The organism is Mariprofundus sp. NF (assembly GCF_013387455.1).
GTDB lineage: Bacteria > Pseudomonadota > Zetaproteobacteria > Mariprofundales > Mariprofundaceae > Mariprofundus.
Genome location: NZ_VWNC01000002.1, coordinates 348,018 through 405,562 on the forward strand (window position 1 = coordinate 348,018; position 57,545 = coordinate 405,562).

The 57,545-nt window shown below is 49.8% G+C and carries 57 protein-coding genes (2 of these 57 cut by a window edge); 35 read left to right on the plus strand and 22 right to left on the minus strand.

Annotated elements, in window-relative coordinates:
• Positions 1-1,557, plus strand: partial view of an EAL domain-containing protein gene (locus F3F96_RS04640; RefSeq protein ID WP_176962067.1) — the 3' portion only. Its footprint begins 585 nt before the window's first position; only the last 1,557 of its 2,142 coding nucleotides appear in the window; the start codon falls outside the window, past its left edge; the stop codon is at positions 1,555-1,557.
• Positions 1,558-1,616: 59 nt separating this feature from the next.
• On the opposite strand, the gene F3F96_RS04645 is transcribed toward F3F96_RS04640, so the two are convergent.
• Together F3F96_RS04645 and F3F96_RS12530 are read right to left on the minus strand one after the other, a co-directional pair.
• A complete protein-coding gene (locus F3F96_RS04645) occupies positions 1,617-1,895 on the minus strand; it encodes a peptidylprolyl isomerase (protein WP_176962068.1) in 279 nt (92 codons plus the stop codon).
• Positions 1,896-1,934: 39 nt separating this feature from the next.
• Positions 1,935-2,363, minus strand: a complete 429-nt coding sequence (locus F3F96_RS12530) for a methylated-DNA--[protein]-cysteine S-methyltransferase (protein WP_187697826.1) — start codon at positions 2,361-2,363, stop codon at positions 1,935-1,937.
• 89 nt (positions 2,364-2,452) lie between these two features.
• Here F3F96_RS12530 and F3F96_RS04655 point away from each other — a divergent pair, with 89 nt between their 5' ends.
• Positions 2,453-2,863 (plus strand): YqaA family protein, encoded by a 411-nt coding sequence (locus F3F96_RS04655; protein ID WP_176962070.1) that lies wholly within the window; start codon positions 2,453-2,455, stop codon positions 2,861-2,863.
• Positions 2,864-2,872: 9 nt separating this feature from the next.
• On the opposite strand, the gene F3F96_RS04660 is transcribed toward F3F96_RS04655, so the two are convergent.
• The 4 genes from F3F96_RS04660 to F3F96_RS04675 all read right to left on the minus strand — a co-directional run bounded on the left by F3F96_RS04660 (position 2,873) and on the right by F3F96_RS04675 (position 5,471).
• Positions 2,873-3,316, minus strand: coding sequence for a gamma-glutamylcyclotransferase family protein (locus F3F96_RS04660; RefSeq protein WP_176962071.1), 444 nt, complete (start codon positions 3,314-3,316; stop codon positions 2,873-2,875).
• Positions 3,313-4,251 (minus strand): AEC family transporter, encoded by a 939-nt coding sequence (locus F3F96_RS04665; RefSeq protein ID WP_176962072.1) that lies wholly within the window; start codon positions 4,249-4,251, stop codon positions 3,313-3,315. Before F3F96_RS04665 ends, F3F96_RS04660 begins: the two co-directional genes overlap by 4 nt.
• Before the next feature lie 98 nt (positions 4,252-4,349).
• Positions 4,350-4,790 (minus strand): SsrA-binding protein SmpB, encoded by a 441-nt coding sequence (smpB, locus tag F3F96_RS04670; protein WP_176962073.1) that lies wholly within the window; start codon positions 4,788-4,790, stop codon positions 4,350-4,352.
• 51 nt (positions 4,791-4,841) lie between these two features.
• Positions 4,842-5,471 carry a TIGR04211 family SH3 domain-containing protein gene (locus tag F3F96_RS04675; RefSeq protein ID WP_176962074.1) on the minus strand — a complete coding sequence of 210 codons (630 nt, stop codon included), beginning with the start codon at positions 5,469-5,471 and terminating at the stop codon, positions 4,842-4,844.
• A 184-nt stretch (positions 5,472-5,655) separates the two neighbouring features.
• Between F3F96_RS04675 and F3F96_RS04680 the strand changes: the two genes are divergently transcribed.
• From F3F96_RS04680 to F3F96_RS04735, 12 genes are all read left to right on the plus strand, one after another.
• Complete coding sequence (locus F3F96_RS04680; protein ID WP_241697648.1) at positions 5,656-6,300, plus strand: OmpA family protein; 645 nt, start codon at positions 5,656-5,658, stop codon at positions 6,298-6,300.
• A gap of 83 nt (positions 6,301-6,383) precedes the next feature.
• Positions 6,384-7,385 carry a hypothetical protein gene (locus F3F96_RS04685; RefSeq protein WP_176962075.1) on the plus strand — a complete coding sequence of 334 codons (1,002 nt, stop codon included), beginning with the start codon at positions 6,384-6,386 and terminating at the stop codon, positions 7,383-7,385.
• 18 nt (positions 7,386-7,403) lie between these two features.
• Complete coding sequence (locus tag F3F96_RS04690; RefSeq protein ID WP_176962076.1) at positions 7,404-7,823, plus strand: CoA-binding protein; 420 nt, start codon at positions 7,404-7,406, stop codon at positions 7,821-7,823.
• 121 nt (positions 7,824-7,944) lie between these two features.
• Complete coding sequence (locus F3F96_RS04695; RefSeq protein ID WP_176962077.1) at positions 7,945-8,496, plus strand: YSC84-related protein; 552 nt, start codon at positions 7,945-7,947, stop codon at positions 8,494-8,496.
• A gap of 115 nt (positions 8,497-8,611) precedes the next feature.
• Entirely contained in the window at positions 8,612-10,153 is a 1,542-nt protein-coding gene (locus F3F96_RS04700; RefSeq protein WP_176962078.1) for a tetratricopeptide repeat protein, read from the plus strand.
• Between the two features lie 192 nt (positions 10,154-10,345).
• The gene (locus F3F96_RS04705; RefSeq protein ID WP_176962079.1) at positions 10,346-12,760 is read left to right on the plus strand and encodes a pre-toxin TG domain-containing protein; all 2,415 of its coding nucleotides are present in this window, start codon (positions 10,346-10,348) and stop codon (positions 12,758-12,760) included.
• Positions 12,753-14,300 (plus strand): hypothetical protein, encoded by a 1,548-nt coding sequence (locus tag F3F96_RS04710; protein WP_176962080.1) that lies wholly within the window; start codon positions 12,753-12,755, stop codon positions 14,298-14,300. The genes F3F96_RS04705 and F3F96_RS04710 overlap by 8 nt, the downstream gene beginning before the upstream one ends.
• Positions 14,301-14,348: 48 nt before the next feature.
• On the plus strand, positions 14,349-16,286 hold the full coding sequence (locus F3F96_RS04715) for a hypothetical protein (RefSeq protein ID WP_176962081.1): 1,938 nt from the start codon (positions 14,349-14,351) through the stop codon (positions 16,284-16,286).
• A 46-nt stretch (positions 16,287-16,332) separates the two neighbouring features.
• The gene (locus F3F96_RS04720; RefSeq protein WP_176962082.1) at positions 16,333-16,857 is read left to right on the plus strand and encodes a DUF1566 domain-containing protein; all 525 of its coding nucleotides are present in this window, start codon (positions 16,333-16,335) and stop codon (positions 16,855-16,857) included.
• Positions 16,841-17,980: a hypothetical protein gene (locus F3F96_RS04725; RefSeq protein ID WP_176962083.1), complete on the plus strand. Its 1,140-nt coding sequence runs from the start codon at positions 16,841-16,843 to the stop codon at positions 17,978-17,980. The genes F3F96_RS04720 and F3F96_RS04725 overlap by 17 nt, the downstream gene beginning before the upstream one ends.
• Positions 17,981-18,007: 27 nt before the next feature.
• Complete coding sequence (locus F3F96_RS04730) at positions 18,008-18,421, plus strand: hypothetical protein (protein WP_176962084.1); 414 nt, start codon at positions 18,008-18,010, stop codon at positions 18,419-18,421.
• Positions 18,422-18,515: 94 nt separating this feature from the next.
• Positions 18,516-19,607 carry a DUF3524 domain-containing protein gene (locus F3F96_RS04735; protein ID WP_176962085.1) on the plus strand — a complete coding sequence of 364 codons (1,092 nt, stop codon included), beginning with the start codon at positions 18,516-18,518 and terminating at the stop codon, positions 19,605-19,607.
• On the opposite strand, the gene F3F96_RS04740 is transcribed toward F3F96_RS04735, so the two are convergent.
• Positions 19,604-20,161: an NnrU family protein gene (locus tag F3F96_RS04740; protein WP_176962086.1), complete on the minus strand. Its 558-nt coding sequence runs from the start codon at positions 20,159-20,161 to the stop codon at positions 19,604-19,606. The genes F3F96_RS04735 and F3F96_RS04740 overlap by 4 nt on opposite strands.
• Positions 20,162-20,257: 96 nt before the next feature.
• Here F3F96_RS04740 and F3F96_RS04745 point away from each other — a divergent pair, with 96 nt between their 5' ends.
• The 6 genes from F3F96_RS04745 to F3F96_RS04770 all read left to right on the plus strand — a co-directional run bounded on the left by F3F96_RS04745 (position 20,258) and on the right by F3F96_RS04770 (position 28,905).
• On the plus strand, positions 20,258-20,671 hold the full coding sequence (locus tag F3F96_RS04745; protein WP_176962087.1) for a rhodanese-like domain-containing protein: 414 nt from the start codon (positions 20,258-20,260) through the stop codon (positions 20,669-20,671).
• Positions 20,672-20,750: 79 nt separating this feature from the next.
• Complete coding sequence (locus tag F3F96_RS04750; RefSeq protein ID WP_176962088.1) at positions 20,751-22,400, plus strand: NAD(P)-binding protein; 1,650 nt, start codon at positions 20,751-20,753, stop codon at positions 22,398-22,400.
• Between the two features lie 17 nt (positions 22,401-22,417).
• Complete coding sequence (gene nifJ / locus F3F96_RS04755; RefSeq protein WP_176962089.1) at positions 22,418-26,002, plus strand: pyruvate:ferredoxin (flavodoxin) oxidoreductase; 3,585 nt, start codon at positions 22,418-22,420, stop codon at positions 26,000-26,002.
• 58 nt (positions 26,003-26,060) lie between these two features.
• Entirely contained in the window at positions 26,061-27,437 is a 1,377-nt protein-coding gene (sthA, locus tag F3F96_RS04760) for a Si-specific NAD(P)(+) transhydrogenase (protein ID WP_176962090.1), read from the plus strand.
• 59 nt (positions 27,438-27,496) lie between these two features.
• A complete protein-coding gene (locus F3F96_RS04765; RefSeq protein WP_176962091.1) occupies positions 27,497-28,183 on the plus strand; it encodes a rubrerythrin family protein in 687 nt (228 codons plus the stop codon).
• 56 nt (positions 28,184-28,239) lie between these two features.
• On the plus strand, positions 28,240-28,905 hold the full coding sequence (locus tag F3F96_RS04770; RefSeq protein ID WP_176962092.1) for a DUF1614 domain-containing protein: 666 nt from the start codon (positions 28,240-28,242) through the stop codon (positions 28,903-28,905).
• 141 nt (positions 28,906-29,046) lie between these two features.
• Here the strand turns inward: F3F96_RS04770 and gmtX are convergent, their stop codons facing one another.
• From gmtX to gmtY, 3 genes are read right to left on the minus strand one after another with little or no spacing between them, the layout of a single operon-like run.
• Positions 29,047-29,682: a gamma-mobile-trio protein GmtX gene (gmtX, locus tag F3F96_RS04775; protein WP_176962093.1), complete on the minus strand. Its 636-nt coding sequence runs from the start codon at positions 29,680-29,682 to the stop codon at positions 29,047-29,049.
• Positions 29,679-32,189 (minus strand): integrase family protein, encoded by a 2,511-nt coding sequence (locus F3F96_RS04780; protein ID WP_176962094.1) that lies wholly within the window; start codon positions 32,187-32,189, stop codon positions 29,679-29,681. The genes gmtX and F3F96_RS04780 overlap by 4 nt, the downstream gene beginning before the upstream one ends.
• Positions 32,182-33,657, minus strand: a complete 1,476-nt coding sequence (gene gmtY / locus F3F96_RS04785) for a gamma-mobile-trio recombinase GmtY (protein WP_176962095.1) — start codon at positions 33,655-33,657, stop codon at positions 32,182-32,184. Before gmtY ends, F3F96_RS04780 begins: the two co-directional genes overlap by 8 nt.
• A 357-nt stretch (positions 33,658-34,014) precedes the next feature.
• Between gmtY and F3F96_RS04790 the strand changes: the two genes are divergently transcribed.
• The 4 genes from F3F96_RS04790 (at position 34,015) to F3F96_RS04805 (ending at position 37,100) form a co-directional block, all read left to right on the plus strand.
• Positions 34,015-34,629, plus strand: coding sequence for a tyrosine-type recombinase/integrase (locus F3F96_RS04790; RefSeq protein ID WP_176962096.1), 615 nt, complete (start codon positions 34,015-34,017; stop codon positions 34,627-34,629).
• 561 nt (positions 34,630-35,190) lie between these two features.
• Positions 35,191-35,955, plus strand: coding sequence for a hypothetical protein (locus F3F96_RS04795; protein ID WP_176962097.1), 765 nt, complete (start codon positions 35,191-35,193; stop codon positions 35,953-35,955).
• An 84-nt stretch (positions 35,956-36,039) separates the two neighbouring features.
• Complete coding sequence (locus F3F96_RS04800; RefSeq protein WP_176962098.1) at positions 36,040-36,678, plus strand: tol-pal system YbgF family protein; 639 nt, start codon at positions 36,040-36,042, stop codon at positions 36,676-36,678.
• A gap of 68 nt (positions 36,679-36,746) precedes the next feature.
• Positions 36,747-37,100, plus strand: coding sequence for a hypothetical protein (locus tag F3F96_RS04805; protein ID WP_176962099.1), 354 nt, complete (start codon positions 36,747-36,749; stop codon positions 37,098-37,100).
• 299 nt (positions 37,101-37,399) lie between these two features.
• Here the strand turns inward: F3F96_RS04805 and lpdA are convergent, their stop codons facing one another.
• The 4 genes from lpdA to pdhA form a co-directional block, all read right to left on the minus strand.
• Positions 37,400-39,241, minus strand: coding sequence for a dihydrolipoyl dehydrogenase (gene lpdA, locus F3F96_RS04810; protein WP_176962100.1), 1,842 nt, complete (start codon positions 39,239-39,241; stop codon positions 37,400-37,402).
• A gap of 100 nt (positions 39,242-39,341) precedes the next feature.
• Complete coding sequence (locus F3F96_RS04815; RefSeq protein WP_176962101.1) at positions 39,342-40,637, minus strand: pyruvate dehydrogenase complex dihydrolipoamide acetyltransferase; 1,296 nt, start codon at positions 40,635-40,637, stop codon at positions 39,342-39,344.
• Between the two features lie 114 nt (positions 40,638-40,751).
• Positions 40,752-41,732, minus strand: a complete 981-nt coding sequence (locus F3F96_RS04820) for a pyruvate dehydrogenase complex E1 component subunit beta (protein ID WP_176962102.1) — start codon at positions 41,730-41,732, stop codon at positions 40,752-40,754.
• Positions 41,729-42,781, minus strand: coding sequence for a pyruvate dehydrogenase (acetyl-transferring) E1 component subunit alpha (gene pdhA, locus F3F96_RS04825; RefSeq protein ID WP_176962103.1), 1,053 nt, complete (start codon positions 42,779-42,781; stop codon positions 41,729-41,731). Before pdhA ends, F3F96_RS04820 begins: the two co-directional genes overlap by 4 nt.
• 555 nt (positions 42,782-43,336) lie before the next feature.
• Between pdhA and F3F96_RS04830 the strand changes: the two genes are divergently transcribed.
• Positions 43,337-44,098 (plus strand): cyclic nucleotide-binding domain-containing protein, encoded by a 762-nt coding sequence (locus F3F96_RS04830; protein ID WP_176962104.1) that lies wholly within the window; start codon positions 43,337-43,339, stop codon positions 44,096-44,098.
• A gap of 192 nt (positions 44,099-44,290) precedes the next feature.
• Positions 44,291-44,656 (plus strand): translation initiation factor, encoded by a 366-nt coding sequence (locus F3F96_RS04835; protein ID WP_176962105.1) that lies wholly within the window; start codon positions 44,291-44,293, stop codon positions 44,654-44,656.
• Between the two features lie 254 nt (positions 44,657-44,910).
• On the opposite strand, the gene F3F96_RS04840 is transcribed toward F3F96_RS04835, so the two are convergent.
• Positions 44,911-45,624, minus strand: a complete 714-nt coding sequence (locus F3F96_RS04840; protein WP_176962106.1) for a YdiY family protein — start codon at positions 45,622-45,624, stop codon at positions 44,911-44,913.
• Positions 45,625-45,725: 101 nt separating this feature from the next.
• Here F3F96_RS04840 and F3F96_RS04845 point away from each other — a divergent pair, with 101 nt between their 5' ends.
• From F3F96_RS04845 to F3F96_RS04855, 3 genes are all read left to right on the plus strand, one after another.
• Complete coding sequence (locus F3F96_RS04845) at positions 45,726-45,914, plus strand: hypothetical protein (protein ID WP_176957304.1); 189 nt, start codon at positions 45,726-45,728, stop codon at positions 45,912-45,914.
• Between the two features lie 55 nt (positions 45,915-45,969).
• The gene (locus F3F96_RS04850) at positions 45,970-46,386 is read left to right on the plus strand and encodes a hypothetical protein (protein ID WP_176957305.1); all 417 of its coding nucleotides are present in this window, start codon (positions 45,970-45,972) and stop codon (positions 46,384-46,386) included.
• Positions 46,387-46,453: 67 nt separating this feature from the next.
• On the plus strand, positions 46,454-47,125 hold the full coding sequence (locus F3F96_RS04855; protein WP_176962107.1) for a TIGR00730 family Rossman fold protein: 672 nt from the start codon (positions 46,454-46,456) through the stop codon (positions 47,123-47,125).
• Positions 47,126-47,128: 3 nt separating this feature from the next.
• Here F3F96_RS04855 and F3F96_RS04860 read toward each other — a convergent pair whose 3' ends face one another.
• From F3F96_RS04860 to F3F96_RS04885, 6 genes are all read right to left on the minus strand, one after another.
• Positions 47,129-47,434 carry a peptidylprolyl isomerase gene (locus F3F96_RS04860; protein ID WP_176962108.1) on the minus strand — a complete coding sequence of 102 codons (306 nt, stop codon included), beginning with the start codon at positions 47,432-47,434 and terminating at the stop codon, positions 47,129-47,131.
• 56 nt (positions 47,435-47,490) lie between these two features.
• A complete protein-coding gene (locus tag F3F96_RS04865; protein ID WP_176962109.1) occupies positions 47,491-48,288 on the minus strand; it encodes a ThiF family adenylyltransferase in 798 nt (265 codons plus the stop codon).
• Positions 48,285-49,037: a TatD family hydrolase gene (locus F3F96_RS04870; RefSeq protein ID WP_186338890.1), complete on the minus strand. Its 753-nt coding sequence runs from the start codon at positions 49,035-49,037 to the stop codon at positions 48,285-48,287. The genes F3F96_RS04865 and F3F96_RS04870 overlap by 4 nt, the downstream gene beginning before the upstream one ends.
• Before the next feature lie 44 nt (positions 49,038-49,081).
• Complete coding sequence (locus tag F3F96_RS04875; protein WP_176962110.1) at positions 49,082-49,807, minus strand: calcium-binding protein; 726 nt, start codon at positions 49,805-49,807, stop codon at positions 49,082-49,084.
• Between the two features lie 68 nt (positions 49,808-49,875).
• The gene (locus tag F3F96_RS04880) at positions 49,876-50,247 is read right to left on the minus strand and encodes a co-chaperone YbbN (RefSeq protein WP_176962111.1); all 372 of its coding nucleotides are present in this window, start codon (positions 50,245-50,247) and stop codon (positions 49,876-49,878) included.
• Between the two features lie 207 nt (positions 50,248-50,454).
• The gene (locus F3F96_RS04885; RefSeq protein WP_241697649.1) at positions 50,455-50,940 is read right to left on the minus strand and encodes a TerB family tellurite resistance protein; all 486 of its coding nucleotides are present in this window, start codon (positions 50,938-50,940) and stop codon (positions 50,455-50,457) included.
• Positions 50,941-51,191: 251 nt separating this feature from the next.
• Between F3F96_RS04885 and F3F96_RS04890 the strand changes: the two genes are divergently transcribed.
• The gene (locus F3F96_RS04890) at positions 51,192-51,614 is read left to right on the plus strand and encodes a bacteriohemerythrin (RefSeq protein WP_176962113.1); all 423 of its coding nucleotides are present in this window, start codon (positions 51,192-51,194) and stop codon (positions 51,612-51,614) included.
• A 6-nt stretch (positions 51,615-51,620) separates the two neighbouring features.
• Entirely contained in the window at positions 51,621-53,228 is a 1,608-nt protein-coding gene (locus F3F96_RS04895) for a YdiU family protein (RefSeq protein ID WP_176962114.1), read from the plus strand.
• 4 nt (positions 53,229-53,232) lie between these two features.
• On the opposite strand, the gene ung is transcribed toward F3F96_RS04895, so the two are convergent.
• Positions 53,233-53,937: a uracil-DNA glycosylase gene (gene ung / locus F3F96_RS04900; protein ID WP_176962115.1), complete on the minus strand. Its 705-nt coding sequence runs from the start codon at positions 53,935-53,937 to the stop codon at positions 53,233-53,235.
• Between the two features lie 75 nt (positions 53,938-54,012).
• On the opposite strand from ung, the gene F3F96_RS04905 reads away from it, so the two are divergent.
• From F3F96_RS04905 to F3F96_RS04920, 4 genes are all read left to right on the plus strand, one after another.
• On the plus strand, positions 54,013-54,810 hold the full coding sequence (locus F3F96_RS04905; RefSeq protein ID WP_176962116.1) for a DUF547 domain-containing protein: 798 nt from the start codon (positions 54,013-54,015) through the stop codon (positions 54,808-54,810).
• Between the two features lie 206 nt (positions 54,811-55,016).
• Complete coding sequence (locus F3F96_RS04910; protein WP_176962117.1) at positions 55,017-55,943, plus strand: restriction endonuclease; 927 nt, start codon at positions 55,017-55,019, stop codon at positions 55,941-55,943.
• Positions 55,944-55,949: 6 nt separating this feature from the next.
• Entirely contained in the window at positions 55,950-56,870 is a 921-nt protein-coding gene (locus F3F96_RS04915; protein ID WP_176962118.1) for a restriction endonuclease, read from the plus strand.
• An 80-nt stretch (positions 56,871-56,950) separates the two neighbouring features.
• Positions 56,951-57,545: the 5' portion of an NERD domain-containing protein gene (locus F3F96_RS04920; RefSeq protein ID WP_176962206.1), read on the plus strand. Its footprint extends 197 nt past the window's final position; 595 of the gene's 792 nt are visible here — the first part of the coding sequence; it begins with the start codon at positions 56,951-56,953; the stop codon falls past the right edge of the window.

The window sequence follows — 57,545 nt, forward strand, 5'->3', positions numbered from 1 at the left end:
AGCCATCCGGGATTTCGCCTGGAGTGTGTTCATCCTGATGATCTTGAACATGTTCACACGGAGCTGGAGCGTGGGCTCAAACGCGGCAGCAATCGCTTCGAATATCGTTTCCAGCACAGGGATGGTCACTACTTCTGGGTAGGTGATGAGATTCGGGTTGAACAGGATAGTAATGGCCAGATTGAGTTTCTGGGTTTCATCGCCGATATCAGCCAGCACAAACAGAGTGAGGAGAAGATCAGGCAGATGGCCTACACCGATCTGCTCACAGGCCTGCCCAACCGCAGTCTCTATTATGACCGCTTGAAACAGGCCATTGCACAGGCCCACCGTAAGCAGACCAATATGGCCGTTCTATTTATGGATCTGGACTACTTCAAACCGATCAATGATGAGTTGGGTCATGAGTGGGGTGACAAGGCTCTCATCGAGGTGGGTAACAGACTGCAGGGGTGCATCCGTGAAACCGATACCGTAGCCCGAATTGGCGGCGATGAATTCAGCATCATTCTTGGTGAGATCGCCTCTGAGGAGTCCGCCTGCATAATAGCTGAGAAGGTAATCAGTCAAATTCAGAAGCCGATGATGCTCAAGGACTCCCACTATGTGCTTGGCGTCAGCATTGGCATCAGTCTGAAATCTGGTGAATCCAGTGATGCGGAAACCATCATGCGACTGGCCGATGATGCCATGTATCAGGCCAAGGAGATGGGACGCAACCGCTACTGTATCTATCGGGATTCCGGAGATGGTTTGCCCGATGAGCTGAATAGAGAGCTGAGCCTTGAAAAAGCACTGCGACAGGCCATCGCCAACAATGAACTGGTGATCTATTACCAGCCCAAGGTGGATCTGAAGGAGGGGGTGATCATCGGCACCCACGCCCTGCTGCGCTGGAGTCGCGGTGATGAAGGTATGGCGCTGCCCGACCAGTTCCTGCCACTGGCCAATAAAACAGGGCTTATCGTACCTATAGGCGAGTGGGTACTGCGCCATGCCTGCCTTCAGAACAGAGCCTGGCAGGAGTCAGGACTGCCCATTGTACCGGTATCGGTTAATATCACTGCTGAGCAGCTGCGCCATTCCGACTTCAGCAGGCTGGTGGCATCCATTCTTGATGAGAGCAAGCTATCCGCCGAGATGCTACAGCTGGAGATCAGTGAAAATGATCTGATGCAACATGCCTCTGGCGTCCTGCAGAGCATGAATGAGCTCAATGAACTGGGCGTGAAAATCACCATTGATAATTTTGGTGCTGGCTTCTTCTCGCTGCAGGCGTTGAAAACCATGCCGGTACACGAGCTGAAGATGAACCGCTCACTAATTAATCAGATTGGAGATAGTGGCGACAGCGGGCAGGTTGCCAATGCAATCATCGCTATGGGCCACATCCTCAATCATCAGGTGGTCGCTGAAGGCGTGGAGACAACGGAGCAGTTAAACTTTCTACGCGCGCATGACTCTGATGGCATGCTCGGTTACCTATCCAGTCCGCCGGTGCCAGCTGATGAGATTATTCAACAGCTGAAAAACAGGCGATCGATGCTTAAAGCGTGAATCTTCGAGCATAAAAAAAGGCGGGGAAACCCCGCCTTTTTTATGATAGATCAATACAATTAACTGCGGCTGGTAACTTCCAGAAGGTGATAACCAAACTGGGTCTGAACCGGCCCCTGTACAGTTCCAACTTCAGCGGAAAAGACCACTTTATCAAATTCAGGAACCATCATGCCCGGACCGAACTCGCCCAGATCACCACCATTGCGGCCGGATGGGCAGCTGGAATTATCGCGTGCGATATCAGCAAAATCAGCGCCGCCTTCGATAGCTGCTTTCAGCTCATTACACTTCTCTTCGGTATCCACCAGAATATGGCGGGCAGTTGCTACGATCATATCTACTCCGTTTTTCAGATTTTGCCGGACACTAACAGCTTAAAAGCCACGTTCAAATTTGAGCAGTCTCTTCTTCCACTCAAGGCCACAAGCGAAACCACCCAAGCCATCAGCTGCAATCACACGATGACAGGGGATAAGAATCGGCAGGGGATTGGCCCCCAGCGCCTGCCCCATAGCCCGCGCTGATGTATGAAGTTCTTTGGCAAGCTCGCCATAGGTGCGCACTTCACCGGCGGGAACCTTTACCAACCCTTCACGCATAATCGCCTGGAAATCGCTGGCGGGCTCAGCCAGCGGCGGTAACGACAGACTCTGGCGACTGAAATAGGCATCAAACCAGTCTGATACCGGATCATTGTTGAGTGCCTTGTCATCTGCACTCTCATCCAGCCAGATGTGCAGACAGCGCTCACCATCCCACTCATAAGAGATCGGGCCAAGTGGGGAGTCATAAAAGTAGATCATATTCAAATTCTACGTCGCATTGGAGCAGAGAACATCCATTTTCATATTCAGACTATCTCTGCATCTATGCCTGCCGTTAGTCTTAGCGCATGGATTGGCCCCTCTTTTTCTCCGCACTGATCTCCTCAACCCTCTTCCCCGGCGGTTCGGAAGTTCTACTGCTCTATCGGCTGAATGAGGGGGGTAATATTGTGGCTCTGGTTTTAATCGCCACCCTCGGCAATGTGCTCGGCAGTCTAATCACCTACGGTATGGGTCGACTCGGCAATGCGGCCGTGCATAAGAGGTGGCTGAGAATCTCTGAGACACAGACTGAAAGGGCCGAACAGTGGTTTGAGAAATATGGCAGGCCATCCCTGCTGCTGGCCTGGCTGCCGATTGTTGGCGATCCGCTCTGCCTGGCAGCTGGGCTGATGCGCTGTCAGCTGATCACATTTCTGGTTCTGGTTTCAATAGGTAAACTGGCCAGATATAGCGTGCTGGCCATTCCGTTTATTTAATCTGAAACTTTAAATTCCAGCCTCGAGGCGCAGTTCACTGACATACGCCATCGGCAGTTTATGCTCAATCAAACCATCGATAATAAAGCTGAGGTACTCCGGTGTGGGAGGGTTGGCTGTCATCAGATTCGACTGATAACTCCATACGCTCCGTTTTTCCCCGGCCTGCTCCACCTCGACTTCAATGCGCTGATAGCCCAACTCCAGCCTATCCAGCTGCTTCCAGTGCTTTGATTTAATCTCATACAATACGCCGTACACCTGTGCACCGTCCTGACTCATCAGATTGGCTTTGCCGGAGCCATCTTTGCCCAGCTTATTACAACACCAGGTAAAACCATCCAATTTGGCAAGGCCAAGCGCTCTGGCTGAGGGCACCCGCGCCAGCAAGCGCCGGCTCGACATATTGGAGCCATATGCAAAATAGAGATCCCGTTTAGCAGAGAAGATCATGAGACCAGCTGCAGCCAGAACGGCAGCGTTAGCAGTGAGAGCAGCGTTGTCACCGTCACCGCTTCTGCGTAGAGCGTTGTGTCGAGTTTAAAGCGATCACAGATCACCAGTCCCAGAACCATCGTCGGCATCGCACCCTCAATCACCGCAGGCGCAAGCAGCTTTTCCGGCATACCAACACCGATCGATGCGCCCCATGCAATCAACGGCATCAGGGCCAGTTGAATCAACACCACAGGAAGAAGTACCGGAACGCGACCAAGCCAGCCAGCCTGCCAGCGCAATGCCATACCAACAGAGAGCAGCATCAGTGGCACCACGGCCGCACCGAGTATCGACAGTGACCGCTCCAGCCACTCTGGCATGGGTACCTGAAACATACTCAACAGCAGAGCGCCAATAGCTGCCCACAGAGCAGGCACCTGCAGCAGTGAAGTCAGTGGATGCATGCCTTTTCCGGAAGATCCGTAGTAACCGGCGACCATAATCCCGACAGTAAACAGAATCGGAGTACTGGCCAGAAGATCAAACTGGATCGCCACCACCTGCGACCATTCACCGAAGGTCTGCGTCAGTACAGGCAGACCAAGATAGGAGAAGTTACCAAAGGCCGAGGCAAGCAGCAGTGCGCCCACAGCTCTGTTGGGCGAGGCAACTTTCATGAAACCTTTGACCAGATGACCGCTGGAGTAGATCAGAAATGCTGCCAGCAGAGAGAGCAGCACACTGATTGCGGAGACCAGTGGCACCCGCACCATATTAATGTCAACCGGCACCTGCCAGAGCACATGCAACACCAGCGCAGGCAGAAACACCTGATAGACAGCTTTGGCCAGATGAGAGCGGATGCTCTCTGCACTGTCGTTACCAAGCACCAGTCGCCAGATGATGCCGGCAATAATGATGACGGCCATGCCGAGAAGAACATTAAACATATGCCAACCCTACATGCTCAAAGAGCCTGTCACTATCCAATCTGGAGAATTGCAAATTTACGGGACTTGGGTTTACCAACAAGGGATAGTCAGCTGAGTTATACCTTATACTGGCGTTGCAGATCACGCCTGACATCGCGCTCTTTCACATCATGGCGCTTATCGTGCATCTTCTTACCACGCGCCAGTCCGATCTCGAGCTTGGCAAAACCACGCTCGTTAAAATAGAGCTTTAACGGCACTACCGTCAGACCCTTCTCTTTCAGCTTGCCCAGCAGTCGCTCCACCTCTTTTTTGTGCAGCAGTAACTGCCTGGAGCGGGTGGGATCATGCGGGTTATTCATTGCCGCAGGCTTGTAGGGACTGATATGACAACCGATCAACAACACACGATCTTTGCGAACAATGCAGTGGGCTTCGGCCAGGTTGGCCAGACCGTTACGGATAGACTTCACCTCAGGACCGGTCAAAATCATGCCCGTATCATAGGTTTCCAGAATGTGATATTCGTGCCGGGCACGCCGATTTACAATAGCCATGTGCGAATGCTAACCCGAATTCCTTAAGTGACCAGTAATGGTGTTTGCAGGTTAATAACCACCCCAGCGTTTCTTTTTGCGCAGACGCACATATGGCAGCAGCAGCCCAAGCAACACGCCGAGCAAAATCGCCCCGCCGCCGAGCATAAACCAGCGCTGATGTGCACTACTGGTGATATCGTCGGTCTCCTGACGGAACTCCTGCAGCTCTTTTTTCGATGCCTCCGCCTCACTTTTAAGCAATTTGTTTTCGGCAATCATCTCTGCTGCTGCAGCAGCAGTTTTCTTCAACAGTGCCAGTTCCTTCACTAAACTATTGTTTTCAGACTGCAGACGATTTCGTTCCCGCTCAGCCAACACTTTCTGCTTCTTTAGCTCGCCCAGCTGACTTAGCTCCTTCTCAAACTGCTCCAAACGATCTCTGGCTGCAGGCACCTTCATCAGATAACGGCTTAAAATCCACCCCTCTTTTCCATCTGAGCTCCTGATATGCGAGTACCCTTCAGCCGACTGACCAAGCAGCTCCACGGCGGCTCCACTGGGCAGCAGGCGAACAATTTTATGGCCGGTACTCTGCCCTGACCGCATCTGAAACTTGGCCTGATCAACGATATATCGCGTCTCCGCCTGCGCACTGCCTACAAACACGAACAGTAAAATAAGTACAACTGAAATCCTCATAAAGACCTGTCTCCCACATAGATAATTCGCTGAGTATCATAGTTTTTCAACGGAAAATCCAAGCCTTTAGCAAAGCTGATCCGATTTCCCGGAATCACGCCACTAAAAGAGTGGAAACGAGGCGCTTGCCGATCTTTAATCCCTTGTCTACACTGCTGCTTCAGGGAAAGGGAGTTTGACTAACATGAAGTTCAGATTTTTGCTGATTTCTTTTATACTTTTGCTCTCATCGTGCAGCACGATTGAGGCGATGTTCGGGCCTGAAACCGTCCATTCGACCCGTGGCGATGTGATGACTGAAAACGATCAGCTGGAGACAGAGATCTCCTCACTGAGGCAGGAACTTAAGCAGCTTGATCAGGAGATCGCGGCTCAGAAGTCCAGCGAAGTTGCGCGCTTGGAGGCCGATGCTCAGGCAGACATGGCCAGTAGTAGCTTAATCGCCAATGACCGCCTCTGGGTTACCGTATCCTTTCGTTCAGGTTACATGGAGCTAACCAGGCAGTCCCGCAGCGCGCTCAAACGGCTGGCTGAAAAGTTTCTCTCCAAACCAAGAATACAGTCACTTGATGTGCGTGGTTTCACAGATGATGAGCCTATTGGTGGCTATGCACACAATAGACACAATCCACGTCATCCCTACCAGAGTAATCTGGAGCTGAGTCAGGCACGTGCAGATAATGTTGCCTCAGCCCTGGTCAAAGCAGGTATTCCGCAAGACTCCACCCATGCAGAGGGTTTTGGAGCCACTAACTTTGCAGCGGATAATGCAACAGCTGAAGGGCGCGCTAAAAACCGTCGTGTTGAGATCCATCTTGTTAAAAAATAATTCTCCGGATTGACTGAGTAGCCCGGATAAAACCGGGCTATTTTTTTGCCGGAAACACGCGCTAAAACAGAGGAAATAGAGCCATGGCAGAGCAGAAACAACCGGGTGAAAGCATACGCGATATCGGCTTTCCGATGCTTATTGCCATCACCGCGCTTCTTCTTGTTCTCATCTCCGGCATTGTAAACTATCGCCAGAACAATCTGGCCACGATCGAAAGCGGTCTCAGAGATACCAGAGATCAGCTGCAGCTGGCCAAAAATGATATTGCAGACATGAAGGTAAGAACCCTGCAACAGCTGGTGGAGGCCGAGCTCACAATCAGAAACAGAGACAGACTACTGGATGAGAAGGATGAACTGAGCGACAAACTCAGTGATGCCAATGCCAGAATTAAAGAGCTGGAAGAGCAGGTCAGAGAACTTGACCGCTCTCTGGAGAGCAAGAAAAAACTGCTCGCCAAGGCAGTAAAAAAACCAAAAACCACAGCTAAGAAAAAAACTACCGCAAAAGCCAGCACAAAACCTAAACCCAAAGCAACAAGCAAGGCCGCAACAATTGAAAAGGCTAACACTGCTGTAAAAACAGTAGCAGATAAAAAGCCTCTGGTAGCTGACAAGAACCCGGTTATTGAGAAGGTCAAAGCTGCAGAAGATGCTCCGATTACTGACAAGATCCCTGCAGCTGAAAAGCAGCTGGCCATCGAGAAAGCGCCTGTCGTTGCAGAGCACCAGCAGATTGAAAAAGCAGTGGCAGCTGAGAAACCACAGTCTGCTTCCACAGCCAAACCTTCTGAAGCCCTCGCTGATCTGGATATATTTACACTGAACATCGCAACTTCTCTACAACAGAGCATTGGTGAGCAACTCGGAAAATCAGGTTTCAGGGCCAAGTTCCCTGAAAAACGGCAATCGATGAAGATGACCAAAGAGACCACCGTATTCTACTATGCTAAGAGTTACAAACCTGTGGCAGAACAGCTGGTTAAAGATCTCACGGATATCACCAAAGGCAAGGTCATCCTCAGAAAAGGGGCCAGCCCATTCAGTATGAATAAGATTATCGCCCACATCATTGCCGAATAGCATGGCCTTCAATCCTCAATGAGCTGGAAGAACCCGGGCGATAAAACCATATCCCGCATTCTCAGCGAGGCCAAAACAGTCGCTGTTTATGGCTGCTCCCCAAAAGAGGATCGAACCAGCTATCACATCACCGCATTTCTGATTGAGCAGGGTTACCGCGTCTACCCTGTACACCCAATAGCGGAAACCATTCTCGGTCAGCAGGTCTACCCGGATCTCGCCTCAATCCCTGAACACGTGGATATTGTTAATGTCTTTCGCAAAGCTGAATTCACGCCTGAAGTGGCACGACAAGCGGTGGAGATAGGAGCAGGGACATTGTGGCTACAGCTGGGCATCATCAATGCAGAGAGCTGGAAAATTGCTACGGGCGCAGGACTGGGTTGTGTCATGGATCGCTGCATCGAAGTGCAATATCAGCGACTGGTGAAACAGTAGTCAGCAGTTAAACGCCCCCCCTGTTTTGAAGTTGGCCGCGTGATACAAATCATATCTAACCACGACAAACAGACGCAGAGTTTGCTATAGTTACAGTAACGACCTGATAAAGGAGGCCTCTATGAAAGCAGTTACGATTCGATTAAGCGCCCTGTTTCTTGCGCTTAGCCTGTTCAGCATACCCCTTACTGCCAATGCAGCGAGCAAGACAGAGATCAATGCCAAGGTCAAAGCGACCATGACCACATTCTATTCGCAGGTAAAATCGGGAAAAGAGCTGGCCAATAAAGCCGTGGCTATTCTCGTGTTTCCTGACGTATTCAAGGCCGGTATCGGTATCGGTGGTGAGTATGGTGAGGGTGCCATGCTTGAGGCTGGCAAAACCACGGGTTACTACAGTACAGCAGCCGCATCCATCGGTTTTCAGCTCGGCGCGCAGGTGAAATCTCAGGTGATTATGTTTATGACCCGGCAGGCCTTGCGGGACTTTAAACATAGCGAAGGGTGGAAGGCCGGTGTCGATGGCAGCGTTGCTCTGGTCACGATCGGTGCCGGCGGTGAAATCGACTCCAACACGGTCAAAGATCCGATCATCGGCTTCATCTTCTCCAACAAGGGGCTGATGTACAATCTCACCTTTGAGGGCGCCAAGATCACCAAACTCGACAAATAACGCGGACTCGTCGGGACGCGTGCGGCTCGCACATGACAGCTGCCGGTCTGATAAGGCATGCTCGCGAAAGTCTATATCCACAAGAGAAGGAACAGCGCTGATGTAACCGTTCAGAATGGTTCATGGTAAGTTCTATGCGGAACCCTTCCACAAGAATGACATCTATTTAATCGCTGGTTATAATCAAACCATGCGCCGCTTTTTCACCACCCTCTTCTCTGGATTATTATTTGCCTCTCAAGCCATTTCAGGCCCCTATGAGGATGGCGGCATCTCGCATTACAACAATGAGAGACTTTCTACCTATCTCGCAGAAACAGCCAAGGCGGCTGGTACCGGTGATGCTGTGGCCCAATTTAATCTCGGCTACCTTTACTCCAGAGGTTTTGGTCTTACCCAAGACCCTATGAAAGCTCTGATGTGGTTTCAGAAATCGGCCGAACAGGGGTTAACCCGGGCACAAAATCATCTTGGTCTGGCATACATTGAAGCACGCGGCGGGGTTTCTCAAAACTACAAAGAAGCAGCCCAATGGTTCCGTAAATCAGCAGCGCTGGGAGATGCTGAGGGAGCCTATCTGCTTGCAGGGCTCTACTCGGAAGGGTTGGGGGTATCGCAAAGCCATGCCAATGCCATGAAGTGGCACCTGCAAGCTGCCGAACAGAACCATGCCTATGCCCAGCTCTCTCTGGGGCTTCACTACAGCAAAGGCCACGGGGTGGAGAAGAACAAAACTCTGGCTCACATGTGGTTTGATCTGGCTTCTCAAAACGGAAGTGACCGTGCTCGTGAATACGAGCACGAACTAGTCCAAACGATGTCCGGTCAAGAGATCAGAGAAGCTGAGAGGCTACGCAACAAATGGCTCGACGAGCATCAGAGTCTGGAAGAGGGCTATTTTGCAACACGCGATATGTTCAGCAAAAAGTTTGCAACAGAAGCAGCAGTCGATGAACGGCCAGCGTTAGCGGCGCTGGAAAACCAGATAAGAGCCATCGTGGGGGCGGTCAAGATTGAAGGGTTCTCAGGGCAGGGCCATATCAATATAAGGACTCTTAAGGCTGAACCCGGCTACGCCCAGGTTGATGGCCTCAGGTTCAAATCCAACCGCGAAGTTCTTTTTGTCACGACGCAAGGCCTGCTTAAGCACTATCTGGCTGAGCACCCGAAACTTCCACAAACAGTGGAGGAAACTTCAAAGCATGAAGATTTTTACCGGCGCGTTTTTCATGCGGATGCTGGAGTCATGCTCTATACGGAAGTGCCTGCAAATCCTACGAAGGGGCAATCATTCGCACAGGCATTTCTGGGTGTCAGTGGACAAGATACTATCCCCTCCATTCCCAATGAACTTTTTGTTTTTGTTGTAATGGAAAAGCAGATTCGCCTGATTAATGTCCCCTCATCTGCGGAGATATCCGACATCCAACAATGCAAGAGCAAATGGGACATCTCTCGCACTAAGGGAGCTGATGCCCTTGCCAAGTATCATGCTTCGCAGAGTCAGGATCAGAAGGCCTATGAGGAGTATCGCCGCCAGGAAGAGGAAGGCGTTGCAGCCTATCGAGACTGTTTTGCCAAAGAGTCAAAGAATCAGCCTTGGTATAATGCTCTGAAAACTCAGGCCCAATCATTGGTGAACCGCCTGCAGAACTAATCGATTGCCTCATAGCCCTCGATAAACTCTAAAAAGTCGGTTCAATAGTCTTCGCTCTCTTTGATATCATTAAGGGTTAAAAATCTCCAGAAACCCTGCTAATATAGTTGGACTATGGGAAGCAGTCTTCGGGCTCATCCTTAAAGCTCGCCTTGCCCAAACTCAGGAGTTCTCTATGGAACGAGAAATATCATGTTAAAACAGCTCCTGTTTTCAGCATGCATCTCTCTAGCCTGCTTCGCCCTTCCTGCCACTGTTTTCAGTGCATCCACTCAACAACCACCCGATGCCGCCATCTCTCTTCGCCAGATAGAACAGGATCGCACTCGTCTTCTGAATCATACTCGCCAACTTATCAACACCGTATTAGAAGAGATGCGCCTAGAGGCGATTCGAAAATCAAACGGGCTTAGAAACAAAATTTATAACCTTGAGAGCCAATATTCCGAATCGCTCTTTCTGGAAATTCAGGACGAAGCACAGTGGGTGGCAATGGCTTTCGGAACCGATGTGAATTCGATGGCGGGCTATTACCGACTGGCAAAACTGATTATCGGAAAGGTAGAACCGACGCAAACCCTCCGGGAAAGTTACGGCATTCAATACTCCAGCAAGGTAAAACGGCAAGAGGATGTTGAAGCGTTCCGCAGAGGATTACGTGACAATGTCGCAGTCTCCTATCTTCGCCACCTGATTAAGGAACCACCGGAAAAGGCGCTGAAGGGCTTCAGGCAATACACCGAGGCGCTGAGAAAACTTCAGATTGCAGAGCAGTTCAAGGCCGAGGCCGAAGTCATGGAGATTGCGGCAAATCAGGAACTGATGCGCGACCTAGCAAGCGGTGTTCCACTGCTAAGCGATGCAGTGGATATCGTTGGGGTGGTGACGGGTGAAAATGCCTTTACCGGAGAACAGCTATCTGGAATGCAGCGCACCTTTGATGGGCTACTTGTTTTGGTGCCAAATGCTCTGGAAATCTATTTTACAAAATCTCCCCAGTTTGCCGAGGGAGCGAAAAAATTTATTGCACGGATCGATGCTGCCGACTCGGCTTCCTTAAATAAAATGGCCAGCGCGATGGGGCGTTCAGTTCACGACATTGGCGCTTTGCAGAAGAAGCTGAAAAAAACACTCGCCGCAGCAGAACACAAATCGAAAAAAGTCATGGGTGACATGTTGGAGAAACTTCATAGTTCCCGACTGACCAAGCAGCAGCAGAAGCTTGATGATGAGCTGGATAATATATTTGATTTTCTTGTTAAGACCGATGAGATCGACCCTTCCAGCGTGAGGCTTTGGGAGGCGGCTGAGCGGCAGGGCAAAGCCAGGGTTGAACAGCTGGATGACGTGTTTAAGGCTAGTGCCGGTCAGGCCGATGACCTTGCACTTCTGGAGGCCTATCAATCCGTCCGGCAGGACAAGCGGGCACTGACCCAGTTGCAAGGGGATCAATATCTGGAATTGCGAAAACAAATCCAGAATGTCGAAAACAATCTCTTCTCACACGTTGATGGAGCCGGAGCCTTAACCGTTGGCAAGGTGGATGTTGATGCGATTGCCGATATAAAAAGCGGCTTGCGGAGGCCAATCAACCTGAATGACATTGCAAGGATCAAGGCAAAGGCTGTTGATAGCCGCACCGCAGATGAGATTCTAAGGCTGAAAACCGCTCAGGCACGAGAAAGGATAATCAGTGCGGTAAGAAACCATGGTAACAAGAGCGGGGCAGGGCCAGCCAGCGGTTATCTCGATGAAGCACTCGATTTCGACAATATGGAGATCACCGTCTTTAATGCCACCAACAAACCTCCGGCTCCGGGCAAAGTCGGATTCGACCGCGACATCACCTATCAAGTGGTTATTCCGGAGCGTAGCATGATGGTTCGCAACCCTCGAACAGGAGCTATAGAGCGAGTAACGGTTCCGGCACAAAAGATTGATGTGCCTGCAGAGTTAGTGGAGGAGCATTATCACACCAGCCTCTATCGCAACCTGAACCCGGGCAAGCCGCTCCCTTCCCGGCGGGACATTCTAGCATTTGGCAGCAGGATGGATCATCAGGTGACCGATGCCTTCCATAAGGATGCTTATCATCTGGACCTTGAGAATGTCACAGACTATTTCAAAGATCCCACACTGCTCTCCGGACAGGGTGCGAGGGTCGAGGATTTTTCGTCAACAGTGAGCTATAAGTCAGAGCACTGGTTTGATCTGGCTGAGAAAACCAGAAGCGGCGGCAATGCTATGGGTGCGATGGCTGAGACAGCCGAAGGGATGCGGCAGGCCAGCAAACAGTATGAAAACTACATGACCAAAATCGTGGCCTATAACGGACTGAATGCGGTGGATCATCTACCGGTCAAACTCCAGAAAGGTATGCATATCTTCAGACGCGTTGGTGAGGGGAAACTCTCAGTTCCGCAGGCAGAAGCGGCGCTGAAACATATGGGACTCACCAAGGCCGAGGTTGTTGAACTCTTCGGCCAGCAGTTTGAATCCATTGTCAAACTGGCCAGAAAAAAGGAGTTGCTCAAAGAGGCCGCGAAAACCGCTGTCCGCGGTGGTGAGACACTAAGCGACTTAAGACAGGGTGATGCCGATGAGTAGAAGCATCCTGCTGATCACCCTGCTTGTTGGCTCCCTGCTGCCCGAATTTATAATGGCGACAGATAACGTTTCACCCCAGAGTGAAATCAAACGAATGGCTGCGGAGTACAAAGCCTATAAGGAAGAGGCCCGCCTCATTGTGAAAGGAAAAAAACCGTTGCCCGAATATTTCTCTCTGATTGATAGGCTTGAAGGCCTTGAGGAGGAATTGGAATTGCTTGGCATCATTTTAGAAAAAGAAAGCGAAGATTTCACTCTCCTCCCCTTCGAAATTGAAGCCTATTTTAACCAAGTTGGTGAGACGCCTCTTTCAGGCTATGCCAGCAACGGTGATATCGTCGCTTTTTCCGCCAAGATTGAGCACCCCGATAACGAAGCGCCTCATGCCACCGAGCTGTTCTGGCAGCTCTACGATGCCAATGGGAATCCGGTTGAAGGTGTAGAGAAGCGGGAAAGAACACTGGAAGCAGGAACAACAAAAGCGTACTCCTTTCGCTTCCGGCTGGATAATCTGGCTGCAGGAACTTACAAGGTTGGTCTGACCCATTACCTGCTGGAAAACCCAGAAGTGATTATCCAGAAGAGTGTCCCTTTTAAAGTCTTTGATGCCGCCAGCATCAAGAAGATTGTGGTTACAGATGCTCCGAAGCGCTTTGAACATAAGAGCTTTCTCACCAATGACAAACTGCCGCACATCTACATGTTCTATTCCCTCGCCAAAGGTGTGAAAGTGGCTACTGCTACCATTACTGTAACCGATGCAAAAACTGGTGATTTGATAACCTCAATTGCCCGAGAGCAGCCAGCAAAGAAAAACTCTTTCGGAATTCGTCTGGAAAAGGGCAGTTATAAGCCTGAGCAGAATTTTAAAGTGACGGTAGAGCTGCAAACCCCGGACGGCAAGGTGAAGTCGAATGAAACCACCTTTGCGGTGGGCTATTATCAGGTCAAACTGAGCATGCCGAGGCATCTCCAGTCCAGTAAAGCTGCGAAATTTCGCATTGATGTGCCAGCTCACTTCAAAGCACCACTTACCATCAATCTCAGCCCCTCAAACGGTCTGATCCTTCATCATAAAGGCAATGCTCTTAGCGGCACGGTTACCGGTGTTGCTACGGATTATAATCTATCTGCCTCTCTCGCAGTAACAGTAACAGACAGCGCTGGGCGGAAAGGTAAAGGCATGCTTAGTACTCTTATCCAGGCCAAGCCTAAGCCTAAAAAAGTCCTTTCCTCTATGCGGTCAGGGAGTGCAGATGGCAAGGTTCCTTACAGTTACAGTTGTAATGTGAAACGCCCTGGATACGGATCCATTGGTTTTACCGCTTATGTAAAAGTACAGGGTGGCTGGATTACACCAGTAACAATTAATGGCAAAAAAGGATATGCAAATAAGAGGTGGCTGAATCAGTTCAAAGAGATTGCCTCTAGGTATCTGAGCTCTGGCGGCAACCTTAATCTAACTCAAGAACTTTTTACTGTTTACAGTGATGAGAGCTCGGAACGAGTTCCTCACAATTGTCTCCAATATGCAAGGTGACAGGCCCGAGGGAGCCCATGAATATTGACAAACGTGGAGGTGTTCAAAATGACAAAAAGGTTTTTCATGCATCTCTTTGGGATATTGCTTCTTGTTTCTTTATACCCTTTTCATCTTATGGCCGCACAAGAAAAATGTGTCTCGGTACTTGATGTTAACGAAGAGATAAAAAAACATTTCCTGGAGGGAAATCCAGAGCACAAAGTCCTTCTGGATGAACAGTTTGAAAACAATCGCAATAACTGGCCAGAGCAGGCGACAAAAACAAATATTGGAAAAAAATTCAAAGGTGCCTTCAAAATACGAAGAGGAAAGCTATTTATCACAACCAAGAAGGGAAAAAGACAGCATGCAATTCCCATTAAAATTAAGCCTGGTAGTGACTATCTCATTGAGACCTGCTTCAAAAGCAAGGACTATCTGGGCCTTGTCTGGGGAGGTAAAGCAAAAGGAAACTCCAATATGTCTCTTGAAAATTATGTGCGGTTTGCGACAAATATTGAGCTTGGTAAATTCATATACCAAACAGACGCAAAAAAGGGCTGGGGGTATATCGACCCCTGGAAAAAAAACAAAGCTATAAATCAGAAGGGCTACAATACCCTCTCAATTGTGAAGAAAAACTCTACTGTGGCTCTATTCATAAATGGCAACAAGGTGGGTGTGCAGGCCGCGCCTTACCTGTATGGTAATCAGATCGGCTTTGATACACCCTCCAGCGGCAAAGTGGAGGTTGAGAGTCTGACTGTGCGGGAGGTTCCCCTAAAAACAAAGAGTACTAGCGATATATATCGAACACTGAAACTTGGAAGCAGGGATACGTTTTTCATAAACGCAGGGAAGATGGCGTATGATCTGCGCACCAATATTATATGGGCAAAATCTTACAGATCAGGCGAAATCAAGAAACGTAAACATTTCATCAGTTTAGACCAATTCATTACCACGCTTAACCAGACCACAGCAATCAAAGGGTGGCGGTTACCATCAATACAGGAATATAGCACGATTTTCAAACGCGGAGATGGGCGCGATGTTTATACATCGTATATTGGGAAACCTAATGTTTTTCTTTACAAGTTAGGCTACATGCACCAGCTACAGGCTGAGAAGCGGTATGCATGGGCTCGCGATACCGACAATAGTGGCAAACACTTCTGCTTTGATTTTGTCTACGGTGGAAAAACGCTTTGTAATAGTCAACCAAACTTCGCGCAGGAAGTCTTGGCAAACCGCCAAGGCCTCCCTGAACTCTGGGGGCTCTTGAACGAAGATAGAAAAGCCTTACCCCTTGGAGAAAACCAGAATCAGCTTTTTGAACGGGTTACTGCAGCGTTCCATGCTAATCTTGCGGGGCCCGGAGAGATGCTTTTTGACAACCTGCTAGAGACAGGAGCCAAGAGTCTTTATCTGAACAGCCTTACCCGAAAAATTATTGAGAATAAGCTACCCCTTAGACTTGCCGGAAAAGTACTGTTGGCCGTCAAAGAGGCCGAGAAAAACTCCCCTGCCTTCTGGATTGAATACGCCCATCTTGCTGGGCTTGCCAACCAACCGGCCCTTTTGCTGAAGGGGGCGGAGAAGCTCCGCAGCGTACCGTATCACGGTGAGTTCAAGGAAGATATTCTGGATATGGCTGCAGTTTTTGAGGCACTGGGGTATCACCTTCTCGGTAAAGAAAACGACGCTCTCACCCCCATGCTTATGCGACCCAGCCTCAAGAATTCGCTGCTTATTTTCAGTTATCTGAATGCCTCTGCCACGCCTCTACTCAAAGACAAAGAGCGATTGGCAACCCTGATTGGGGTTGATAAAAGCTTTCTAATTGGTCAATACGCAGTCCCCAAACCACAGGCCTTTTACAATATCGAAACCGGTCAACTCATCGAGCCAGTAGCGGCAGCGCCAGCTCTGGAGGCACCGACAGAGAAAAAGAAACCTGCCAAGAAAAAGGGGGCAACACCAAAGGCAACCGTCCTTGATTAGATTGATTTCTTCACTAGGTGCGCAGGCATGGCTCACTGTATCACTTATGTTATTAGCATCGGTCTACTGCTGTCAGAACATTCCTTCAGTTCAAGCTTCTGATGATGTGGCCTGGATTGATCTTACAACCGGTCTGGTGTGGCATAAACAGAGTTGCCGATCTTTTCGCGAGCGCTTTGGTGGCCCTGACGCCCTCACCCTGTTCTTTGCCAAAAGCTGGATTTCGCATCTCAATAACAAGAAGACCGGTGGTTACTCCGACTGGCGATTGCCGTCTGTTGATGAGTATAAGCGCATCTTTCGGGAAGGGGCAGGGCAGGTCGTCTATGAATACCGGAGTGCAAAACCAATGCCGCTCTATACCTTGGGCTACCTTCCACCCGTTGAAGGAAAGAGGCGCTATGCCTGGTCGCGTGATGGAAATGAAGAGCAGGCTGCCAGTTTTGATTTCGTCTCCGGTAAGATGAAAATGTATCCAAGAGAGCTTGATGTGACCTATGAGTTTGATGCCCTTGCGGTGCGAGGTTCCATTACTCAAGAGAAAGGAGAAAAGTATGAACCTTCACAATAATAAGTTATTTTCCACCCTCCTTTATCTCGCATGCATTGCGATACTTCAATGCGCTGTAGTTACGCCCTCCCATGCGGTTATGCCTGCGAAGCATTATGACGAGGCGGCCCGTGCTTCCAAGATTAAGGCCATTGCCGTTGTTGAAAAAATCGAGATTGTGGAGGAGAGCAAACGCGCCACCCGGAAACGCGTAACATTCAGGTTGGAACGAGCCCTGAGTATGGATACTCCCGAAACCTTTACCGGCACCTGTTATTCCGTTGATCACGCCTGGCAGGATACCGGAGTGGGAGGCACCATCTATTACTATCCGCAGGAGGGGACAAAGGTGCTGGTGACTGTAAGCAGTAACGGCAGCTTGATCACCAGCCACACAACGTTGATACCAGAGCTGGAACAGGAGGTTGCGCTCAATGGACTGCGAAATATCTCCTTTGGCATGGGAAAAGCCAGTGTGAAACCGGCAGTCAGGCAAGGCGAAGAAGAGCAGTGGTTCTCCTTTCATGTTGCGGGGGTGACCAAAGGGTTCTTTCATGCCAAACAAAAACGCAACCGAGAACAACCCATGCTCATAGAATTCACCCAAGAACTACTGGTGGGCGAGATAGACGGTGATCGACAACTCTATACGGTGACTACTCAATCCCGCGAAGATGATACCTTAACCCCTGAGTGGCTTGACATTGAGGTTACTGAATTTGGCATGAAGAAAACTACAAAGCTCATGAAAAGGAAAGTCGGTTTCCGGGTGACTGGAGAATCAAACACCCAAGAAGGCATTCTGGTGAAAGGGCAGGAAGATGCCGTAGATGTCGCAATTCCCTCCACAACCACCACCGATTTTCTGCTCTTTTCGCTGGTTGAAAAGATGCCTTTTGAGACAGGGTTCAGCAGGTCTTTGAATCTCATCGAAACACTGGAGCTACATCTAAAGAAGAATATCATCATCCGTTATACGGGAAGAGATACAACCAATCAGAATCTACATAAATTCATTGAAACCGGTTCGACTCAGGCAACCTATTGGCTCAATGATCAGCACCGACTCATGGAAGTTCATTGGGATAACGACAAGGTATTCAAACGAACAACTGAGGGCGATGCCATGACTATTCTTCAATAAATGGAAGGTGTGATGTGAGGATTAAACATGGATAACTTCTGGCCCTGGCTTGTTGTAGCACTGATTGTCGGATTGATGCTATGGCGACAATCCAAAAAACAGGAGGTCGCATTGACTCCCGATGAGATCGTTCCTCTGCTCGTCGAAAAGATCTCTATTCCAAAGAATCACAACAGCTTTGAGGAAGAGATGCCAAAGCGTTTAGATGAGGCTGGCATAAAATTGATGGCCGTCTCCGATGAATCAACGCGTTTCATCTTTGATCAGCCCCGAGCCAGCTGGTTTCACTGGGGCTTTTTTTATACGATTGAAATTACCAAAATCAACGAACAGGAGCTTAGTCTGACTGCCGGGATTTATCCCAAAGGGCCAAATCCACCGCGTGGATTACGCTTAAAAAAACATCTGGATCGATTTGTCGCATTGATTGCTGCTGAGTAACTAATATGGAGGCGACCTTCACTAGCCCAACCCTTCCGAGCCAGCTCGCTTATTATAACTTTGAAGGCAGCTCTTCATCATTCAGGATGGCTGCATGCGTATCCTGCTGCTCTCCGCTTATGATGCCGCCAGCCACCGGCAGTGGCGGTTAGGCCTTGTTGCCAACCTGTGGCAACACCAGTGGACAGTGTTAACACTGCCGGACAGGTTTTTTTCATGGCGTATCCGTGGTAATGCCCTCTCCTGGGTTGCCGAACAGCAGGATGTTTTGCAGCAAACATTCGACCTGATCATCGCCACCTCCATGGTTGATCTGGCCACCTTGAAGGGACTGCAGCCGAATCTGGCAGCCATCCCCACCCTGCTCTATTTTCACGAAAACCAGTTTTCTTACCCCGAATCGGGCCATGCCCATAGCAGTGTCGAAGCGCAGATCACCTCGATCTATAGTGCCATGGCGGCAGATCGCCTGCTCTTCAACTCAGCCTATAATCGCGAGACATTTTTGCAGGGTGCAAAAGCACTGCTGAAAAAGATGCCCGATCACGCACCACTCTCTGTGATCACAGCGCTGGAGGTTAAAAGCAGTGAACTCCCTGTCCCTGTTGATGATATCTGTTTCAGGCAGAAGGCAGGCAGGCCTGATGAGTCAGTGACGCTGGTCTGGAATCACCGCTGGGAGTACGACAAAGGGCCGGATCGACTCTATCTGGTGTTAAAAGAGCTCGTGCGCAGAGGGTTGGATTTCAGGATTCATCTGCTCGGCCAGCGTTTCCGCAGATGGCCGGAAGCCTTCGATAATATGCATAAGGAGTTCAAGGCGCAGATTCTCAGTTGGGGTTATATCGAGAATCGGCATGACTACCTGCAAACATTGCAGCAATCAGAGATCGTCTTCTCCACCGCTCTGCACGACTTTCAGGGGTTAGCTATGCAGGAGGCAATCGCCTGCGGCTGCACTCCGGTTGCCCCCAACAGGCTTGCCTATCCGGAATATATTCCAACCAGCTGCCTGAGCGATTCATATCCGGAAGAGCCTGAGCGGGAGGCAGCTGCGATGGCCGAGAAAATTATTGAACTGCAGGCCAAGCCGCAACTGCTCGATCTCACACAACGCTCATGGAAAAACATGGCTGACCAGTATGAACAACAGCTACAAGCAACATCTAACCCTGAAACGGTTTAAGCCATCAAAGAGATGCCGGTAAAGCTGGCATGGAACATCATCAGACCGAAATAGGCCAGTGCTGCTACTACCAGAGCAATACCATCCTGCATCAGTGTGATCTTCTCATCACTCACCCGGGCACCGCGTCGATTGGCAGTAACGATGGTTAACTGAGAGTAGAGTAGAAAGCTGCCGAACAGCAGCAGTGATGCCAGATCGCCATTGGCAAACAGGTGACCCGTCGCCCAGAAGGATACACCCCAGAGCATTGGGTGTGGCGTGAATTTCCTGAGTCTCGATTTAATGATAAATGAGACCATCGCCACCAGAGCAAACAGCATCAACAGACCTGTCACATGCATAGCCCAAGCTGGTGGCTCATAGATCTCGACAAAATCAGCATCGCCCTTACCCATCACAATCAGCGCCATGCCGGCCAGCGAAATCAGTGCAAAAACAGCCTTATAACCCTTCTCACCCAGCTTGTTGAGAAGTGAATTTCTCAGTGAAGGGCTGGTGGGTATCAGGTGCATGCCAATGAAGATGATCAATCCGGCAATCAGAAGTTCCATATCTATCCCCCAAATCTGTATTCCATAGTGGGGAAAAGTTATGGTTGCCATGTTAAGGTTGAATGAAAGTTATATTTAGGATCAAGGATGACCACGATGAAACCGCGCCTGTTTGTTCTACTAACAATTATCCTCAGCCTGCTCGCAGCATGCTCCTTTGATAGCGGGGCTGGCAGCATCACCCAGCAGCAGCTGCTAAAGAAGATCTCTGCGGGTGAGAAAATTCTGATTCTGGATGTGCGTACCCCTGGCGAATATGCGCATGGTTATATCGCTGATGCGATGAATATCGACCACCGTGACATTGACTCTCGCATGCATGAAATCACTGCTTTTAAGGGAAAAACTGTCGTGGTCTACTGCCTTACCGGTATGCGCGCCTCCATGGTTGAGGCCAATCTGATTGAGGCGGGATTCAGCAATGTTTTTCATCTGCAGGGCGACTGGTCGGATTGGCAGGAGGCCGGACTCCCGTTCACCCAAGCGGAAGAGAAAAACGAGCAACTGTGAGTACTCAACTGCAACATTTTAGATTATAGTTTCCCGCTTTATAGCTGGACGAATATTTCTGACTGAGAGAAGTAGCCCTATGAGTTCTAATAAATACATGACAGGCAGTCTTGACCTGACCAAACATGATACCGGCACCGGTGCTCACCGCTCACGCATACCGGTATATATGGATTTTCTGCCCCCATGTAATCACGCCTGCCCGGCAGGCGAAGATATTCAGGCCTGGCTGGCACTGGCACAGGCGGGTGAGTATGAGGCCGCCTGGCAGAAACTGCTGGAAAACAACCCCTTCCCGGCCATTCACGGACGTGTCTGTTACCACCCGTGTGAAACCGCATGTAATCGCAACTACACAGATGACACGGTAAGCATTCATGCCGTTGAGCGCTTTCTTGGCGATCTGGCGATGGAGAAGGGGTGGAAACCTGAATTTACCGCACCTGCAGGTGGTAAACGTGTACTGATTATCGGTGCGGGCCCATCCGGCCTCTCCGCTGCCTACCATCTGATTCGTCTCGGCCATGCAGTGGAGATCCGTGAAGCGGGTCCATTTGCCGGCGGCATGATCCATTTCGGTATTCCGGCCTACCGCATGCCACGCAAGGAGCTCAATCAGGAGATCCAACGTGTCGTGGATATGGGCGCGAAGATCGTTCTCGATTGCCGTGTTGATGATATTGAAGCAGCCAAGGCTGAGGGCGATTTTGATGCTGTATTCGTTGCTGTTGGTGCCCACCTGAGCAAAAACATTGAAATCCCAAGCAGAGATGCCCGCAAGATGATGGATGCGGTCAGCTTCCTGAAAAGCGTGGAGCATGGCGAAGATCTGCAGCTGGGTCGCAGGGTCGCGGTTTATGGCGGTGGTAACACAGCCATGGATGCGGCACGTACCGCCAAACGCCTCGGTGCTGAAGAGGCGGTAATCATCTATCGTCGTGACCGTGCCAGCATGCCTGCGCACGATTTCGAGGCCGATGAAGCGATTGAAGAGGGTGTGAAAATCAACTGGCTGCGCACCATCAAAGAGATCGACTGCACCACGATGACCGTTGAGGTGATGGAGCTGGATGAGAATGGTCGCCCGCAACCAACCGGTAAAACAGAAACACTGGAGACCGATGCCCTGATTATGGCTGTAGGTCAGGACACCGATACCGGTTTCCTGAAAAAGGTTGAAGGTATTGAGTTCAACTGGGACGGCACGGTAGTTGTTGGCCCGAACATGATGACCGGTGCCGAAGGTGTGTTCGCCGGTGGTGACATGGTACCAAGTGAGCGGTCTGTCACCATTGCTACAGGGCATGGTAAAAAAGCGGCCCGTTATATCGATGCATGGCTGCGTGGCGACGTGTATGAACCAGCTGCCAAACACCCGATTGTCGAACATGACAAACTTCAGCTCTGGTACAGCACTGAAGCATCCAAACGTTCACAGGGTGAGCTTTCACCTGAACAGCGTCTTGGTGGTTTCCAGGAAATTCTGCAGGGATATAGTGAAAAAGAGGCGCTGTTTGAAGCCAAGCGCTGCCTCTCTTGCGGCAACTGCTTTGAATGTGATGGCTGTTACGGCTCCTGCCCGGAAGATGCGATCATCAAGCTGGGCAAAGGCAAACGCTACATGTATGACTACGACAAATGCACCGGCTGCGCCTCCTGTTTTGAGCAGTGCCCATGCCACGCCATTGAGATGGTCAAGGAAGAGACTACAAGCACAGGTCAGGAATAAGGGTGGGTAACGACACGATGACTGAGAAGAATAAAGCCAAACAGATCACTTGCGATGGCGGCACTGCTGTTGCTCATATCGCCTACCGGGTCAATGAAGTCTGCTCGATCTATCCGATCACCCCCTCTTCCGACATGTCCGAATTGTGCGACGAGTGGGCTGCCAAGGGTCAGGAAAACATCTGGGGCCAGGTTCCGGAAGTTATTGAGCTGCAGTCTGAGGGTGGCGCTGCCGGTACCGCACATGGCGCACTGCAGACAGGTGCCCTGACCACCACCTTTACCGCATCCCAGGGTCTGCTGCTGATGATCCCCAACATGTACAAGATTGCCGGTGAGTTGACCTCAACCGTATTCCATATCGCAGCCCGCTCACTGGCTACGCAGGCACTCTCGATCTTCGGCGACCATCAGGATGTGATGGCAGCCCGCTCCACCGGTTTCGCCGCACTCTCATCTGCCTCCGTGCAGGAAGCACACGATGCCGCCCTGATCGCACATGCCGCCACACTCAAAGCACGCGTGCCGTTCATGAACTTCTTCGACGGCTTCCGCACCTCGCACGAGATCAATAAAATCAGTCTGATCTCTGATGATCAGATCAGAGCGATGATTGATGATGAGCTGGTTTTCGCCCATCGCCGCCGTGCTCTGAATCCGGACAATCCATTTATTCGCGGTACAGCACAGAACCCGGATGTCTATTTCCAGGGCCGTGAAAGCTCCAACTCGTTTTATAATGCAGTGCCGGGCATCGTGCAGGATACAATGGATCAGCTGGCCGGACTAACCGGTCGCCAGTATCACCTGTTTGACTACTTCGGTGCAGATGATGCAGAGCATGTGATTATTATCATGGGCTCAGGTACTGAAACGGTTGAAGAGACTGTTAAAGTTCTCAACGGCCAGGGTGCCAAACTTGGCGTGATTAATGTGCGCCTGTTCCGTCCATTCTCCCGCCAGCACCTGATTGCGGCGCTGCCTGCAACAGTCAAAAAGATCGCCGTGCTTGATCGCACCAAAGAGCCGGGCGCCTATGGTGAACCGCTCTATCAGGATGTGATGGCATCACTTTCCGAGTCGGTGATGATCGGTGAATTGGCTGCACTGCCACGGGTGGTTGGTGGCCGTTACGGCCTCTCCTCTAAAGAGTTCACACCTGCCATGGTCAAAGCTGTGTTTGAGGAGCTGACTAAAGAGACACCGAAAAATGGCTTCACTATCGGTATCAACGATGATGTGACCCACACCAGTCTCACCTATGACAAGAGCTACAATATCGAACCTGCCAATGTGACCCGTGCCCTCTTCTTCGGACTGGGCTCTGACGGTACCGTCTCTGCGAACAAGAACAGCATAAAAATTATCGGTGAGAACACCCCGCTGAACTGTCAGGGTTATTTCGTTTACGACTCCAAGAAGGCTGGCTCACAGACCGTTTCACATCTGCGCTTTGGTGCCGATCTGATTCGCGCGCCCTATCTTGTTGATTCGGCTAACTTTATCGCCTGCCATAAGGCCACCTTCATCACGCAGGTGGATATGCTCGATAAAGCGGCACAGAACGCAGTCTTCCTGCTCAACAGCCCGACACCTGCAGAGAAGATCTGGGATGAGCTGCCGGAACCAGTGCAGCAGGCCATCATCGACAAGAGTATCGATTTCTATGTCATCGATGCCTCTACTGTAGCCCGCAATGCAGGCATGGGTCGCCGCATCAACACCATCATGCAGACCTGTTTCTTCGCCCTCTCCGGTGTATTGCCGCGTGATGAAGCGATTGCCCAGATTAAGGTTGCCATTGAGAAGACCTATGCCCGTAAAGGCATGAATGTGGTTGAACAGAACTTTAAAGCGGTGGATGCAGCTCTTGATCACCTGCACAAGGTGGAGACGCCAGCCACAGCCTCCAGCCAGCGAGCTATGGATCTGATGGTTCCTGCACAGGCACCTGAGTTTATCCAGAATGTGATTGCGCCGATGCTGGCGGGCAAAGGTGATGATCTTCCGGTATCCATGATTCCGGTGGATGGCACCTACCCTTCAGGCTCCGCCCAGTGGGAGAAGCGCAACATCTCCGACTTCGTGCCCAAGTGGGAGCCTGATGTCTGCATCCAGTGCGGTAACTGCTCGTTTGTATGTCCGCACAGTGTGATCCGTGCCAAGTTCTATCACGAGGATCATCTGGACAATGCCCATGAGGGTTTCCCCTCCGCGCCGGTATCGGCACGCGGTTTCCCGGAAACCCGCTATACGCTTGAGATTTATCAGGAGGATTGTACCGGCTGTGAAATGTGCGTGCATGCATGCCCTGCCTTTGATCTGACCGATGAAACGAAAACACGCAAAGCGATCAACATGACCGCCAAAGCACCAATGCTGGAGCAGGGCATCAAGGATGTGGAATTCTTTGAAACCATTCCTTACAACGATCGCGGCACCATCGACTACTCATCGGTGCGCGGCGCCCAGTTCCTCGAGCCCCTGTTTGAGTTCTCCGGCGCATGTTCCGGCTGTGGTGAAACACCATATGTACGACTGCTGACCCAGCTCTTCGGGCCTCGTCTTCTGGTCGCCAATGCCACCGGCTGCTCGTCAATCTATGGCGGCAATCTGCCCGCCACACCGTGGACAAAGAACAAGGATGGTCGCGGCCCTGCATGGTCTAACTCGCTGTTCGAAGATAATGCCGAGTTCGGTCTGGGCATGCGTATTGCTGCCGATCAGCACACCCACATGGCCAAACAGCAGCTTCAGGGGTTGAGTCAGTATTTCGATGCTTCGTTCATTGATGAGATCATCAATGCCGATCAGGGCATCGGCTCCGGCATCACCCAGCAGCGCGAACGCGTTGAGAAGCTGAAACTGGTACTTGAAGGTATTGATGATCCTCGCGCCAAGAATCTGCTGACCGTGGTCAACCATCTGGTTCGCCGCAGTGTCTGGCTGGTTGGTGGTGATGGCTGGGCTTACGATATCGGCTCTGCCGGACTGGATCATGCGCTGGCTTCGGGTCGCAATATCAATGTATTGGTGCTCGATACCGAGGTCTACTCCAATACCGGTGGTCAGGCTTCCAAGTCGACACCTATCGGTGCCACTGCGAAGTTTGCATCTGCAGGCAAACCGGTCGGCAAGAAGGATCTGGCACTGCAGGCGATCTCCTACGGCAATGTCTATGTTGCTCGTGTTGCTATGGGTGCAAACCCGCAGCAGACACTGCTGGCGATGCGTGAGGCGGAAGATTATCCCGGCCCATCCATCATCCTGGCCTACAGCCACTGTATTGCGCACGGCATCGACATGACGCAGGGGCTGAATCAGCAGGATATGGCAGTTGCCTCAGGTTACTGGCCGCTGATTCGTTACAATCCCATGCTGCGTCAGGCTGGCAAGCGCCCATTCGTTCTGGATTCACCAACACCAACCATGAAGGTGCGCGATTACGCCTACACCGAGATGCGCTACAAACTGCTTCAGCGCAGTCATCCGGAAGAGGCTGAGCGTCTGATGGGGCTGGCTCAGGAGTCGGCCGATCTGCGCTGGGCTACCTACGAGCATATGGCCCAGCAGCACCCTTCGGAGTTCCAACCTATGGAATAAACACCGGGGGTGTTTCCACATTTAATAGCGCTGAACCACTGCCAGACAGGAGAGCACCATGGACTATGACATCCTGATCGTTGGATCCGGCCCTGCCGGGCAGCATGCCGCATGGCAGGCTGCCCGCATGGGCAAGAAAGCAGCGATTATCGAGCGCAAACCGAGTATCGGCGGCGCAGGCGTCCAGACCGGCACAATTCCCAGTAAAGCGTTGCGAGAGGCAGCCTATCTCGCCTCCAGAACAGGTGCGCAGGGCATGCGTGAAGCATCCCGTACAGCCCGTTACGGCGTTATGGCTGAGGCGGTGCGGCGCAAGAATATGGTCATCACCCAGCAGGAGTCGGTGATTGTAAAACGGCTGCTTAAATCAGGCGTTGCTCTGATTCCGGGTGAGGCCTCGCTTGTGGATGCACACACCCTGGAAATTATCGACAGCAACGGGGGCTCAAAAAGGCTCTCCGCCGAAATCATTCTGCTGGCCACAGGCTCAAGGCCACGTCGCCCCTCACACATCCCGTTCGATAAAAAAACCGTGCTTGATTCCACCTCGATTCTCAACCTGAAAAAACTTCCAAAAAGTCTGCTGGTAGTCGGTGGCGGTGTCATCGCCTGTGAATTCGTATCGATCTTCGCAGCCCTCGGTGTCGAGGTCACCGTCGTAGATTCACACGAACAGCTGCTGGCTTATCTGAGTGAAGATGTGGTTGGCGTGCTGGCCGAATCCTTTGAAAACATGGGCGTGGAATTTCATATGCAGGAGCGCGTTGCCGCAGTCAGCATTGAGGAGGGGCGCACCCTCACATTGCTGGAGTCGGGAAAAAGACTCTATTCCGAAGCCGTTTTATATGCTCTTGGCCGTGAACCGAACTCGCAGAGCCTGAATACCCCGAAGGTTGGCATTGAACTCGATCAGGGCTGGATTACCGTCAATGAGGATTTCCAAACCAGTCTTCCAAGCATCTATGCCGTCGGTGATCTTATCGGCTGGCCGTCACTGGCATCGACCGGCATGGAACAGGGGCGCGCTGCCGTACTGCACGCCTTCGCTGGAAAAACCCACGCCATGCCTGAGCATCTTCCGATGGCAATTTATGCCATCCCCGAGATCTCCTGGGTCGGCAAGACCGAGAAAGAGGCCAACAAAGAGAGCATCGATTACGTGGTTGGACGCGGCCATTTCAAAGAGAGCGCCCGCGGCCAAATTATCGGCGATAGCAACGGACTGGTGAAACTGATCGTTGATGAAAAATCACACAAGCTGATCGGTGTACATATTGTCGGCGAGCATGCCAGTGAACTCATCCATACCGGTCAGATGCTCATGCATTTTAACGGTACGGTGCATGATCTGGTCAGCAACGTATTCAACTATCCGACACTGGCCGAATGTTACAAACTGGCAGCCCTTGATTGTCTGGAGAATCTGAAAGCGTAAACATCGGCACGCTGTAGGCTGCTATCCTTGGCCACTCTATACTGTATAATAGCCTGTCTATGGAAGAGATCATGCACCGCACCGCTGCATGCAGGATGTTCATCGCAGCGCTACTACTTGCCCTGACCGGCAACACGCTCCTTGTTCAGGCCGCAGAAAACCCAGGCAAACAGTACCGTGAAACCCTCGCTGTCATGCAGATGCTCTACGGCATTGAAGTCCGGGCCGCCCACCGTTTTCAGCTCTTTGCGGATAGGGCCAGTGCAGAGGGTTATGCCAATATTGCCCATCTGTTCAAAGCCATCGCGATCTCTGAAGCTATTCATGCCGACCATTTTAAAGAGCTGATTGAAACGCTGGGTGCCAAAACTGCCACCATTGACCTCTCATCCATCAAAGCGGCTTCAACCGATGAGAATCTGAATTATGCCTCAACCACAGAACTTGCAGAGATCAGCAATCAATACCCCAGATATATATCTCGCATCACCCCTGAGAGACATACGCAGGCGATTGAATATGTTCAATTTGCCTGGCACGCAGAGAAACATCACCGCAAGTTGATCGAGAAGGTGAAGAGTCGAACCTCCCGCCTGTTCAACAAACTTCTGGCCAGCTTCGGCGCAAACCAGAGTCGCTATTATGTGAACAGAAATTGCGGCACTACTGTCGCTGAATTACCTGAAAGTGATTGCCCGGTCTGCCATTTTCCGCTTGATAGCTACATGGAAATAACCCGACCCTGATCCTCATCTGACAGGAGCGCGACTGCACAGGTAATCATTTATGTTACAATAGCAGTATGCGCAGCTCATTCTCCCCCTCTCGCCTGCTGGTGCTCATCCTGCTTATCTCACTGCTGCTGGTCGTGGTACAGATGGAACTGGTATCACTGGTCTTTGCAAAACTCGGCCTCTCAGCCGATCAGGGCATGCTGCTTCTGCTCTTCTCACTGATGGGAAGCCTGCTGAATCTGCCGCTGCTCTCCATCAAGGCAGAGATGCCAAAGGTCGAGGTTAAAATAAATACACCGCAAGGGCTTCTGCATATTCCGATACCGTTTGAAGGAAAAACGCTGATTGCCGTGAATGTTGGCGGCTGTCTGATTCCTCTGGTCTTCTCTGCCAGCCTGATTCATCGATTCCCGATTCCGACCTCTGCACTTCTACTGGCAACTGGCCTCTGCTCGATCATCTGCTATCTGGCCAGCCGTCCTGTCCCCGGTATCGGTATCGGGATGATGCCGCTCGTCGCCCCGGTCACCGCCGCTATCATCGCCATCACATTCGGCGGTGAATATGCCGCACCACTGGCCTACATCACCGGCACACTGGGTGTGATCATCGGAGCCGATCTGATGCACATGAAAGATATCTCCAGACTCGGAACCCCGGTTGCCTCCATCGGCGGCGCAGGCACCTTCGACGGCATCTTCCTCACCGGCATCGTGGCAGTGCTGCTCACCTGAAGGCAATCGTTTTAAAAACAAAAGAGGCTCTCATAAGACTATGTGGCATAAAGTATAATAAAAGTAATTATGCTATATTTAACATATATTTATGAATGAATAAGGATTATTATATATAATAAAAAAGTCCGGCTTATTTACCTATTTTGATTCATTCTCAAGCAGTTTTCTAATCCCCGTCGCATACCCTGGCTTATAAAGCGGTCGTCCGTGGTGATTATTCACCCTTCCTGATTGGATCATGGTCCATCCTTGAGCTTCCAAGAAATCATCTGAGATCGCATGTCGCAAAGCATCCACCTCGTAATCGGTAAGGCCAATTGTCGGATTAAATACCTCAACAGTCGGCCGTGGCTCCTGAGGTCTTTGATTGATAATTACTTCTGCATTTTGCTTCAGGGTATTTACTTCGCCGCGTAGCTTAGTGTTTTCAGCTAAAATATTGCCTATAACGGCCCGAACATCTGGAGCAGGTATCTTACGAAGGATATCGGAGAATGGGTTTTCTTTTCTCTTGATGGGCCTTCTCGAAGACCCACCTGTATATGTGGTCCATGCCGAAATTAAAGCTCGGTAGTCTTCACCACCTTTGTTCCGGATCGATTGAGTTTTTAGGCCTCCAGCCTTTTCACACAAGCGCCCAACTGTTGCCAGAGAAAAATCTTCACTACCGCGCTCATGCTGTTCTCGGCACACCTCATGAATAATTTGAAGGTTCTTGATTTTACGCAAGTTCGCATTGGACTTTAGCTGGTCAAATAATTCATTCGGGTTCATTCATTTACCTCCTCAGGGATATGTACTTGTTCATTACTTCTCAAATTAGACATTTGTTGTTTCACAAGAGCCTGTCCTGTGTACTCAATTAGAATGTTTTCGGTATCATCTAGTAAACCAAGTTGGTTCAGTTTCACCTTTCCTTCTGCCACACTGACAGCACCCTTCAATGAACCAACACGACTTTTAATAAGGTGCATCAAGTGATTCCCTACGGCTAATTGCTGATTGGGTGATAGCTTGAAAAAAACTGGTTGGTAGCCATTTCGCTCAAACATACTATCAAGGATCTGAGCTCGTCGCAGAGAGGGCTTGCTGGAATCAGTCTCAGGAAAAAGCACTGCATTCTCGCAAAGAATCTCAAGCTGATACATTTCTGACTCGACTTCCTCTAGGGCATATTGTAAATCTGAAATCTGCCCTGAAGGAACCAGCTTTACTTCATCATCATCCCCATTGGTTTCAAGTAATTGCTTGCAACGATCAATAAGGCGTAATGTTGCATGCAAATCATTGGCTAGCTTATCAACCTTCTGAGCTTCCTGTTCATGATGGCGGCTTATGCGTTGTAAGTCTGTTGCCTTACTAAAAACAGCGTCACTTTCCGCGCACTCTGCACGCAAATCTTCAAGCTCAGCGACCTGCATCTCAAACTGAACGTAACGCTCTGAGGCCTCAGTTAATTTATAACTCACATGGTTAAAGTGAGCTATCATTCCGGGCAAAAAGGCTGGGCCAGTTATAAAAAAACGACATCTAACGCAGTTCTTTTCTTCAGGATAACCTGGGGTTGGGGCATAAATATTTTGAACTGGCGCAGATGCAACACTCCTCAGTTGCATTCCACCAATATCACAGCCGGAACATCCCATAGGGCAAATTCCTTTATCTTCAAACACGAAACCTGCTGGCGATGATTTCTGACACCCCAATAAGGCCGCTGGATCATTGAACGCAAAATTTTCTTCAATCTGCTTGTACGTCGCCTCTTTAAGAAATCGTCGATAGCTAGATTGATCAGTCTCAAGCATACGTTTCTCTGCTTCTTGCATGACTTCTGTTACATGCGCCTTTCCAGCTTTTGTATAATATAAGGTCATAATTAATCGAGAGTGCCCAACAATCATCTTTGATAGAATTGGAAAAGGAACACCCCCATCTAAGGCATAAGCTGTAATAAGACTAACGCGCAAGCTGTGAAGACTAAAACAAGTAGTGGTATTCGAATTTGGATCTACAAATAATATTGGAGAGCCATCATCCAATGTTTCTCCCCGGTTAGTACAACGCTCCTCCAACTCGGACAGCAGCTGATACCATAATCGGTTAGCTGCAACGGCGGGAACAGGGAGCGAGCGATCATCGTGTTGAATTGCCGATGCATGTCGAAAAAGAAAACACGCACTCCCTCTCTCCTCTAGAACAGAGTCATGTGGTTTTGCATAACCAAAATGTTTCGCTTCCAATTTAGTCCATGAAATGGGCTCAATGATGGGATTATACTTTTCCTGCCAATTCCGAAGTTTCTCCAACCAATAAAGCACTTTTTCATTTTGCCATGGAATCACATACCCCTTATTCGCCTCACTTTCATTGATATCAGCGGTTTTGTTGGTATTTATATAGAATCCTGTTCGGATTTCCCGACTTTTAAGGTCAATATCGCGATGGAAAACGCCCTTAAGATAAGGCCTTTTTTCTGTGCCAGTTGCTAGCGTAGAGTTATTTGTATCCCATTTTCCATTTTCATAACGAAATGTGTCTGCTTCTCCTGAATCCAGCATTCGAACTTGGTGTTCTCGCAAAGGAAGTTCTAGCTTAATGTATATGAGCATAGCCCTTACAGGACTCCAGAGCTCAGTAATCTCGTTATTGTTTACTGTTCTTTTTCGCCATACGCAATCAGGATCAGATATATCAATCGAGCATGGGCTGGCTTCAAACCAATCCCCTCCAGCACTTCCTTTTTGAGCTGCCCCGAAGTTTTGTGCCCACTTCCAGTCACTAAAGTTTTCCCCTTCATTTAGAATACCACGAAGCTCCCGAATATATCGAAACGGCAGCGGGTTTTTATAAGTTTCAGATTGTCTGATGCCTCGCTGTGACCTTTTTGGTATGGGATTGTGGTATTCAGCTGGAATGTACCGCGCACCTCCATCTTCTATCGACAGCTTTTCTTCGATTACCCACTTAAGAAAATCATGCACGTAATTATTATATTTAATACCTGTTACGGTATTCATCTCTAATTGATTCCAGAATGATGTTGGATTGTTCGCTCTTAACAAAAAATTGTAGGGGTTCATTTCCAGATCGCATTGATACAGGTAATGAACCAGGAATTTATCCAATGCTTTATGCTTAAAGTCCCTTCCAGAGTGCTGATTCTGAAACCATTCACATGCTAACAGCCTCCATTCTTCAAATGCCGGATTTATTTTAAGCACATAATTGAATTCATGGTCACTTACTTTTCTAGATCTGTTAATGCTTTCTCTTCTAACCATAATGACGCCTCCTCAAACGTGGTTTGTCCTCTAAAAGTAGGTCTCTTGGATCCACTTCTTCGAACCCATATTGAACAAGGTTGGGAGGCTGTATTGACACATCTGATTCAAGCGAATCAGATGCTTCAGATAATGCCTTAGTGACACTTCGAATATTTGGTTCTGTATACGTACTTTGAGATTCAATTGAAGCATGATGCATTGCTTTTTTGATGAGCTTTGGATCAATGCCAGCGTCAGTTAATCGCTGCCCGTAGGCATGTCGATGGCCATGAGGAGTTGTTCCATTCATTTTGGCCGGCACTAAACCTATACGACTTACTGCTATTGCATGAGCTTCACTATAGTCACGAATCGCATAAGGCCTTCCGCTCTTTGAAATAAACGCAAAGGGATGATCACAGTCTAGTTTCGCTCTTTGTATCAGGTAAATGTCCCAGAGTTTTTTAAAAAGCTTTCCTGCCCATGTTGGAAACCAGTGCACATGAAAAAAATTAGCTTCACTATCAAGCATTGGGTCTTTCCATCCGACCTTCATATTTCCTTTTGGATAACTAGTCCGTGGTCGAAGCTGGTAATGACCCCGCAAGTAGGCTTCGCGGTTACATCTAATAGGTTTGCCATCTCTACCTATCCAGTCATCTGGGGCTAGCCCTTCACTGGGGTGAAAGACTCTGACCAAGGCTGTATTGCTGTCATTGGGATCTGGAATTATATCATGCACATAAAGCTGAAAGGCTTCTGATACTCGAAGTCCTCCGCAATTCTCGAGCAGGGTGATAAGTATGTTACGTAAGTTCAACCGTTCTTCTATTCGAGGACTGTTTTGTTTCCCTGAAACAATGAACCCCTTGAATAGCAAGTCGATGAAGTAGTCTTCCGGAAAGAACTTCACTCCATTGCGTTCAACCTTTGGGGCGCGTTTAAGCAAAGTGTTGCGTGCTTTTTTTGCAGTTTCAGATGCCTTCTCTTGATTCCATGTATGTCCTAGAAAAGCTCTGTCGTGACGTTGGTGATAGGCCGCCCAATTAAGCATCTCATCGTAACTGTTTGCTTTTCTCCATGGATTCATTGGCTCTAGACCAAGTCGTTCTGCCAACCAGTCGGAAAATGTTGAAAGCAGTCCAGATATTTTTCGAGATTTATCTCTACCTTGCGGCAACCAATATAGGCCACTGGGATCCAACCCATCTTCTCCTATTGTACCCGTTCTAAGGCGGTGAACGAAGCTATTAAAAAGGTCTTTAGAGTTATCAAAGCAGTGTTGGTTTGCCTCCATGTAGTCCAACAATAAGCCTGTGGCTTCTACTACCTTTGTCTTCCATGCAAAACTTCGGGAATCATCTATCTCTAAAAAATATTTAAGAAGGGGTTCTAACGGACCATGGTCTGTTAGAATAATTGGAACCTCAGATTGAACACCGGTATTATCAGTAATCACTTTAGCAATAACAGTTGTGTGATTCATGAAAAGCCTTGTTATTAGAGTTCTTTGACACAGTGCTATCTCCTGAGCATATACGCCCGAAATTTCATTATAACACCAGCTTTAAAGCCTTTTCAATCATTATCGGATTCCGATTTTCGGAATTAAATTAGCATGTTACGTTGTTTACCCTAAGGATGAGTCCATAGGTTTATATCTCGACAAATATTACCAGTAATTTATAGGCCTTCTCTTTTAAATGCCTGGCAAGTGTCGTCTTTGGTCGAACCTCATCGATTGCATAACGGCGAGTTGAACTAATTTGACAATTATTCATCTAAACAAACCGGTATAAAATAAACTAATTTATAATTGTGCCCTTATATGGAGGAACTAGTTATGAAGTGTATTTCTAACACAGAACCTTGGAACAAGGGTCGCCTGATGGGGGCAAAACCACCTTTTAAGCTTAAAGAGATATGGGCAATCAGGATACGCCTCCAATTATTGGAGCACACAAGAAACCTGGCACTCTTTAACCTAGCAATTGATAGCAAACTTCGGGGATGTGACATCGTCAACCTGCGAGTTAGGGATGTAGCTCATAATGGTAAGGCAATATCTAGAGCAACTATTCTCCAAAAAAAGACAGGGAAATTAGTTAGGTTTGAACTGACTGAACAAACTCGAAAAACTCTGGATTGCTGGATTGAAAAAGAGCAACTCAGTTCGATTGATTACTTATTCTCGAGTAGGTTTAAAGGGTCAGCGCACCTTTCCACAAGGCAATATGCTCGAATTGTTAAATTTTGGGCAACAATAATCGGATTAGACTCTAGTGAATATGGCACGCATTCGTTACGCCGCACTAAAGCAACCTTAATCTACCGAAGGACAAGGAACCTTCGTGCAGTTCAACTATTACTTGGTCATACAAAATTAGAAAGCACCGTTAAATACTTAGGGATTGAGGTGGATGATGCTTTAGAGATTGCAGAGAAAACTGAAGCCTGATTATGTACTCTGAGTGCTTTTGAATGACTGCTTTCGGCCAAAAGCGGACATTCGTTTATTATAAATATATTAGTATAAAAAGTGTTGAAGTTATTAGTAATGAAAGACTAAACCAGACAGAATAAGCCAAACGAATGGCTAAAGGGGTTAAAGCGTTTCCTTTTTTTAGCCGCACCCAATATTTCGGTTCCCGAAAAAAAATTTCAGAATAATGCAGAAAAACCGAATGATTAAGGAACTTTTCTTTAAGAATCAATCGACGTGGAAAAGCCATGATACACATGGACAGAACACCAAAGGCGGCTAGTGCAATGAAAAAAATACTCACAGCTATGATTTTCATCCACCCCTCCTGCTCAGTGTGACTTTAGATGGTTTTCATGCTTATCTGAATGTCCGCTTTGGGTCGGAAGCAGTCATTCGATTTAGTTCATTGTAGTGCATGTTTGGGGTTTTCGCTAATCCCGTCTACACTCAGAAATTATACGGTGTTTGATGCTTTCGATCCAAAGCAGGCATTTAAAGACTACCTAAATCGGTTCGACTTAAAGTGGAAGGTGAATGATGGATTACAACTTAATCTTAAAGGCGAAGTGTATCTTGATGGCGATATGCATTTTTTCTGCAATTCCATCAGCATACTCTAAAGAATGGAGCCAACAAGAAAAGATACTACGCTTCACATCACAGCCTGCCTTTCATTGGGGACAACCTGGCCAAGACCATCCCAACAATGGCTGGAGTGATTATTCTAAAGTCATTCTTGACCTTGGGGGTGATGTGATAATTGAAGCTCAAAGAAACCGCCCAAATGAAATATCAATGAAGATAATATCCAAAGAATCGAATGACCTTGAGTATCAATACATCTACTCGTTCGATGCTGGCATAATTAGTTTCCCGATAGATAAAACTGAATGCACAATTGATGGCATTGAAATGGCCGGCTTATATGTAGAGCTTGCCATGTATATGCTCTCTCAAGCATTCCCCAATGGACCTCAGAACATTTCATCTGACATTTCAAAGAGCTTCAGATATCCAAAGGCCGAAATACGGTTTATGGGCGGAGTTATGAGGCAAAAACGAGGTGGCTTTGGCAAAGCAGGTATCCGTAAAATAGGCAAATCACACTTTGAAATTGAGGTTCCCAAAGAGTCCATCAAACTTGAATGGATTGGAGAGCAAATTCCACCTTCTCCAAACGATGATGAACAGTTATCAGCTTGGCGTATCTGTTCTGACAAAATTGGCTCGCCGAAATCATTCAAAGAGGTAAGGCTATTTACTCATAAACAAGTAATGAATAATACTGCCCGTGAATGACTGCTTCCGACCCAAAGCGGTCATTCAATAATTAGTCTATAGTCATATTTTACAGGATAGTTTTATTCATAGGGGTGGAGAATCATGAAGATAATTGGACTGGTGGCTCTGTCTTGCCTGTTAACAGCATGTGGAGCAATGGGACACGTACAAACAAATGACCCGCTAGTTAAAACTCAACAAGCTTATTCATTAATGTCACAGGACAGGTTCCTTATGGCAGAAGACTATCTATTCTCGGCTCAGCGAATATTGGAAGAGAATCCAAATCCTGCAGTTGAAGCAGATGTTCATTTCACTCTCGGGAATTTATATAAGAATGAAGGTTATCATCGACATAAAGTCCAATTCGAAAAACTTGGAACTTATGATGGAACCTATATGAAATCTGTTAAGCATTTTCGGAAAGCTAAAGAACTATTTAATGGTGTCGGTAGTGATGTAGGGGTTGCAAAGTCATTGCTTGGGCTTGGAAGCGCTTATGGTTTAGGCGGCGATAAAAAGAAAGGCTGTGAAGCACAACGTTCTGCACTTGATGTATATAACAGCGCAAAATCAGAGGGTCGAATTACTTCTGAACCGGGTCTGATTAATTCAGAGCCAATAATTTATAACCCTAATTATAAAACACTCGGTGAGATGGCCATGGCAATGATCTGTTCAAGCTGTATGCAACAACCTTGGACTACCAAAGAAGCTTGTTTTTCTCACTTTAAGAAATAACCGGATGAATGACTGCTTTCGACCCAAAGCGGACATTAGGCTAGAGCATATGTGCTTCTTTATAGGAGGTGGCTATTAATTTTCAATGGGGTTTTGCAGTCTCGGATATGCTGTCTCCTATTGTGGCAGTGGTTATTGGGGTACTTGCAGGTGATGCCTGTGGAGACTTAAAAATAAGCTCTCTTGAGGAATTTGTTTTAATTATATTTTTTGCGTCTTTTATTTGGGGGTTTGCTTCTGACTTAAAAGAAAAACGCGAGAGAATTAACTGGTATACAGTTTATTATCCACGAACTGGTAAAACAAAGTGGATTGTTTGGTCAGTCGCATGGCAGAAATTTTGGATGGTTCTAATGGTTTCATTATTTGCTGTGGGTTTTTACTCTTCGTTTATTAAAACTGACCATTTTATGAGTCTCTAAAGTATATTCTGAATGTCCGCCTTTGGCCGGAAGCAGACATTCAAAACCCACCGAATCTACATCATTTAACGGGTCATCCCAAAAGTCTAGCTACATAGATGCATACAATGACTATCGCTGAAAAATCCATTTATTATAGTGGTATAATATTATTATAGCTTACACCACATATACCATACTAATTTATGGTCATGGCATTCAAATCCAAAATGAGAAGTGGTCTCTTTTTGGCAGTTATATTATACAAGGTGTACCACATATAACCGAAGGAGCCCTTTCATCAGCAGTTATCAAACAGACTAAATGTGAATGGCGCGATCGTCGGAATCGAGAACTGACTCGTGGATCATCTCCGAGAGGGTTGGATGCGGGAACATGTGGTGCGCAAGCTCGGCTTCCGTGGTCTCCAGTGTTTTGGCGACACCGAGTGAAACGATCATCTCGGTCGCTTCAGCACCGACGATGTGCGCACCCAGCAGCTCACCGGTTTCAGCATGAAAGATGGTTTTGACCATGCCTTCAGTCTCAGCCAGACCCATCGCTTTACCGTTGGTGCCGTATGGCATGCGCCCTACCTTGTAGGGGATACCCTCTTCTTTGCACGTGTTCTCTGTTTTACCGCATGAGCCGACCTGTGGCTGGCAGTAGGTACAACCCGGCACATTACCGTAATCCACCGGATGCGGATGTTTCCCGGCAATCGCCTCGACACAGACAATGCCCTCATGGCTGGCCACGTGTGCCAGTGCAGGGGCACCAACCACGTCACCGATGGCGTAGATGCCGGGATGGTCGGTACGATACCAGTCATCCACTGCAATGGTGTTACGCTCCACCTTCATGGCGGTATTTTCAGCACCAATGGCATCGGTATTACCGATCACGCCAACAGCAACCAGACAGACATCACCTTCAACACTTAACTGTTTGCCTTTGGACTCATACGCTACGACAGCTTTGCCATCGACATTTTTAGCCGACGATACCATCGCACCGGTAATAATCCTGATCTTCTGTTTCTTGAAGCTGCGCTCCACCACACGGGAGATCTCATGATCCTCCAGCGGCAGAATCTGATCCGCCGCTTCGATTACCGTCACATCAGAACCCATCGCGTTGTAGAAGTAGGCGAACTCCATGCCGATGGCTCCGGAGCCTATCACCACCAGCTTCTTCGGCAGGGCTGTTGGCGCCAGCGCCTGTTTGTAGGTGATGATCACCTCGTTATCGACATCCATGCCCGGGAATGCACGCGCACGCGCACCGGTAGCCACAATCACATGTTTGGCGGTGACCTGCTTAGAGTTGCCTTCACTATCTTTCACCATCAAGCGGTTATCCGCCTCAAATGTGGCGTAACCCTCGATATGCTCGATCTTGTTCTTCTTGAACAGGAAGCCGATGCCATTATTGAGCTTGGCCGAAATCGCACGTGAACGGGCAACCGCCTTCTCCAGATCAGGATTGGCCTCAGTTACGCCCAGCCCCAGCGCATCACCACTATGTTTGATGATATTGATCACCTCAGCGGTACGCAGTAGTGCCTTGGTAGGAATGCATCCCCAGTTCAGGCAGATACCACCAAGATGGGTGGACTCGATGCAGGCGACCTTGAAACCGAGCTGTGCAGCACGAATCGCCGCCACATAACCACCGGGACCGGCACCAATCACCACCAGATCATAGTCGCCATCGGCATTAAACAGACCTGCTTCTTTAAGGTGTAGTGCTTCCGCCTCTTCGGCGTCATGTACATCATGCGCTGCTATCGATGCCGGGTGCATCTCAGGAGCAGATTCTGAACCCAACTCAACAGCCTCTTCAGATGTAACCTCTTCCCTGATCTCAATGGCACTGCCTGCAGCGGAACCATCAGCCTGGTAGTCGTCTGCAACCTCTTCGCCATCCTCGGCAATCACAGCAATAGGAGCACCTACGGTGACAATGGAGCCTTCAGGGGCGATGATTTTGTGCAAGACACCCTCATCAACAACCTCCATCTCCATGGTCGCTTTATCGGTCTCGATCTCGGCCATCACTTCGCCGGAGATGAGCTCATCACCCTCTTTTTTCAACCAGCGGGCAATGCGTCCCTCGGTCATCGTTGGCGAGAGCTGAGTCATAAAAATATCTATTGGCATGTCAAAACCTCGAAAGAGTTAACCACGAAGCAGACGAAGGTCACGAAGGTATGCTTTAATCCATCCTTCGTGTTCTCTGTGTCCTTCGTGGTGATAGTTATTAAATTAATACGCTGGCAGGCATTTCAATATGCTTCTTCACTGCTGCCAGGAACTCAGCACCTACAGCGCCATCCACCACACGATGATCACATGAGAGGGTAAGGGTCATCATCTTCCTCACCACAACCGCACCATCTTCAACAACGGCACGCTCATCAGTGCCACCCACAGCAAGAATCGCACCTTCAGGCGGATTCACAATAGCAGCAAACTGTTTCACACCATACATGCCAAGATTAGAGATCGAGAAAGTGCCGCCTGAATACTCTTCCGGCTGCAACTCACCAGCCCGTGCGCGGGTCGCCAGCTCTTTCACTTCAGCAGAGATGTCGGTAATGCCCTTCTGCTCGGCAAAACGGATCACCGGTGTGATCAGGCCGCCATCAATGGCCACCGCCACCGAGATATGCGCATGTTTATGCAACAGGGTATCGCGATCTGTCCAACTGGCGTTGGCTGCAGGCACATCCACCAGCGCTTTGGCCACGGCCTTGATAACAAAATCATTCACACTAAGTTTGAAAGCACCATCAGCAGCTTCATTAAGCTGAGCCCTGAGATCCATCAGTCGATCCATCACCACATCCACACTCAGGTAGAAGTGTGGTACCTGCTGTTTGGATTCAGTCAGACGGCGGGCAATGGCTTTACGCATCATCGAATTCTCAACGCGATCAAACTCATCTTCATGGTATGGCAGCGGGCCGGCAGGCAGTGGCCTCGCCGGAGGTGCTACGACAGCAGCAGTTGCGCCACCGACAGTAATGCCGGTCCTGACAGCCTTCTCAACATCCGATCTGGTGATGCGACCATTGGGGCCGGAGCCTGAGATAGCCGCCAGATTAATACCCTTCTGTTTGGCCAGTCTGCGTGCCAGCGGGCTGGCCTTGATACGTCCCTTGCGTGCCACAGGGGCCGAAGCCACTGGTGCAGCAACAGCCTCAGCTTTGGCGACTGGAGCCTCTTCTACAGCTGCAGTCACCGGAGCCTGTGGTGCTTCTGCTGCCGGAGCGGCATCACCAACGGCAGAAGCATAATCGGCAGGAACCTCTTCACCCTCCTCGGCAATCACGGCAATCACACTGCCGACAGGGACAATAGAACCTTCAGGGGAGAATATTTTGTGCAGGACACCTTCATCAACCACTTCCATCTCCATGGTCGCTTTATCGGTCTCCACCTCGGCCAGAATCTCTCCTGATTCCAGGGTGTCACCCTCTTTTTTCAACCAGCGGGCAATTTTACCCTCGGTCATGGTTGGTGAGAGCTGAGTCATAAACAGATCAATCGGCATAGTTTTCCTCAAATTCTTTATACAAGACAAGCCCCTGCCACGAAGGACACAGAGAACACGAAGTATTGATTATAGAATCTCTTCGTGGACTTCGTGATCTTCGTGGTGAGTCCATCAGGCTTTTCCACACGCCACTCGGGCGGCTTCGACAATCTCAAGTACGCTCGGCACTGCCAGCGCTTCGAGATTCGCAGCATACGGCATCGGCACATCCTTACCTGTCACGCGAATCACCGGCGAGTCGAGATCATCAAATCCACGCTCCATAATACGGGCGGAGATCTCAGCACCGATACCGGCAAAGCGCCATCCCTCTTCAACAACCACAGCACAGTTGGTCTTGGCCACAGATCTGAGAATCGTATTCTCATCCAGTGGACGAATGGTACGCGGATCAATCACTTCAGCTTCAATACCCTGCGTAGCAAGTATTTTTGCCGCTTCAAGTGCAAAACCGGTCATGCGCGAATGGGCCACGATGGTGACATCAGTTCCGACACGCTTCACATCGGCCACGCCCAGAGGAATGATATAGTCATCATCCGGCACTTCACCGACATCACCGTAATTGATCTCATTTTCGATAAACACAACGGTATCATTGTCACGAATCGAAGCTTTTAACAGGCCTTTCGCATCAGCCGGATTGGATGGCATCACCACCTTCAGGCCCGGCACATTGGCCAGCCAGTTCTCCAGACTCTGCGAGTGCTGCGCACCCACACGGGCGGCAGAACCACCGGCGCCACGGAAGACCATCGGGCAGCTGTACTGACCGCCGGACATATATTTCATCTTGGCGGCAGCATTGACGATCTGATCCAGCGCCAGAATGGCAAAGTTCCAGGTCATAAATTCAATCACCGGACGCAGGCCAGCCATTGAGGCACCCACACCAAGACCGGCAAAACCGAGCTCGGTGATCGGTGTATCAATCACACGTTTGGGGCCGAACTTCTCCAGCATGCCCTGGGATACTTTATAGGCGCCATTATATTCAGCGACCTCTTCGCCCATGAGGAAGACGCGATCATCACGCCGCATCTCTTCACACATCGCCTGATTCAGTGCTTCTCTATAGGTAATCTTGCTCATGAGTTCACACTTCCAGGGTAGGGATAGGCATTTTCGATCGGATCGCTGTAGATATCAGTCCACAACTCGGACGCATCCGGCTCCGGCTGCGCTTCGGCCGCTTTGCCGATGGCTGCGACCTCTTTCTTAATATCTTTATCTTTCTGTTTGAACTGCTCTTCAGTGGCCACTCCCGCCTCAATCATCTGCGCCTGCAGACGGGCAATCGGATCACGGCCGGAGCGCCACTCATCCACCTCAGCGCGGGTACGATAGGTGGCAGGGTCAGACATCGAGTGACCGCGATAACGGTAGGTCATCGCTTCAACCAGAATCGGACCTTTACCTGAACGGGCATGCTCCATCGCCTCGCTCATCTTCTTCTCAAACTCAAGCACATCCATACCGTCAATCTTCATGCCGGGAATCTTGAACGATATACCACGTTTAAAGAGCTGTGTTTCTGCCGATGCACGATCCAGAGATGTGCCCATGGCGTACTGGTTATTCTCAACCAGGAACACGATCGGCAACTTCCACAGAGCTGCCATATTGAATGATTCGTAGACCGCGCCCTGATTGATGCCGCCATCACCCATAATACAGATGGTCACGCGACCATCTTCCTTGTACCAACTGGAGAAACCGAAGCCGAGTCCGATAGGCACCTGCTCGCCAACAATGCCATTACCACCGGCAAAGTTCTTGTCGATATCAAACATATGCATCGAGCCGCCTTTGCCTTTGACAATACCACCGGCGCGACCCAGAAGTTCAGCCATCACAGCTGTCGGATCGGAACCACGTGCCAGAATATGGCCATGGTCACGGTAACTGGTCATCATATAGTCGGTGGATTCGGCTGCATGCTGCAATCCGACGCAGACGGCCTCCTGTCCATTACAGAGATGGCAAAAACCACCAATCTTTTTCAGGCCATAAAGTTGACCCGCTTTCTCTTCGAAACGACGGATAAAAAGCATCTGATCATGCATCTCATGCAGGCTCTCTTCAGAGAAGAAATGCCCGTCATGGGTGATACCAGCTTCCGATTTCTGCTTTGCAGACATGGTGCCTCCGGCAATGATTGGACAGTGTGAACAACGACTCTCAGCAGCTGTTCAGCATGCAGAGGCAAATGTGGGATTTAGCCTCTGCAGACAAAACCGAACAGCAAAAGTGTCCGATTCTGGCGCCCCTTCCACAGGTCGCACGGTAGCTTTGAGTATTCAAAGCCACCTTAAATATAAGGGCGGATGCTGCCGTCAGCGCCTGACGGCAGCAACCACAACCATTTTATACACTTTTATTGCGATAAAGATCACAGATTAATAGTGGCCGCAAACCATACTAAGCCATTGTTACACGCTTATTAAGGATGCTCTGAACAACTCAGAGTATCCGTGCAGGCCATGGATGGCCTGCCACAATCCGGCAGGAGAGCCGGATTGGACGGCAACGCCGCCTTTAGGCGATCGACACGATGCCGAGAGTCAAAATCATGCACAGTAAGTGCTTGATTTTGTGAGCAAAGGCAAAACCACGCTTTTGCCTTTGCGTACTGAAAAACCACATGGACGTGGTTTTTCAGAGATCCATTAATATAGCACAGAAAGGAAGCCACCATGTCTAAAATTGTCTCTTTCAGAAAAGGTGAATCCCTGATCAGTCAGGGCGACGAGGGGCTCGTTGCTTATCTGATTCAGAACGGCTGGGTCATGATCAACCAGAACAAAGAGGATGGCAGCACCTTTCAGGTTAAAGTCGGACCCGGTGAAATCATTGGTGAACTGGCACTGACCGGACTGGTTACCAGGCGCAGTGCATCGGCCACAGCCATTACTGACTGTGATGCTGAAGAGATTGATCGCGGCGCCCTGATCCGACTGGTCAACGGCCCGGCCAGCAAACTGACGCCGGTGCTGGCTGCACTGCTCTCACGCCTGAAAAGTGCGATGGTGGATGAGAAACAGATCGATGAATGCATGCCTGAAGATCCGGCCCATGCTGTGATCGTCGGACTCAACAGCATCTCCAGGCAGGCGCTCTGCAATCAACCCTGCACCATCTCTCATCTGCCATGGACATTCGGAGCCCATGTGCCACCGCAAAGTGTTACGGATCTGTTCCGCAACAACCAGGAGGCTGATATCCGACTGGCTAAAGGCAGCCGCCGTGTGCGCGAGCAGCATATCCGTATCGAATCGGACAGAGATCACGGTCTGCAACTACATCTGATGCAGTATGGCGATTATTGCGAAGTCGATGAGAAACGTGTTGGATATGGTGCATCTGACACGACTGTACCACTACAAAGCGGCTATCATACCGTCTGCTTCGGCGATCCGGTTGACCCTTACCGCTTTGGTATTGAGGTGTTGAATTGAGAAGATGCTGATTTATTGGCTCCTGCCAATAATCAGCTCGCAAAAGCAAAAGCGTCGTTTTTCTTTTGCTTACAAATCAGCCACTAGTGTGGTCGATTTGGCAGCCCATCCATGGGCTGCACGGAAGCGCTGAATTAATCAGCACTTCCGTAAAGAGGCCTTACCCGGCCCGTTCACCGTAAGGGGAAAGAGATGAACAATGATCGCAAGCTGGTCTATTCCACAGAGAGCGGGCCGCTTGAGAAAGCCATGGCCGGCAAAAAAAACAGCCGTAAGAACAGAGCCCCGCAAAACACCCCTACCATTACAAACCCGGCCAAGCAGGGCATTCGCATTCGCCGTGAGTCCAAAGGGCGCGGTGGCAAAACTGTATCTATTATCGATGGGCTGCCACTGGACGAGAGCAGTCTGAAAATTCTTATGAAAAAATTGAAAGGTGCACTTGGCACCGGTGGTGCCGTCAAAAACGGCAGCCTTGAAATTCAGGGCGAACATAGAGACAAGCTTCTGCTACTACTGGAAAAAGAGGGGTATAAAGCCAAACTTTCAGGCGGTTGAGCAAGATTCTGCTACAAGGTTACAGATCAACTTAAAATCTGGACAAAAGAAAAGGCGGAGTTTGCACTCTCCGCCTTTTCTTTTATTGTGTTTGAGGACACTTATTACTGCTGCTAACAGTGTGGTAAAGTATACAGCCCAATTTTGACAAATCCGTGACATTCCTCACAAAAAAACAGACAGGCTTAGATTTTTTTATCGCAGCCTCAAAAAGCGGGAGATCTTCGCAAGCCCTATGACCATTCTGCCTGGCTTCAGAAACTCACAACCAGTGTTATAGCAGTCTCGATATCGGTGCTCTTAACCGGTGCAATCACCTTACTGTTGTGATCCACTTTCAGAGAGATTTTACTTGCGAGATGGGAGTTGATCGCATGCTGCAGGGCAGTGATCGACTCTGTTGCCCAGCCATTTTTTCCGCCTTCAGTTGAGAGATCCTGGGTAAACACGGCAGAGTCACTCACCTTCCAGTTTAGACCTGTGGCGCCACGCATGATCGCCTCATTTTTCTTGCTGTTGTTGATGAACCTGGTCTGCCTTAGACCACCACCAATCTCAGCTTTCCAGTGCAGACTGTCGGTTTTTATCAGATCGCGACCATAACCGATGGTTTCGCTGGTACGACGCCTGAAACCGGCAAAGCGATCACTCTGAAAACCGTAGCGGATAAACAGGTAGTCGCGCTCTGTGATTTTCCAGTCCTCCTGCAGACTGGCATCATAAGTTTCAGCCGTTGTCCTGTTATTATCGGTGGAGTTATTGGCGCTGCCCATAATCGTATCGCGCAACTTGATGCCTTCATGCACAAATTTGCCTTTGGCATTGACGATAAAGGTACGGGTATTACCCGAGGTTTTCACGGCACCAAGCTCGATATTATTTTTCCAGCCGCCCGCCGTCTCCTCACAAGAAGCAGTAAAGGGGGCAAGTAGCAGCAGAGTCATCAGGGGTAAAGTGGTCTTTTTCATGCTGCGCAGACTATTGTCACACTTGTGAATTGCCAGCGTAAAAACTACGCATAACGTGTAAGCGCTTCTGTATTTGCAGAGGATCGTGCTATCGTTGCCCTATGACTAAGAGAAATGAGATTATCATTGATCTGGATCAGATATGTTCAGATCCGGAGGTACTGGCCAAACTGCATGAGTGCGCCAGCCTGATGGTGCAGTCCTCTAATAGTCAGGAAGTAAAAAGCGGCTATCAGATGCTGGAGATGGTGGATCAATGCATGCGCCAGCAGGAGAAGAAGGGAGAGTAGTGCTTCATCTGCACAAGGGAGGGATTATGGCTAGAACAGCATTGGAGCGTACCGATTGAACAGCGTCATGATCTCGGTCACGCTCTATCTGATTTCAGTCAACATTCTGGCAGGTGTCATCTATATGTTCGGTCAGAAGAAGGCCGGCCTATTGTGGATCGAATATCCATTTGTCTATGCTCCGCTGATTATCTTCCAGTTCCTGATGCCTCAGTTCATGTCCATCCCCGGTCTGGCCGAAACTGAAAACTCACTGAAATATTTTCTCTTTATGTTGCAGGGCTTCAGCTGTGGCGCGATCGGAGCGATGATCCTTTTACCCCGCTTTTTTGTACCTGCCACCACTACCATGGAGAAACTGAAGGTAACTGCCATCAGCTGCCTGGCGATGTCGATGATGTACCTGATTACCCGCTGGCTATTTTTTGAGGCACTGCGTTTTCTTCTTCCCCGCATGCATGGCGGCGGCTAAAACCCTATAAAAATAGCTCGATTGCAGCGCTCAACTGTTCTACAATGGAAGTAGCGGAGGTTACGATATGGAAGATCTCAAAGGCTCAGAATCGTGGCGCATATTCAGAATTATCAGCGAATTCACTGAAGGTATCGACACACTCAATGAACTCCCCTATTCGGTAACCATCTTCGGGGCTGCCCGAGCCAAACCCGGTGATATCTATTACGAAGCTACTGTAGAGATAGCCCGAAAACTCGCCAAAGAGGGTTTTGGTGTCATCTCCGGTGGTGGCCCGGGTATCATGGAGGCGGCCAACAAAGGGGCAGCCGAAGGCGGAGGCAAGTCAGTCGGTCTGAATATCACCCTGCCGGAGGAGCAGACTCCAAACCCCTATCAGAACCTCTCGATCAACTTCCGCTACTTCTTCGTGCGCAAGGTGATGTTCGTAAAATACTCCATGGGTTACATCTGCATGCCCGGAGGTTTCGGCACACTCGATGAGTTTTTCGAATCCCTGACCTTGATGCAGACCCAGAAGGCATTTCCGCTGCCACTGGTACTTTACGGCCACGCCTTCTGGAAGGATCTTCTCAGCTGGGTTGAAAACACGGTACTGGAAGCGGGCTACATCTCCGAGAAAGATCTCAAACTGGTGACCGTCACCGACGACATCAACGAAGCCGTTGAGATCATGTGTAGACATCGCACATGGAAACTAAAACAGGTTCAGCTCTCAAAGACCCACGGTCTGTAGAGATCAGCCCTCAGAACGCTCGGTAATCTCGATCAGGTGATAACCGAATTGGGTTTTTACCGGCCCATGCACCTTGTGCAGTTCGGCAGAGAAGACCACCTCATTGAACTCTTTGACCATCTGGCGCTCACGAAATGAACCGAGATCACCACCTTTTTGACCTGACGGGCAGCTGGAGTGCTGCTTTGCCACCTCGGCAAAATCGGCACCATTCTCAATCTCCGCCTTCAGCGCTTCGCACTGCTGCAGATCTGCAACCAGAATGTGACGTGCTGATGCAGTTTTTTTCTTCTTGTTCCAACCGAACATAATAACCCCTTTTAGCTCTACTCATTTAACTTTTTTCGTGACGATCAAGTAGCTGTTTAATCACAAACTCTGCCACTCTTATTCGTGTTTATTTGTGTTAATTCGTGGTTCGATTTTATGTTTTCACGGCGATCTAACAGCTGTTTGATGACAAAACCTGCCAGCATAAAACCGAACAGGTTCGGCATATAGGAGATCGTGCCATTCACCGCCCGCGGTAGTGCGGTCGAATCCTTGCCAACCGGCGCCTGCGGCAGCGGTTTGATCGGGAACTCGCCGGAGAAGACCACCGGATAATCGAGTGATGCACCCGCCCGGCGCAATTTGCGACGCAGATTTACAGCCAGACCACAGTTATAGGTCTTATCCAGCGTGGTAATCTCCGCCTGTGTCACATCCAGCCGGCCACCGGCACCAAGGCTGGATGCCACAGGAATACCCAGCTTCTGGCAGGAGGCGACCAACACCGCTTTGCAGGCCACTGAGTCGATACAGTCAATCACATAATCGAATGCACCCGCAGCAAGAAATTCTTCCATATTCATCGGATCGAGAAAACCGACCCGGGCATCAAGCTCTATCTCCGGATTAATATCGAGAACCCTCGCCCCCATCGCCGTGGCTTTATCCTGGCCTATAACCGAATGGGTGCAGACAAGCTGCCGATTCATATTCGAGAGCCCCACACTGTCATGATCAACAATGGTCAAACGGCCAATGCCGGCACGTGCAACAGCTTCAATGGCTGCTCCGCCAACACCGCCAATGCCTACCACCAGCAGATGCAGGCCTGCCAGATGGTTCAACCCTGCTTCACCGATAAGGATCTCTGTGCGCTCCTGTGCAACACTCATAATCTGAACAGCTCCCTGGCATTGTGATTACAGATGGCGGCCAGTGCCTGACTATCTGTGCCGCGAAGCGTAGCGATCTGCGCTAAAATTTCGATGAGAAAAGCGGGTTCATTGTTGCCTCCGCGATGAGCGGCAGGTGACTGGTCGGGGGCATCGGTCTCAATTAACAACTTTTCCAGCGGGATATGTTTAACCACACCCTGCACTCTGCTTGCCCGCGGATAGGTCACCGCACCACCAAAACCGAGATAGAAACCGAGTTTTACCAATTGATCAGCCTGCTGCTGTGAACCGGAAAAACTGTGAATCACACCACGCAGGCCGGGCAGCTGTCTGATCTCGCGGATTACATCATCAACCGCCCTGAATGCATGCACAATCACGGGCAGATCGTGCTCCAAAGCCAGCTGGAGCTGAGGCTGAAACCAGTGCAGCTGAGAGTCCATATCAAAGCGACAGAGATCACTACCATCCAGGCCACACTCACCTACTGCCACAGCATCTGCGAGAAACTGCGGCAGCAACGACAGATCGGAATCACTATGTTGATTGCAGAACCACGGATGCAGGCCAAAGGCTGGCGAGATCGAACTGTGATCTAAGGCAAGGTGCTGCAGTTTTGGCCAACCTGAACGACACACAGCAGGTACAATAAAAGCGGTTACACCGGCATCTTGCGCACGCTGTAAAACCGCCACTCTGCTCTGGTCAAAACGGAGATCATCAAGATGGCAGTGGCTATCGATCAAGGGTTGAATAGGAGCCTCCGTTTTGGATATCAACGGCAGGCTGATTACTTAAACAGTGTTTCGCAACCCGACCAGCTTTGCGACTCTGGCGTTGGCCTGATATCACTCTGCCACTCACCCTCTCCACTCTGCGCACCAAAGTCATGTAGTCCCTGGCAGCGGTCATCACCTTCACCGCCAGCCATTGTGTCATCGCCGCCACGATCAAACAGCTGATCGTTACCAGCCCCGCCATCAAGTTGATCGTTACCCGTCCAGCCATAGAGGCGGTCATCACCACCGTTGCCAAACAGACGGTCATCGCCATGTTCGCCATACAGGGTATCCACACCTGCACCGCCCTCTAGCAGATCATCACCTGGCCCGGCACTTAACTTATCCTTACCCGGACCACCTTTGAGCTGATCATTTCCCTTCTCACCGGAGAGTTTATCATTGCCCGCCCCGCCATCGAGAAAATCATCACCATCGCCACCGAATATTTTGTCGTTACCGGCACCGCCATAAAGTTGGTCATTGCCGCGACCGCCTTTGATCTTGTCATCGCCATCACCGCCGCAGATCAGATCATTACCACCTCTGCCATCAATCTTGTCATCACCGCCAAGGCCGACAATCACATCATCACCCTCGGTACCTGTGAGTCTGTCTTTTTTCTCCGAACCGATAATGGTGGCTTGCTGACCGGCGCACTGCTCTGCAAACAAGTTGCCCGGTAACGTGACAGCTGAGATCAGTAGCAGTGCGGATGTCACAAGCGTTCTGTTCATGACTCTCTCCAGCAAACAAAATGACGATATCAAAATAGTGCTCAGGGGTTGCCCCTGACTGAATAAGATTAGCTTTGCTCAGCCTGCAGTCTGGCCGCTTCAGCATGCAGCTCAGTCATATCCAGCGCTTTGATCTCTGCAATCAGGGCTTCGAGATCCTTCTCTGCCAATGCTCCCGGCTCAGAGTAGAGCATCAGCCCTTCGCGAATAATCATCAGCGTAGGGATTGAGCGAATATTGAAATGGGCTCCCAGCTGCTCCTGCTCCTGGGTATTGATCTTGCCAAACAGCACATCGGGATGATTTTCGGAGACCGCTTCAAAGGTAGGGCCAAAGGCTTTGCATGGCGCACACCACGGTGCCCAGAAGTCGAGAATGGAGATTGCGCTGCCATCCACCTCCTCTTTGATATTCTCTTTGGTAATCTCGACTGTGGCCATCTGGCACTCCTTGGACTCTGCACAATCACTCAAGCTCGCTTCGGCTATCGCGAAGATTCAAACGGGAGGAGATGAATGCAGTGGGATCGGCCCAATATATATCGAAATGCTAATACATCAAGGTTGTGGTCGTTCAGCAGATAAAAAAAGGCTCCGAAGCATCAAACTTCGGAGCCTTGAATAAGAACGGCAATCTTCACCGCACGGTTAATCACCTACAGGATTATTCGTATAACGGTTGGATTGATCCAGATCAGGAAAGAGCTTCTCCTCCTTCTCTTTCAGCTCTGTCAGCGAGCAGGCAGGCACGCCGATCAGGCCTGAGATGCGATTGATATACTGCTCTTCAAGAAAGGCTACATCGCCATCGGCCATGGCAACACGCCAGAGCTTGGCAAGGATTGCGGCGCGCTCATCAACGTTATAGGTGTCAACAATCTGCTTCACCACATTTTCAATGCGCAGATCGGCACGCTCGGTATCCTGAGCCTGTTCAATCAGCTCGCTACTCTCTTCAGCGGAGATGTTGAAATGGTCACTGAGCAGCTTGACGATCTCGGCATGCTCTTCAGCATCAATCTTTCCATCCATCGTCATCATGCCGACCATCAGCTTGGTAATGGCCAGTGTCAGATCCGGCAACTGTTGATGACCCTCTTCCCGACGCCACCAACCCTGTAATGTTTTCAGCATAAAAACCTCCCTCGCTTCTTTGGCGAGCCATATGCCAGCCATTTGACGGTTATCTCTATCGGCAAGTCTGCAATTTTCACTCTGCCATCAAACCACTGGCAGTTTATTGCATTTTTTTGCCCGAAGCCCCTTGATCACACAGTCACAGGAGCCCCTAAGCAAACTATAGCAGATACGATGCCAAACTACCTTTGCTGGTGAAATGATGCCAGCGATTGCCATGATGACAACCGATCTGGCACACTGGGGCAATGAAACTATCTGCCTCTGATTTCCCCGAAGTGCCTCTGCTGGAGATGCATGATGTGCATCTGCAAGAGGTGGAGATGATCAACGCCATCTACGATCTGATTCTGGAGATTGAGAGCGGCAATCGTAAAAAAGCAGTGCTTAGTGAAAAGCTGGATGAGTTGCTGATCCATACGCAGGAGCATTTCGCCAATGAAGAGCGGCTGATGTTAGAGGCACATTTTCCGCCCTATGCCATGCATAAAAATGCCCACAACCTCTTCCTGCAAGAGCTGCAAGATGCGGTTAGCAGCTGGAAGGAGGAGCAGGCCATCGGACCGATTGATCAGTTTATGCGCTTTAAGCTACCCCGTTGGATGAAGGATCACATCAGCACCATGGATTATGTCACTGCGGGTTATCTCGCCAATCAGTTGCAGAAGTAGCCACACATGCCTGCGGCTCTAAAAAAGCTTGAGCAGCTCCATTTTGATAACAGCTTTGTCAATTCGCTGCCTGCCGATCCTGAGTCTGAAAACTTCCCCCGCCAGGTATTCTCTGCTTGTTATTCGCGTGTAGTGCCAACGCCAGTGAGCAACCCGCAACTGCTGGCCTGCGTCAGTGAAGTCGCTGAGCTTCTCGATCTCTCTGCACTGAGTTGTGAATCGGAGCTATTCACGCAAACCTTCTCCGGCAACCATCTGTTGCCCGGCATGGATGCTTACGCCAGCTGTTACGGTGGCCATCAGTTCGGCCACTGGGCCGGCCAGCTGGGGGATGGGCGCGCCATTAATCTCGGTGAAGTGATCAATGCCAAGGGTGAACGCTGGTCTCTGCAGCTCAAAGGGGCAGGGCCGACCCCATACTCCCGCAATGCGGATGGTCTTGCTGTACTGCGCTCCTCACTGCGCGAATTTCTCTGTAGTGAAGCGATGTTTCATCTGGGTGTGCCAACCACCCGCGCCCTGAGCCTGATCACAACCGGTGAACGGGTAGATCGCGATATTCTCTATAACGGCAATGGTGCCCCGGAACCGGGTGCGGTGCTCTGTCGTGTCGCCCCCGGCTTTATCCGCTTCGGCAATTTTCAGCTGCTGGCCTCTCGCGCTGATCTTGGCCTATTGAAAGCGCTGCTTGATTACACCATCCGCACCGATTTCCCGCATCTTGGTGAACCCTCAACTCCGGTCTATCTGGCATGGTTTGAAGAGGTCTGCAGATCAACGGCCGAATTGATGGTGCACTGGATGCGGGTCGGTTTTGTGCATGGGGTGATGAACACGGACAATATGTCAGTGCTCGGGCTGACCATCGATTATGGCCCTTACGGCTGGCTGGAGGGTTATGATCCGGGCTGGACACCCAATATCACCGATGCCGAGATGAAACGCTATCGCTATGGCAACCAGCCTCAGATCGCCTCATGGAATCTGGCCCGTCTGGCCGATGCGCTGCTGCCGCTGATCGAATCGATTGAACCGCTGCAGCAGGCCATATCCAGTTACGCCGCTACCTACGAAAAGGGCTGGCGCGTCATGATGCGGAGCAAGCTGGGTCTGATCGGAGAGGAGGAAGGTGATGAGCCACTGACCCACGAACTGCTGATGATCCTGCCACTGGTTGAGACCGACATGAGCATATTCTTCCGCAAACTGGCCGATATCCGCAGTGATAGTGACCCGGATCAACTCAGCAGTGATCAACTGATCGCACCACTGCTTGATGCCTATTACGACCTCGGCTCCCTTGATAGTGATTACCGCAACCGTTTTGCCACATGGATGCGCAGTTATATGCTGCGCATTAGAGAGCAGAAGATATCAGACGCTGATCGCAGGCAGCAGATGAACGCCGTGAATCCCAAATATGTGCTGCGCAACTATCTAGCACAGCAGGCAATCGACAAAGCTGAAGCGGGTGACAGTAGCATGATCTACGAACTGCTTGAGCTGCTACGCCACCCTTACGATGAACAGCCTGAGAACGAGCATTATGCTGCCAAACGTCCTGAGTGGGCCCGCAACCGTGCCGGTTGCTCCATGCTCTCCTGTAGTTCTTAATCCGTTAGAGATTAAATGTAAGCTGTGGTTGTTCGCTGTTTAGTGACCAGTCGATGGGGGTTTTTCCATGTTCAGTGAGATAAGCGTTGGCTTTGGAGAAGTGGTGGCAGCCGAGAAAACCGCGATGAGCCGAGAATGGGGAGGGGTGTGCTGATGCAAGAATCATATGGCGCTGATGATCGATCAGATCAGCTTTGGATTGGGCAAAGTTACCCCACAGCATAAATACGATCTGTTCACGTTTGTCACTCAGACCTCTGATCACTGCATCGGTGAACCGCTCCCAGCCTCGGCCCTGATGTGAAGCCGGCTTTTTCTCCTCTACGGTCATCGTGGCATTAAGCAGCAGCACCCCGGCTCTGGCCCATGCGCTGAGGCAACCGTGGTCGGGTATTGCAATGCCAAGGTCTGATTGTAGCTCTTTGTAGATATTGCGCAGCGAGGGTGGGATTTTCTGGCCGGGTTGAACAGAAAAACTCAGGCCGTGCGCCTGACCTGCGCCGTGGTAGGGGTCCTGACCGAGAATCACCACTTTCACATCATCAAAGGCGGTTGCATCAAAGGCTGCAAAGCAGTTTTCTTGAGAAGGATAGATTGTTTTGCCTGCTGCTCGCTCAGTCTCCAGAAATGCGAATAGATCAGCGGCATAAGGCTTTTCCAATTCACCAGCCAGCGCTCTCTCCCATGATTCCGACAGTCGTTGTTTCATCTATCGCCCCGCCTTGTATAAGAAGTATCGCCACACTATGTAATTTTTCAGCAGATATCACCGACTACAACAACTATGAAACGATATCTTACAGTTATACTTCTACTGCTCGCACCCTCTCTGGTGCAAGCAGCAGGTTTTGATCATAGCGGCTGGAACAGTCTGCTGGAGAAACATGTCAAAAGCAGCGAGGCAGGCCATGCCACCCGGGTTGATTACCGCGCCCTGCTCAAAGAGCGCCCCGCCCTGCGTCTCTATCTACAGAGGGCTGCAACAGTAACACGTGAGAGCTTCGAGCAGTGGAGCAGAGCTGAACGCCTCGCCTTCCTGATCAACCTCTACAATGCCCACACCGTTGAACTCATCCTCTCAGCCTACCCGCTTGCTTCGATCAGGGATCTCAGATTCCTGTTCAGCTCGCCATGGCAGAAAGAGATTGTTCCTCTATTTGGTGAGATGGTCTCACTAGATGAAATTGAACATGGCATGATCCGCGCAGACGGAGCATATGCCGAGCCGCGCATCCATTTCGCTGTCAACTGCGCCAGCATCGGTTGCCCGGCACTCGCTGGAGAGGCATATACGGCGGAGAAGCTTGAAGATCAGCTTGAGAGCGCAACGGTTCATTTCCTCTCTGATCGCAGTCGTAATCGTCTTGATGGCAAAACGCTGAGAGTCTCAAAAATATTCAAATGGTATCGCCAGGACTTCGAACGTGGCTGGGGCGGTTACAGATCTCTGGCACAATTTTTTTCACGTTACAGAAATGCGCTGGGACTCTCCGATATACAAGCCGGGCAATTGATCAACGGAGAGATCAACATTGGGTTTCTCGATTATGACTGGTCTCTTAATGAGTCTCACGACGACTAAACGGTACAGACCACCGCATTATAAGATTACAGAAAAATTGATAAAACTCTCATTTTAATAGGATATTTTCTTATTTTTACCCCGATTTTGGCTGTTTTGTCCCCCAAATGGGGGACAACAGATATTTTTTTATCTGCTACACTAAAGCCATGCAATGGATGCATCGGGGGAGCAGGAGCTAAACCGTCCTGGTTAGTGATGGGTTCATGACAATACAAAAAATATCTGCAGTGAACACACTGCTCTCCATTCCATGGTGGATCAGCGGCCTGCTGGCTGCTTTCACAATTATGCTGCCGGAGCTACTGCATATTCTTGATGATCCGGGCTCGCATGCAGATCCCAACCCGCTATTTGGTACACTGGCTAACGTGCTTTCGATCGGGCTGGCCACTGCGTTTATGATCATCACCCTGCTTCTGTTGTGGAAACAATTTAGCGCTGATTTACACCGGCAAAAAGAGAGACATTGGCTGGAGTTTCAACACAAACCTTCGCAACAGAACCACTCGGCACCCCATATATCGGGCGCGAAAGCCGGGGAGAACCACCACACACCTCTCAAACCGACAGCCTGGAGTCTGGAGCTGTTACAAGCTATGGCGGACAAACCTTTTCAGAGCCTCTGTCAGATGCTGTTTGGTGAACTGAATCTCGATGCCCGCCTGCCTGCAGCGCATCTGAAGCGCAGTCTGGATATCGAGCTCTATGACAAAGAGACGCCCTGGAAGCTTATCGCCATCGCGCAGTGCAAGATCTGGTCTGATCCGGTTAAAGTCTGCCATATCAAAGCGCTGCACAGGGTGATGCTGGCAAAAAAAGCGGCCAAGGCTTATTTCATTACCAGCGGCACCTTTACAGAGACAGCCCGAAACCATGCCGGAGAGTGCGGCCTCACGCTGGTCGATGGCCAGCGACTACTGCAGTTGATGAAAGCGCTCAGCCCTGAGAAGTCAGCCCATCTGCTCAAACTTGTCACCGCTGGCGACTTCACCAGACCCGACTATCCAGACCGCGGCAACAAACTGCTCACACGCAAAACATCCGGTTCCATCTATCAGGTCTGGGGTGGTACAAACCCGCCGCGTGATAAACCTGCTGCAAAGCCAGAAACCGCCACAGAACTTGAATAATCCGCAATGAGCAAAATTCGAAAAGAGTCCGCGATTGAGTCGCTGTTCGCCATGCCGTGGTGGATCAGTGGCCTGCTCGCAACAGCAGCATTTTTCAGCCCCGATATTTTGAAGCTGGTGATCCCCATCAGAGAAGGGGCGTCAGGGGCCATGATTAATAGTACCTTTGTTACAGCGGCAGAAACCCTCGCCCCCATTTTCGCGACAGGCCTGCTGATCATTGCTCTGGCCATATTGGCCAAAAATATCTACAGCAGAGCAGAACCTGTCGCTCAGATAGCAACTCCCGCTGCCCCGAATAACCCCGGAATCAGCGATATGCTGGCCGAGAAGTTCTACAGCGAAGAGCCTCCCGAAATAACACCAACAAGCTGGAGCCTGCAGCTGCTGCAAGAGCTGGAGTGGAAACGTTTTGAAGAGTTATGCGAAGCTCTGCTTTATGAGCTGGGGTTGATTGCCCGCAACACCAAATTCGGTGCAGATGGCGGTATCGATATTGATCTCTACGCCATCGATGAACCGTCCAACCGCATCGCTATCGCCCAGTGTAAGGCGTGGCCCAGGCCGGTTGGAGTAAAAGAGATCAGAGCGTTTTACGCGGTGATGGTCACCAGCAGTGTCTTAGAGGGTTATTTTATGACCACCTCAACCTTCAGCGAAGAGGCCGTTAAATTCTCCCAAATCAGTAGCGTAACATTGATCAACGGTGAGCGAGTGCTTGCTCTGATCGCCGCCCTTCCCCCTGAGAGATCCCGCGCACTGCTCACCCTTGCCACCCGTGGTGACTTCACCACCCCTACCTGTCCCAGCTGTGGCCTGAAACTGATCCCCAGAAAATCCAGCAGCTCCGGCACCTCATTCTGGGGCTGCCGCCGCTACCCCCGCTGCACCGGCAAACTCAACATGAAGAAAGACTCCAACAAATGATTGAACAGGTATATGGTGAGCATCGGCAATGGAAGCATGGGGAAGCATGGAGCTAATCACCCTTACTGGATTAGCTTGTGATTGATTTCAGCGCTCTGATTTCTCAGCTCTTTGCCTCATTCTGGTGGCTTCTTCCACTAATTGCCCTGATCGCACTTTTTAAGTCCCCATGGTTTAAAGGTTTCATCGGTGAAGTGATGGTCAATCTGGCTGCCAGATTCTTTCTTAATAAAAACGATTATCATCTGATCAAAAATGTCACCATCCCCATCTTTGGCGGCACCACCCAGATCGATCATATTATTGTTTCCCGTTACGGCGTCTTTGTTGTGGAGACCAAAAACATGAAAGGCTGGATTTTTGGTGGCGAACACCAAAAGGCTTGGACACAGCAGATATTCAAATCCAAACACAAATTCCAGAACCCGTTGCATCAGAACTACAAGCACACCAAAACCCTTGAGTTAACACTTGGCCTTGAACCTGAGAAGCTCTTCTCCTTGGTTGTCTTTGTCGGTGACAGCACCTTCAAAACCGAGATGCCGGAGAATGTCACCTATGGCGGTGGTTATATCCGCTTTATCAAATCGCACACCGAAATTCTGCTAACCGAATCTGAGGTTCAGCAGGTGATCGGGCAGATCGCCGATCACCGCCTGCACCCATCGATCAAAA

Bases quoted from the DNA above. Each gene is read 5' to 3' on its own strand.
- pdhA (WP_176962103.1), bottom strand. From the start codon at position 42,781: ATGTCTGCAAAGCAGAAATCGGAAGCTGGTATCACCCATGACGGGCAT.
- F3F96_RS04855 (WP_176962107.1), top strand. From the start codon at position 46,454: ATGGAAGATCTCAAAGGCTCAGAATCGTGGCGCATATTCAGAATTATC.
- F3F96_RS04770 (WP_176962092.1), top strand. From the start codon at position 28,240: ATGCGCAGCTCATTCTCCCCCTCTCGCCTGCTGGTGCTCATCCTGCTT.
- ung (WP_176962115.1), bottom strand. From the start codon at position 53,937: ATGAAACAACGACTGTCGGAATCATGGGAGAGAGCGCTGGCTGGTGAA.
- F3F96_RS04835 (WP_176962105.1), top strand. From the start codon at position 44,291: ATGAACAATGATCGCAAGCTGGTCTATTCCACAGAGAGCGGGCCGCTT.
- F3F96_RS04745 (WP_176962087.1), top strand. From the start codon at position 20,258: ATGAAACCGCGCCTGTTTGTTCTACTAACAATTATCCTCAGCCTGCTC.
- F3F96_RS04915 (WP_176962118.1), top strand. From the start codon at position 55,950: ATGAGCAAAATTCGAAAAGAGTCCGCGATTGAGTCGCTGTTCGCCATG.
- F3F96_RS04695 (WP_176962077.1), top strand. From the start codon at position 7,945: ATGAAAGCAGTTACGATTCGATTAAGCGCCCTGTTTCTTGCGCTTAGC.
- F3F96_RS04885 (WP_241697649.1), bottom strand. From the start codon at position 50,940: ATGCTGAAAACATTACAGGGTTGGTGGCGTCGGGAAGAGGGTCATCAA.
- F3F96_RS04845 (WP_176957304.1), top strand. From the start codon at position 45,726: ATGACTAAGAGAAATGAGATTATCATTGATCTGGATCAGATATGTTCA.
- F3F96_RS04830 (WP_176962104.1), top strand. From the start codon at position 43,337: ATGTCTAAAATTGTCTCTTTCAGAAAAGGTGAATCCCTGATCAGTCAG.
- smpB (WP_176962073.1), bottom strand. From the start codon at position 4,790: ATGGCTATTGTAAATCGGCGTGCCCGGCACGAATATCACATTCTGGAA.
- F3F96_RS04660 (WP_176962071.1), bottom strand. From the start codon at position 3,316: ATGATCTTCTCTGCTAAACGGGATCTCTATTTTGCATATGGCTCCAAT.
- gmtY (WP_176962095.1), bottom strand. From the start codon at position 33,657: ATGAATCACACAACTGTTATTGCTAAAGTGATTACTGATAATACCGGT.
- F3F96_RS04705 (WP_176962079.1), top strand. From the start codon at position 10,346: ATGTTAAAACAGCTCCTGTTTTCAGCATGCATCTCTCTAGCCTGCTTC.
- F3F96_RS04780 (WP_176962094.1), bottom strand. From the start codon at position 32,189: ATGGTTAGAAGAGAAAGCATTAACAGATCTAGAAAAGTAAGTGACCAT.
- F3F96_RS04890 (WP_176962113.1), top strand. From the start codon at position 51,192: ATGAAACTATCTGCCTCTGATTTCCCCGAAGTGCCTCTGCTGGAGATG.
- F3F96_RS12530 (WP_187697826.1), bottom strand. From the start codon at position 2,363: ATGATCTACTTTTATGACTCCCCACTTGGCCCGATCTCTTATGAGTGG.
- F3F96_RS04715 (WP_176962081.1), top strand. From the start codon at position 14,349: ATGACAAAAAGGTTTTTCATGCATCTCTTTGGGATATTGCTTCTTGTT.
- F3F96_RS04725 (WP_176962083.1), top strand. From the start codon at position 16,841: ATGAACCTTCACAATAATAAGTTATTTTCCACCCTCCTTTATCTCGCA.
- F3F96_RS04690 (WP_176962076.1), top strand. From the start codon at position 7,404: ATGAGCTGGAAGAACCCGGGCGATAAAACCATATCCCGCATTCTCAGC.
- F3F96_RS04750 (WP_176962088.1), top strand. From the start codon at position 20,751: ATGAGTTCTAATAAATACATGACAGGCAGTCTTGACCTGACCAAACAT.
- F3F96_RS04680 (WP_241697648.1), top strand. From the start codon at position 5,656: ATGAAGTTCAGATTTTTGCTGATTTCTTTTATACTTTTGCTCTCATCG.
- F3F96_RS04815 (WP_176962101.1), bottom strand. From the start codon at position 40,637: ATGCCGATTGATCTGTTTATGACTCAGCTCTCACCAACCATGACCGAG.
- sthA (WP_176962090.1), top strand. From the start codon at position 26,061: ATGGACTATGACATCCTGATCGTTGGATCCGGCCCTGCCGGGCAGCAT.
- F3F96_RS04800 (WP_176962098.1), top strand. From the start codon at position 36,040: ATGAAGATAATTGGACTGGTGGCTCTGTCTTGCCTGTTAACAGCATGT.
- lpdA (WP_176962100.1), bottom strand. From the start codon at position 39,241: ATGCCAATAGATATTTTTATGACTCAGCTCTCGCCAACGATGACCGAG.
- F3F96_RS04700 (WP_176962078.1), top strand. From the start codon at position 8,612: ATGGTTCATGGTAAGTTCTATGCGGAACCCTTCCACAAGAATGACATC.
- F3F96_RS04685 (WP_176962075.1), top strand. From the start codon at position 6,384: ATGGCAGAGCAGAAACAACCGGGTGAAAGCATACGCGATATCGGCTTT.
- F3F96_RS04665 (WP_176962072.1), bottom strand. From the start codon at position 4,251: ATGTTTAATGTTCTTCTCGGCATGGCCGTCATCATTATTGCCGGCATC.
- F3F96_RS04735 (WP_176962085.1), top strand. From the start codon at position 18,516: ATGCGTATCCTGCTGCTCTCCGCTTATGATGCCGCCAGCCACCGGCAG.
- F3F96_RS04880 (WP_176962111.1), bottom strand. From the start codon at position 50,247: ATGGCCACAGTCGAGATTACCAAAGAGAATATCAAAGAGGAGGTGGAT.
- F3F96_RS04875 (WP_176962110.1), bottom strand. From the start codon at position 49,807: ATGAACAGAACGCTTGTGACATCCGCACTGCTACTGATCTCAGCTGTC.
- nifJ (WP_176962089.1), top strand. From the start codon at position 22,418: ATGACTGAGAAGAATAAAGCCAAACAGATCACTTGCGATGGCGGCACT.
- F3F96_RS04675 (WP_176962074.1), bottom strand. From the start codon at position 5,471: ATGAGGATTTCAGTTGTACTTATTTTACTGTTCGTGTTTGTAGGCAGT.
- gmtX (WP_176962093.1), bottom strand. From the start codon at position 29,682: ATGAACCCGAATGAATTATTTGACCAGCTAAAGTCCAATGCGAACTTG.
- F3F96_RS04645 (WP_176962068.1), bottom strand. From the start codon at position 1,895: ATGATCGTAGCAACTGCCCGCCATATTCTGGTGGATACCGAAGAGAAG.
- F3F96_RS04790 (WP_176962096.1), top strand. From the start codon at position 34,015: ATGAAGTGTATTTCTAACACAGAACCTTGGAACAAGGGTCGCCTGATG.
- F3F96_RS04795 (WP_176962097.1), top strand. From the start codon at position 35,191: ATGATGGATTACAACTTAATCTTAAAGGCGAAGTGTATCTTGATGGCG.
- F3F96_RS04905 (WP_176962116.1), top strand. From the start codon at position 54,013: ATGAAACGATATCTTACAGTTATACTTCTACTGCTCGCACCCTCTCTG.
- F3F96_RS04860 (WP_176962108.1), bottom strand. From the start codon at position 47,434: ATGTTCGGTTGGAACAAGAAGAAAAAAACTGCATCAGCACGTCACATT.
- F3F96_RS04730 (WP_176962084.1), top strand. From the start codon at position 18,008: ATGGATAACTTCTGGCCCTGGCTTGTTGTAGCACTGATTGTCGGATTG.
- F3F96_RS04720 (WP_176962082.1), top strand. From the start codon at position 16,333: ATGTTATTAGCATCGGTCTACTGCTGTCAGAACATTCCTTCAGTTCAA.
- F3F96_RS04895 (WP_176962114.1), top strand. From the start codon at position 51,621: ATGCCTGCGGCTCTAAAAAAGCTTGAGCAGCTCCATTTTGATAACAGC.
- F3F96_RS04910 (WP_176962117.1), top strand. From the start codon at position 55,017: ATGACAATACAAAAAATATCTGCAGTGAACACACTGCTCTCCATTCCA.
- F3F96_RS04840 (WP_176962106.1), bottom strand. From the start codon at position 45,624: ATGAAAAAGACCACTTTACCCCTGATGACTCTGCTGCTACTTGCCCCC.
- F3F96_RS04655 (WP_176962070.1), top strand. From the start codon at position 2,453: ATGGATTGGCCCCTCTTTTTCTCCGCACTGATCTCCTCAACCCTCTTC.
- F3F96_RS04710 (WP_176962080.1), top strand. From the start codon at position 12,753: ATGAGTAGAAGCATCCTGCTGATCACCCTGCTTGTTGGCTCCCTGCTG.
- F3F96_RS04820 (WP_176962102.1), bottom strand. From the start codon at position 41,732: ATGAGCAAGATTACCTATAGAGAAGCACTGAATCAGGCGATGTGTGAA.
- F3F96_RS04765 (WP_176962091.1), top strand. From the start codon at position 27,497: ATGGAAGAGATCATGCACCGCACCGCTGCATGCAGGATGTTCATCGCA.
- F3F96_RS04740 (WP_176962086.1), bottom strand. From the start codon at position 20,161: ATGGAACTTCTGATTGCCGGATTGATCATCTTCATTGGCATGCACCTG.
- F3F96_RS04865 (WP_176962109.1), bottom strand. From the start codon at position 48,288: ATGAGTGTTGCACAGGAGCGCACAGAGATCCTTATCGGTGAAGCAGGG.